The organism is Psychromonas sp., assembly GCF_047632995.1.
GTDB lineage: Bacteria > Pseudomonadota > Gammaproteobacteria > Enterobacterales > Psychromonadaceae > Psychromonas.
Genome location: NZ_JBLIEK010000012.1, coordinates 1 through 50302, shown reverse-complemented (window position 1 = coordinate 50302; position 50302 = coordinate 1). Strand labels below are relative to the sequence as shown.

39 protein-coding genes are annotated in these 50302 nt (G+C 40.5%); 19 read left to right on the top strand and 20 right to left on the bottom strand.

Going from position 1 to position 50302, the window contains the following annotated elements:
- From ACJAT7_RS04060 to nlpI, 9 genes are all read left to right on the top strand, one after another.
- Positions 1 to 1837 (top strand): YcaO-like family protein (locus ACJAT7_RS04060; RefSeq protein ID WP_415225517.1); only part of this gene is annotated, 1837 nt, incomplete at its 5' end.
- 12 nt (positions 1838 to 1849) lie between these two features.
- Positions 1850 to 3676 carry an asparagine synthase (glutamine-hydrolyzing) gene (gene asnB, locus ACJAT7_RS04055; protein ID WP_415225516.1) on the top strand — a complete coding sequence of 609 codons (1827 nt, stop codon included), beginning with the start codon at positions 1850 to 1852 and terminating at the stop codon, positions 3674 to 3676.
- 323 nt (positions 3677 to 3999) lie between these two features.
- Positions 4000 to 4344, top strand: coding sequence for a YggL family protein (locus ACJAT7_RS04050; protein WP_415225515.1), 345 nt, complete (start codon positions 4000 to 4002; stop codon positions 4342 to 4344).
- 210 nt (positions 4345 to 4554) lie between these two features.
- Complete coding sequence (gene queA / locus ACJAT7_RS04045) at positions 4555 to 5598, top strand: tRNA preQ1(34) S-adenosylmethionine ribosyltransferase-isomerase QueA (RefSeq protein ID WP_415225514.1); 1044 nt, start codon at positions 4555 to 4557, stop codon at positions 5596 to 5598.
- Between the two features lie 52 nt (positions 5599 to 5650).
- Entirely contained in the window at positions 5651 to 6775 is a 1125-nt protein-coding gene (tgt, locus tag ACJAT7_RS04040; RefSeq protein WP_415225513.1) for a tRNA guanosine(34) transglycosylase Tgt, read from the top strand.
- 66 nt (positions 6776 to 6841) lie between these two features.
- Entirely contained in the window at positions 6842 to 7177 is a 336-nt protein-coding gene (yajC, locus tag ACJAT7_RS04035) for a preprotein translocase subunit YajC (RefSeq protein WP_415225512.1), read from the top strand.
- 89 nt (positions 7178 to 7266) lie between these two features.
- Entirely contained in the window at positions 7267 to 9129 is a 1863-nt protein-coding gene (secD, locus tag ACJAT7_RS04030; protein ID WP_415225511.1) for a protein translocase subunit SecD, read from the top strand.
- Between the two features lie 14 nt (positions 9130 to 9143).
- Positions 9144 to 10091 carry a protein translocase subunit SecF gene (gene secF / locus ACJAT7_RS04025; protein WP_415225510.1) on the top strand — a complete coding sequence of 316 codons (948 nt, stop codon included), beginning with the start codon at positions 9144 to 9146 and terminating at the stop codon, positions 10089 to 10091.
- A gap of 146 nt (positions 10092 to 10237) precedes the next feature.
- Positions 10238 to 11155, top strand: a complete 918-nt coding sequence (nlpI, locus tag ACJAT7_RS04020) for a lipoprotein NlpI (protein ID WP_415225509.1) — start codon at positions 10238 to 10240, stop codon at positions 11153 to 11155.
- A 111-nt stretch (positions 11156 to 11266) separates the two neighbouring features.
- On the opposite strand, the gene trxB is transcribed toward nlpI, so the two are convergent.
- Together trxB and rne are read right to left on the bottom strand one after the other, a co-directional pair.
- Positions 11267 to 12220 (bottom strand): thioredoxin-disulfide reductase, encoded by a 954-nt coding sequence (gene trxB, locus ACJAT7_RS04015; protein ID WP_415225508.1) that lies wholly within the window; start codon positions 12218 to 12220, stop codon positions 11267 to 11269.
- A gap of 191 nt (positions 12221 to 12411) precedes the next feature.
- Entirely contained in the window at positions 12412 to 15441 is a 3030-nt protein-coding gene (rne, locus tag ACJAT7_RS04010) for a ribonuclease E (RefSeq protein WP_415225507.1), read from the bottom strand.
- Positions 15442 to 15784: 343 nt separating this feature from the next.
- On the opposite strand from rne, the gene rluC reads away from it, so the two are divergent.
- From rluC to ACJAT7_RS03995, 3 genes are all read left to right on the top strand, one after another.
- Positions 15785 to 16723 (top strand): 23S rRNA pseudouridine(955/2504/2580) synthase RluC, encoded by a 939-nt coding sequence (gene rluC / locus ACJAT7_RS04005; RefSeq protein ID WP_415225506.1) that lies wholly within the window; start codon positions 15785 to 15787, stop codon positions 16721 to 16723.
- A gap of 99 nt (positions 16724 to 16822) precedes the next feature.
- Positions 16823 to 17467, top strand: coding sequence for an HAD-IA family hydrolase (locus ACJAT7_RS04000; protein ID WP_415225505.1), 645 nt, complete (start codon positions 16823 to 16825; stop codon positions 17465 to 17467).
- 8 nt (positions 17468 to 17475) lie between these two features.
- Positions 17476 to 18459, top strand: a complete 984-nt coding sequence (locus ACJAT7_RS03995) for a glycosyl transferase family protein (protein ID WP_415225504.1) — start codon at positions 17476 to 17478, stop codon at positions 18457 to 18459.
- A gap of 50 nt (positions 18460 to 18509) precedes the next feature.
- On the opposite strand, the gene ACJAT7_RS03990 is transcribed toward ACJAT7_RS03995, so the two are convergent.
- Genes ACJAT7_RS03990 through ACJAT7_RS03980 form a run of 3 tightly spaced genes read right to left on the bottom strand, consistent with a single transcriptional unit; the run spans position 18510 to position 23479 of the window.
- A complete protein-coding gene (locus ACJAT7_RS03990) occupies positions 18510 to 19409 on the bottom strand; it encodes a peptidoglycan binding protein CsiV (protein ID WP_415225503.1) in 900 nt (299 codons plus the stop codon).
- A 20-nt stretch (positions 19410 to 19429) separates the two neighbouring features.
- A complete protein-coding gene (mfd, locus tag ACJAT7_RS03985; protein ID WP_415225502.1) occupies positions 19430 to 22909 on the bottom strand; it encodes a transcription-repair coupling factor in 3480 nt (1159 codons plus the stop codon).
- Between the two features lie 12 nt (positions 22910 to 22921).
- Complete coding sequence (locus ACJAT7_RS03980) at positions 22922 to 23479, bottom strand: PilZ domain-containing protein (protein WP_415225501.1); 558 nt, start codon at positions 23477 to 23479, stop codon at positions 22922 to 22924.
- A 189-nt stretch (positions 23480 to 23668) separates the two neighbouring features.
- On the opposite strand from ACJAT7_RS03980, the gene ACJAT7_RS03975 reads away from it, so the two are divergent.
- Genes ACJAT7_RS03975 through lolE form a run of 3 tightly spaced genes read left to right on the top strand, consistent with a single transcriptional unit; the run spans position 23669 to position 26830 of the window.
- A complete protein-coding gene (locus ACJAT7_RS03975) occupies positions 23669 to 24895 on the top strand; it encodes a lipoprotein-releasing ABC transporter permease subunit (protein WP_415225500.1) in 1227 nt (408 codons plus the stop codon).
- A complete protein-coding gene (gene lolD, locus ACJAT7_RS03970; RefSeq protein ID WP_415225499.1) occupies positions 24888 to 25586 on the top strand; it encodes a lipoprotein-releasing ABC transporter ATP-binding protein LolD in 699 nt (232 codons plus the stop codon). The genes ACJAT7_RS03975 and lolD overlap by 8 nt, the downstream gene beginning before the upstream one ends.
- The gene (lolE, locus tag ACJAT7_RS03965; protein WP_415225498.1) at positions 25586 to 26830 is read left to right on the top strand and encodes a lipoprotein-releasing ABC transporter permease subunit LolE; all 1245 of its coding nucleotides are present in this window, start codon (positions 25586 to 25588) and stop codon (positions 26828 to 26830) included. The genes lolD and lolE overlap by 1 nt, the downstream gene beginning before the upstream one ends.
- Before the next feature lie 3 nt (positions 26831 to 26833).
- Here lolE and ACJAT7_RS03960 read toward each other — a convergent pair whose 3' ends face one another.
- Positions 26834 to 27451 carry a GDSL-type esterase/lipase family protein gene (locus tag ACJAT7_RS03960; protein WP_415225497.1) on the bottom strand — a complete coding sequence of 206 codons (618 nt, stop codon included), beginning with the start codon at positions 27449 to 27451 and terminating at the stop codon, positions 26834 to 26836.
- Between the two features lie 606 nt (positions 27452 to 28057).
- On the opposite strand from ACJAT7_RS03960, the gene ACJAT7_RS03955 reads away from it, so the two are divergent.
- Positions 28058 to 31807, top strand: coding sequence for an alpha-amylase family glycosyl hydrolase (locus ACJAT7_RS03955; RefSeq protein ID WP_415225496.1), 3750 nt, complete (start codon positions 28058 to 28060; stop codon positions 31805 to 31807).
- A gap of 209 nt (positions 31808 to 32016) precedes the next feature.
- Here ACJAT7_RS03955 and ACJAT7_RS03950 read toward each other — a convergent pair whose 3' ends face one another.
- The 12 genes from ACJAT7_RS03950 to yegQ form a co-directional block, all read right to left on the bottom strand.
- The gene (locus ACJAT7_RS03950) at positions 32017 to 32682 is read right to left on the bottom strand and encodes a Bax inhibitor-1/YccA family protein (RefSeq protein ID WP_415225495.1); all 666 of its coding nucleotides are present in this window, start codon (positions 32680 to 32682) and stop codon (positions 32017 to 32019) included.
- 196 nt (positions 32683 to 32878) lie between these two features.
- Complete coding sequence (tpiA, locus tag ACJAT7_RS03945) at positions 32879 to 33631, bottom strand: triose-phosphate isomerase (RefSeq protein WP_415225494.1); 753 nt, start codon at positions 33629 to 33631, stop codon at positions 32879 to 32881.
- 173 nt (positions 33632 to 33804) lie between these two features.
- Entirely contained in the window at positions 33805 to 34734 is a 930-nt protein-coding gene (ttcA, locus tag ACJAT7_RS03940; RefSeq protein WP_415225493.1) for a tRNA 2-thiocytidine(32) synthetase TtcA, read from the bottom strand.
- 95 nt (positions 34735 to 34829) lie between these two features.
- Positions 34830 to 36671 (bottom strand): EAL domain-containing protein, encoded by a 1842-nt coding sequence (locus tag ACJAT7_RS03935; protein ID WP_415225492.1) that lies wholly within the window; start codon positions 36669 to 36671, stop codon positions 34830 to 34832.
- Positions 36672 to 36797: 126 nt separating this feature from the next.
- A complete protein-coding gene (locus ACJAT7_RS03930) occupies positions 36798 to 37577 on the bottom strand; it encodes an ATP-binding cassette domain-containing protein (RefSeq protein WP_415225491.1) in 780 nt (259 codons plus the stop codon).
- Positions 37552 to 38583 carry an oligopeptide/dipeptide ABC transporter ATP-binding protein gene (locus tag ACJAT7_RS03925; RefSeq protein ID WP_415225490.1) on the bottom strand — a complete coding sequence of 344 codons (1032 nt, stop codon included), beginning with the start codon at positions 38581 to 38583 and terminating at the stop codon, positions 37552 to 37554. Before ACJAT7_RS03925 ends, ACJAT7_RS03930 begins: the two co-directional genes overlap by 26 nt.
- Positions 38583 to 39467, bottom strand: coding sequence for an ABC transporter permease subunit (locus ACJAT7_RS03920; protein ID WP_415225489.1), 885 nt, complete (start codon positions 39465 to 39467; stop codon positions 38583 to 38585). The genes ACJAT7_RS03925 and ACJAT7_RS03920 overlap by 1 nt, the downstream gene beginning before the upstream one ends.
- Positions 39457 to 40419, bottom strand: coding sequence for an ABC transporter permease subunit (locus ACJAT7_RS03915; RefSeq protein ID WP_415225488.1), 963 nt, complete (start codon positions 40417 to 40419; stop codon positions 39457 to 39459). Before ACJAT7_RS03915 ends, ACJAT7_RS03920 begins: the two co-directional genes overlap by 11 nt.
- Position 40420: 1 nt before the next feature.
- Positions 40421 to 42028, bottom strand: coding sequence for an ABC transporter substrate-binding protein (locus ACJAT7_RS03910; protein ID WP_415225487.1), 1608 nt, complete (start codon positions 42026 to 42028; stop codon positions 40421 to 40423).
- A 72-nt stretch (positions 42029 to 42100) separates the two neighbouring features.
- A complete protein-coding gene (locus ACJAT7_RS03905) occupies positions 42101 to 43471 on the bottom strand; it encodes an MATE family efflux transporter (RefSeq protein WP_415225486.1) in 1371 nt (456 codons plus the stop codon).
- Positions 43472 to 43494: 23 nt separating this feature from the next.
- A complete protein-coding gene (locus ACJAT7_RS03900; RefSeq protein ID WP_415225485.1) occupies positions 43495 to 43743 on the bottom strand; it encodes a YfhL family 4Fe-4S dicluster ferredoxin in 249 nt (82 codons plus the stop codon).
- Positions 43744 to 43745: 2 nt separating this feature from the next.
- The gene (gene yegQ / locus ACJAT7_RS03895) at positions 43746 to 45092 is read right to left on the bottom strand and encodes a tRNA 5-hydroxyuridine modification protein YegQ (RefSeq protein WP_415225518.1); all 1347 of its coding nucleotides are present in this window, start codon (positions 45090 to 45092) and stop codon (positions 43746 to 43748) included.
- 324 nt (positions 45093 to 45416) lie between these two features.
- Between yegQ and proQ the strand changes: the two genes are divergently transcribed.
- Both proQ and prc read left to right on the top strand, forming a co-directional pair.
- Positions 45417 to 46043, top strand: a complete 627-nt coding sequence (proQ, locus tag ACJAT7_RS03890; RefSeq protein ID WP_415225484.1) for an RNA chaperone ProQ — start codon at positions 45417 to 45419, stop codon at positions 46041 to 46043.
- Between the two features lie 12 nt (positions 46044 to 46055).
- Positions 46056 to 48044 (top strand): carboxy terminal-processing peptidase, encoded by a 1989-nt coding sequence (gene prc / locus ACJAT7_RS03885; protein WP_415225483.1) that lies wholly within the window; start codon positions 46056 to 46058, stop codon positions 48042 to 48044.
- A 161-nt stretch (positions 48045 to 48205) separates the two neighbouring features.
- Here prc and ACJAT7_RS03880 read toward each other — a convergent pair whose 3' ends face one another.
- Both ACJAT7_RS03880 and ACJAT7_RS03875 read right to left on the bottom strand, forming a co-directional pair.
- Complete coding sequence (locus ACJAT7_RS03880; RefSeq protein ID WP_415225482.1) at positions 48206 to 48946, bottom strand: UDP-2,3-diacylglucosamine diphosphatase; 741 nt, start codon at positions 48944 to 48946, stop codon at positions 48206 to 48208.
- Between the two features lie 5 nt (positions 48947 to 48951).
- A complete protein-coding gene (locus tag ACJAT7_RS03875; RefSeq protein ID WP_415225481.1) occupies positions 48952 to 49446 on the bottom strand; it encodes a peptidylprolyl isomerase in 495 nt (164 codons plus the stop codon).
- A 127-nt stretch (positions 49447 to 49573) separates the two neighbouring features.
- Between ACJAT7_RS03875 and cysS the strand changes: the two genes are divergently transcribed.
- The coding region (gene cysS, locus ACJAT7_RS03870) for a cysteine--tRNA ligase (RefSeq protein WP_415225480.1) at positions 49574 to 50302 on the top strand (729 nt) is incomplete at its 3' end.

Genomic DNA, 50302 nt, shown 5'->3' with positions numbered 1-50302 from the left:
GTTGAGTGAGAATAAGCGTTACTCTGTTGTTAAACTTTGCGTTGTAAAAGAGCCAGTCGCCAGCGAGTGGCTGGGACTGATTGATGAGCTGATGCTTAGAGTGCAATCAGAAACGCCTTTATGTTTTATGCTGGTCGACAGTTTTCTTAATCCGGCTATTAGCCAAGCGATAGCTAAGTTTGCGCGGGTGTGTTTAGTTAAAATGAGTGCTGAGCAGATCTGGTTAGGCCCCGTAATTAACGCATTCAATGCAAAAGAATATTTGCACGCTTTGCAAACGCGCTTAAAACATAATAATCCGACCTTAGCCTTAGCTGAATCTTTGTTCCCTGATCGGGCATTGTGCATTCCCTATCGCACTGTAAATAGCTTATCGGCGCAGCTGCGAAAGTTAATAAAAAGTGAACTGCATGCGCAACTGTCCCAGAGTAAAATGGATCTCACTATTGTTAATATCAATACACTGAAGGTGCAGCACCATCCATTGTGTTTAGCGGTTAATAAAAAACAAACTTTTCATCAGCAAATTCACAGCCAGATAACGCTGGCCAACTGCCCGGTTAATTTCAATATTGATGGCGGTTCGCGTGCGATTGCCCCTGAGCAGACAGTACAAAATATTACCCCTTTTGTCAGCCCAATCACCGGCCTTATCACCCATATTCAAGCGTTAAAAGCGAGTGCCGATAATCCTGTAAAGATATACTCCACGGCTTTTTTTAAAAAACCAGCACCCCAAACAGATATTAAGTTAGCGAATGATAGTTTTGTGCACACTTGTATGGGCAAAGGGGTTTCCCATAGTCAGTCGCAAGCCAGTGCTTTATGTGAAGCGATTGAGCGCTATTGTGCCCATTATCAAGGAGATGAACCTCTGCACTTGGCGACCAAGGCGCAGTTGGATAAACGTTATTATGATTTCCAGCAGTTAGTTCCATACAGTGAAAGTCAATATCAAAACTTCACGGATCAAGCACATCCCGATGCGCAGTTAAAACAGGCGGCATGCCGTTATAATGATCAGGCTGTGCACTGGCTGCCAACTTGGTCATTGAGTGAAAATGATCATGTCTATCTGCCATTAACCAGCTGTTTTGCCAATATCCCCTTTGACGACCAACAGTTTGCGCGTTGGCACTCTAATGGTTGCGCCGCAGGAAATACCCTAGAGGAAGCGATTTTACAGGCATTGTTTGAGCTGATAGAGCGCGATGCCACCGCTATTTGGTGGTATAACCGCATAGAACGTCCTGAATTTGATCTGCGGCTGATTGTTCCTGAACACTTTGCTTTGCTAAACGAAACATTATCACCACAACACGATTTTTGGGTGTTGGATCTAACCCATGATATTGGCGTGCCTGTGATGGTGGCCGTTGGACGTAATAAAAACACGCAGGGATTCAGTTTTGGTTTCGGTTGCCATCTGCAAAAGGAGTTGGCAGCGCAACGTGCCTTAACCGAGTTATGTCAGCTTATCCCCATTCGCGAACAAAATGACGCGCCGTTTGATTTTAATGCGGTTGCAGTGGGCGCGCATCTGTTTCCAGCGACTCATGCACAATCTCAATCTACTGAATATTGTAGCAGTGGAGATATAAAACTTGATATAGAGAATATCGTTAAAAAATTAAAAGCGTTAAACCTTGAGACGCTGGTGCTGAACTACTCGCGTGAGCCCTTACCCATTAAAACGGCTAAGGTTTTTGTGCCCGGGCTTTGTCATATTTGGCCGCAACTCGACAATGTGCGTTTATATCAGGTCGCTGTCTCGCTTGGTTGGTTAGAAAAAGCCAATTGCGAGCAGACTATCAACCCGCAAGCCTTATATATTTAACGAGTCCATTTTATGTGCGCGATTGTTTTTTATCATTCCAACCAGCTCCCTTGTGATACGGGAAAATTTGCTCAGGCGTTAACTTCACTTAGCCATCGTGGGCCAGATCATTCTGGTCTGTGGTATGGCGATGATGGCAAGCTTGCCATCGGTCATAACCGCTTGGAAATCAATGGCGGCAGCTGTGCTACGCAGCCTATGCACAGCAGCGATGGTGAATTGGTGATCGCGGTTAATGGCGAAATCTATAATAAGCGTGCAGAAATTGAAAAGCAGGGCGCTACTTTTACGAGCGAAAGTGACAGTGAGTATCTGCTCCATCAATTTAAACTTAAAGGGCTCACCGGGCTGAGTGAACTTGATGGCGAGTTTGCATTTGTTATCTATGATAAAAGCAGTAAGACGGCTTACTTAGGACGGGATCGTTTTGGCATTAAACCCCTTTTCTACAGTCAGCATAATGGCGCGCTGGTTGCTGCTTCAGAAATTAAAGCGCTGCTTGCCTATGGAATTCCCGCTAAGTGGAATAAAAACTATTTGGCAGGAAGTGAATATTTTGTTCAGCATGCCAATGAGACATTCGTCGAGGGAGTCTATGCCATAGCGCCGGGTAATATTTTAAAAATATCAGAAAAGGGGGTTGAGTCTTTACCCTATATCACTGAATCGCCACTTGATCCCTCACTCTTTGAATCGCGACCCATTGCCTTTAATCAAGCTTGTGATGAGTTTGAAAGCTTATTTGTCGGAGCGATTGAAAAAAGGTTACTGAAAAGCAGTAGCAATCAAACCTATTTGAGCAGTGGTATCGACTCTTCAGCCATTACCGCAATTGCCGCGCGCTTGTCTGGTTCGCTACATGCGTACAGCATAGGCTTTGCAGATACCGCTTTTGATGAAAGCAAACAGGCACAAAAATTTGCTAAAGAGATTGGTGTCAGCCACGATATTGTTGAAGTCACTGATACTATTTTGGCCAATAATTTTGCCCATGCCGTCATTCACAGTGAAATGCCGGTACCCAATATTAATATCGCCGCCAAATATCATCTTAGTAAGCAATTATCTCAGGCGGAGCATAAAACGGTATTAACAGGGGAGGGGGCGGATGAATCGTTACTGGGTTATGGCTTTTTTAGGCAGGACTTAACTAAGCCTTACCGTGATCTACAGCAGTTCCCATCGAGTTGGCAACCCCATCTTTCTGCAGTGCAAAAGCACCTTGGTTTTCTGCCCGCCCAAGCCGTTCATGCCTCTCCCAATGGTCTTTTGTTGAATAGCTTACGAAACAGTGAGCACTTGACTGCCACCTCTTTTAGTTCTTTTGCCCGGTTTGATTCAAGTGTTACAGCAGATCCGATTGCACGTTCACAAAAACTGCATTATCAATCCGTTTTTCAAAGCTATAACTTAGGCGCGTTAGCCGATAGAACAGAAATGGCTCACGGTATAGAAGGGCGACCGCCATTTTTGGATAATGCGCTGGTGGAATTTATCCATAGTTTGCCGCTTAGCTATAAATTTGACGAACAGATTGATAAACGAATTTTACGCGCGGTGGCGGGAAAATATATGCCGCACAGTTACGCGCAGATAGCAAAAAAGCCGTTTATCAGTGCACCAGCCAGTTTGCGATCGCAGGGGCCACTTGCCGCGTTATTTCAACATTATTTTCTGGAGTTAACTTATCTTCCCGATTTTTATAACAAAGAAAAGGTGAGAAAGCTCTATCTTGAAGCGTTAACCCTTGATGCGAACAAGCAAGCCTCGTTAGATCCCGTTTTTATCCATTTAAGCAGTCTGATGATTTTACAAAAGCGTTTTGGTTTGAGTTTTTAAATTGCTTTTTTCTTTATAGGTTGTTTTTAATCAATATTTTCAAATGTACCAATAGCGTGAAATCACCCTTTCAATAGGAATTACGAATATTATCCTTGATCGCCCTGCCGAAGGAAGTTTCTCCCGAAAGCTAGCATCCGGTGAAGCTGTGAATAGTTTGGGATATGATAGCAAGTTAATGCCAGATCCCGTTTTTACGCTTTATCATTTATAGATAGAATGGTATTTTGGCAGATGATTGAAACTGATTACAATAACCCAGTGCTTGATACTTTAAGAGTACTGTTTATTTGTTTGTAAAATACGAGAACTAATGAGGCACTATGAAAACTATTGAACAATTAAAAAGAAGCCGTCGACTTCGTAAAAAGCTCTATGTGGATGAATATGCTGTATTAGGCTTTAAAGTTTCATTTACAATTAAAGCGTTAGACGAAACAACATTTGATTCTTTTTTTGAGGAATTTATTGATTTTGTCGGATCTAGAAATTTAATTATGGGCGGAGCAGGGGGCACTGAAGTGTTCACTGTTTTTATTAGCTCATATCAGCGCTACGGATCTGCTTCAGAAGAAGATCGTCAGGCATTTGTCGATTGGTTAGCTGAACGAGACTTTATCGAAAATGCAAATGTCGGTGAGCTCACCGATGCCTACTATGGTGCATAGTCCAGCCGCTTATCTTCCTGATAATAATCAAGATGCAGTGAATCAGTTACATTTTTAGGTAGCTGTCTCACTACATCTGGTTAATTTTTCCCATTGCCTTGTATGATTTGTAAGCAAACAGATTGTTTATTATTTTCCGATTTTTTGAATTGTGTATTTCCAACTTATTTGGGTATACACTACCCGCTTTATTTTTCAGGTTTTCCCTATATGAAAGTTTCAGACTTCTCTTTTGAGCTCCCTAATGAGTTAATTGCACGCCACCCGATGGCGGATCGCAGCGCAAGCAGATTACTATCATTGGAGGGGCAAACCGGCCTGTTAAAGCACCTCCATTTTGCCGATATAGTCGATCTGATTAATAAAGATGATCTGCTTATTTTTAATGATACCCGGGTTATTCCTGCTCGTTTGTTTGGCGAGAAAGAAACGGGGGGAAAAATCGAAGTGCTGGTGGAGCGCGTTTTAGATGAAAACTCCTTTCTTGCACATGTTCGCAGTTCAAAATCACCTAAACCGGGCTGCAAATTACGCTTAGAAAATAGTGTTGATGCGCTAATGGTTAAACGTCACGGCCCCTTGTTTGAAATCCATATTGAAAATGAAAAAACGGTTTTAGATATTTTAGAAGAGATCGGCCATATGCCTCTGCCTCCCTATATTGACCGGCCGGATGAAGATGCGGATAAAGAGCGTTATCAAACGGTGTATAACAAAAACCCCGGCGCTGTAGCCGCGCCCACGGCAGGATTACACTTTGATCAAAAGATATTAGATAAGCTTCAGGATAAAGGTGTTGATTTTGCTTTTGTTACCTTGCATGTGGGTGCCGGTACATTTCAGCCGGTTAAAGTAGATAATATACTCGATCATCAAATGCACAGCGAATATGCGCAACTTTCTCAGGAAGTGGTTGATAAAATCAATGCAACCAAAAAAAGAGGGGGACGGGTTATTGCGGTCGGTACCACTTCTGTTCGCTCCATTGAAAGCGCAGCTCAGGCATCGCTTGCCCAAGGCAAACCGCTGATGCCCTATTTTGCTGAAACCTCCATCTTTATCTATCCAGGATATGAATTTCAATTAATTGACGCGATGATCACCAATTTTCATCTCTCAGAGTCCACTTTATTAATGCTGGTCAGTGCTTTTTCAGGCAAAGAGCAGATCGATAATGCTTATCAAACTGCAATAAATGAAAAATACCGTTTTTTTAGTTACGGTGATGCGATGTTTTTAACCAAAAAAAAGTAAGTTGAATAAATTTTACAATTATAATCAGACTGTTTATCTGATAAGGAAATAAATGAAATATGAACTACTAGCAACAGATGGACGCGCACGTCGTGGTCGTTTGACCTTTGACCGCGGTTCGGTTGAAACCCCTGCCTTTATGCCTGTCGGTACTTATGGCACGGTAAAAGGGATGACACCTGAAGAGGTTGATGCTACCGGCGCTGAAATTCTGCTGGGTAACACATTCCACCTTTGGCTGCGTCCCGGTCAAAAAGTCATTAAGCAGCATGGCGATCTGCATGATTTTATGAATTGGAAGGGGCCAATACTAACGGACTCGGGCGGTTTTCAAGTCTTTAGTTTAGGTAAAATGCGAAAAATAAAAGAAGAGGGGGTGTATTTCCGTAACCCTGTTAACGGCGATAAAGTATTCTTATCGCCTGAAGTATCAATGGATATCCAATATGATTTGGGTTCTGATATCGTAATGATCTTTGATGAGTGTACTGCCTATCCCGCGACGCTCGAAGAGGCTGATGTTTCAATGAAATTATCGCTTCGTTGGGCACAGCGTAGCCGCAATCGTTTTAATGAGCTGGAAAATCCCAATGCATTGTTTGGGATTATTCAGGGTGGCTGTTTTGAACATCTGCGTGACATATCGCTTGATGGTTTAACTGAAATTGGTTTTGATGGCTATGCGATTGGTGGACTTGCTGTGGGTGAGCCAAAAGAAGAGATGCATAAAATTTTAGAATATATCACGCCTAAAATACCGGCCGATAAACCGCGTTATTTAATGGGTGTAGGCAAACCTGAAGATTTAGTCGAAGGGGTTCGTCGTGGTGTCGATATGTTTGACTGTGTTATGCCAACTCGAAATGCGCGTAATGGTCACCTATTTACGACTGATGGCGTTGTTAAAATTCGTAATGCTAAACACCGCGAAGACACAACTACTTTAGATGCAGAATGTGACTGTTATACCTGTAAAAATTATACACGTGCATACTTATATCACCTTGACAAATGTGGAGAAATCCTCGGTGCACGTCTAAACACGATCCATAACTTACGTTACTATCAACGATTGATGAAAGGTTTGCGTGATGCTATTGCAAAAGGTACATTAGAGGAATTCGTTGACTCGTTTTATAAGCGTATTGGCAAAGAAAAAGCACCGCTTAACGATTGATCGATTTATAACAAGAATGTTAATTTAAAAACAACAATATTAATTTAAAAACAATAAGGGAACACAATGAGTCTATTCATTTCACAAGCACATGCCGCTGCTGAAGGCGCACCTGAACAAGGTGGTTTTCAAATGATTTTTATGGTGGTTGTATTTGCCGCGATTTTCTATTTTATGATCTATCGCCCACAAGCAAAACGTACTAAAGAGCATAAAAATTTAATGGAAAACATCGGTAAAGGCGATGAGATTTTAACGCAGGGCGGTTTGATTGGACGTGTGGTTAAAATTAGTGCTGAAAATGACTATGTTCAAGTTGAATTAAACGAGAATAATACCATCGTTATTAAAAAGAATTTTATTACTGCCGTGTTACCAAAAGGCACGCTTAAATCTATCTAAAAAAGCTTAAGTCACTTTAAGAAAATGGCGAAGTGATCTTATGACTTCGTCTTTCATTTTCCTTTAGCGTCTAATTAAAGGACAGTAACGTGTTAAATAAATACCCTTTGTGGAAGTACATACTGCTCGGCTTTATTGTAGTGATCAGTATACTTTATGCCGCTCCAAATCTTTACGGTGAAGATCCTGCCGTTCAAGTTTCCGCTACCCGTGGAGCCAAAGTAGAGCTTGCTACTTTAGATAAAGTGCAAGATTTTCTAAAACAAGCCAATATCAGCCCTAAAAGTGCAATCCTGGAAGATGGGCAAATACTAATTCGTTTAAAATCCAGTGAGGATCAACTTGTCGCACGCGAAACGCTTAGCTCAGAGTTGGGTGACGGCTTTGTCACTGCTTTAAATTTAGCGCCTTCGACACCCGCATGGCTGGAAGCGATTGGTGGTTCACCTTTAAAACTCGGTCTTGATCTGCGAGGCGGTGTTCACTTCCTGATGGAAGTTGCTATGGATGAAGCTATCAGTAAAGGACAAGAGCAGCTGGTGCAAGATCTTCGTGCAGAATTGCGTGAACAAAAAATTCGTTATAGTGATATTCGCAAAGCGGACAGTGAAACCGGCGTGATTTTACGCTTTTCTGATCAATCAATACTGACAAATGCAATTGATCATCTTCAACCTATCAATCCAGGTTATCAGTTTAGCGATGCAGAAGAGGGCGGCGAGTTTACCCTTCTTATCTCCATGACAGAGCAAAAATTAAAGTCAGCTAAAGAAGATGCATTGCAACAAAATTTAAGTATTTTACGTAATCGTGTTAATGAATTAGGTGTTGCTGAGCCATTGGTGCAGCGTCAGGGTACAGATCGTATCGTTGTTGAACTACCCGGTATTCAAGATACTGCAAGAGCCAAAGAGATTTTAGGTGCAACTGCAACACTTGAATTTCATGCGGGTGATTTTGAGACGGATATTAACGATGCCTTAGCCGGTCGCATACCATCATCTTCCATTATCTATAAAGATCGCGATGGTCGTCCTGTTGTCGTTAAGAAAAGGATAATCCTATCGGGTAACCATATAGTTGATGCGCAATCAAGCGCGGATGAGTATGGACGCCCGCAGGTGAGCATCTCTCTTGATTCTGAAGGCGGCAGTAAAATGTCTCGATTTACCAAAAATAATATTGGTAAACCGATGGCAACCTTGTTTATTGAATATTTACCAACAGGCAAGAAAAAGCCCAATGGTAAAAGCGAAATCGAAAAACGTGAAGAGATTGCGAATGTTGCAACAATTCAAGCTCAACTTGGACGCAGCTTCCGTATTACCGGCTTAGATAATCCGGCTGAAGCCCATAATTTAGCCTTGTTGTTACGTGCCGGTGCCTTGATTGCGCCAATTCAAATTGTTGAAGAACGCACAATTGGGCCAAGTTTAGGCCAGCAAAATATTGATAATGGTATCAAAGCGATGATTTATGGCTTGCTTGCTGTTGTCTTATTTATGTTCGTTTATTACCGTAAATTTGGCGCTGTTGCTAATACCGCTCTGTTATTTAATATTGTGATGATTGTTGGTGTAATGTCGATTGTTCCGGGAGCCACGTTAACACTGCCGGGTATAGCAGGTATTGTTCTGACGGTGGGGATGGCTGTTGATGCAAATGTATTGATATTTGAGCGTATTCGTGAAGAGTTGCGTGCCGGTAAATCGATCCAAAAATCAATTCATGAAGGTTATGCAAATGCATTTTCAACTATAGCCGATGCAAATATCACAACCTTAATCACGGCAATTATTCTGTTCGCTGTTGGTACAGGCCCAATTAAAGGTTTCGCAGTAACACTCGCGATTGGTATTGCAACATCAATGTTCACTTCTATCTTCGGAACGCGTGCTATCGTTAACGCAATCTGGGGTGGTCGTAACGACATTAAAAAACTATCAATTTAGGGCAAGGATAAATTATGTTTGAGTTAATTAGAGCGAAAAAAACAATTCGCTTTATGCAATATTCAAAACCTGCAATGTGGTTTTCAATATTGTTGATTGTAGGCTCGTTAGTTACGCTGAGTATCAACTGGCTGAACTGGGGACTTGATTTTACGGGTGGTACTTTAATTGAAGTTGGTTTTGAACAGCCAGCAAATTTAAGTGATGTTCGTACAACGCTTGCGGCTGCTGATTTTTCTGATGCAGTCGTGCAGCATTTTGGCACCAGTCATGAAGTTATTGTGCGCCTGGCTCCTCGTGATGGGGTAAAAGGTGAAGTTATCGGCAATCAGGTTTTAAATGCACTGCAAGCGGGTTCATTTGGTCAGATTGATATGCGCCGCATTGAGTTCGTTGGCCCCAATGTAGGGGGGGAGCTAGCTGAAAATGGTGGCTTAGCACTGATACTTGCGTTGGTCTGTATTTTATTCTACGTGAGTGCTCGATTCGAGTGGCGATTAGCCATGGGATCGGTTTTAGCGCTGGCACACGATGTTATATTAACCTTAGGTGTGTTTTCGTTATTTCGGATTGAATTTGATTTAACGGTTTTGGCGGCGTTACTTGCTGTGATCGGTTATTCGCTCAATGATACGATCGTTGTGTTTGACCGTATTCGTGAGAACTTCCGCTTATTAACTAGCGCGACGCCAATAGATATAGTTGACCAATCCTTAACACAAACGTTAAGTAGAACATTGATAACATCGGGGACCACTATTTTTGTATTAGCGTCACTGTATGTTGTTGGTGGTGCCTTAATACATGGTTTTGCTACTGCGTTATTAGTGGGTGTTGTTGTGGGTACCTATTCTTCAATTTATGTGGCCAGTGCACTGGCAATTAAATTAGGTGTTACACGCGAGCATATGATTCCTGAAATTGTTGAGAAAGAAGGTGCAGATCAGGATCCTTTACATTAAGGCCGGTAATAATTTTTTGTGTTACCCCCTTTAAAACTAAAAAAACACTGCTTGCAGTGTTTTTTTTTGTTTGTAAAATTATATCTGTCTTTACTTTGCGATTATTATAGTTCACTCTTAAATCTCTTATCTACAAGGGTTTATTCATGAGATCATATTTATTATCTGTGCTTTGTTTACCTATTTTGCTGTTATTAACTGCCTGCCAGACTACGCATCAAAAAAGCGATGTTAATTCTGCAACTAATGATCTTATAAATGCATTTCCAGTGGCGACTGCCGTACAAATTAATTATCAAGATGAGGTTAAGTTACTGCGTATCAATCAGTTGATTGCCGAGCAAAATGATTTACCCGCAAAGCAGCTTGCACAGCTTTTTTACGATCGAGGTGTTATTTACGATCGTATGGGATTGGGTGCACATAGTCGCTATAATTTTACTCAGGCTATCAATATAGACCCTTCCTTTGCGCCGGCTTATAATTCACTGGGGCTTTATCTATTATTAGGTCAATCTTATGATGAGGCTTTTGATGCCTTTGATTCAGCATTAGAATTATCTGATCGGATGCAATTTAGTTATTTGCATCGTGCTATTGGCTTGTATCAGGTAAAACGTTACCCCTTGGCGAGTAACGATATCGAACTGTTTTATGCGCTGGATAAAAAGGATCCTTACCGTATTTTATGGCGTTATATTATCAACAGTAAAATTGATCAGGAAAAAGCATTAACAGGATTGCAAGATGCAGAGCAGCTCAGTAAAGACAAGCGTTATGCATGGTCTTTAATTGATGTGATTGCGGGTAGAAAAACAGAAATGGAATTTTTTGAAACTGTCTCTTATGGGGTTAATACAAATAAAGAATTAGCACAACGTTTATGTGAAGCTTATTTTTATCTTGCTCATTGGCATAAATTATCAGGCAATCTCAACAAAGCTATCTATTACTTCAAATTAAGTACATCAACCAATATTCATGATTTTATTGAATACAAATATTCATTAATTGAGTTGGCCTCTATTCAGCTTATGTTACAAGCTAAGCTAGATACTCCCTAGTATTATACAAATATGATCACCCTTGCTAGCGACTATTACTATTTCAGGGCGATTAAAAAAGGTAACCCTTGGTTACCTTTTATTTTTAAACTATCTTTTATTGTCGTCTAGTTAATCTACAAGATTATCTAAGAAACGCTCCGCATCTAAAGCGGCCATACAGCCTGTTCCTGCCGATGTGATTGCCTGACGATAGATATGGTCGCTTACATCACCTGCAGCAAAAACACCTTCTATGTTTGTTTGAGTCGCATTACCGTCGCTTCCCGTATTTACTTTTAGATAACCATGATTCATTTCAAGCTGCTCAGCAAAGATATCAGTATTAGGTTTGTGGCCGATCGCTATAAAGACCCCCATTACTGCTAGCTCTTCTGTTTTGTCAGATAACGTATCTTTTAAACGTAGCGCAGTGACACCCATCTCATCACCTAATACTTCCTCTAAGATACGGTCTGTGTGTAATATAATATTACCGCTGGCTACTTTAGCGTTTAATCTGTCTAGTAAAATTTTCTCACTGCGAAAACCGGTACGGCGATGCACTAAATGTACCTCGGCTGCAATATTTGATAAATATAAGGCTTCTTCAACCGCCGTATTACCACCACCGACAACAGCAACTTTTTGATTGCGATAGAAAAAACCATCACAGGTTGCACAGGCTGAAACACCACGGCCTTTAAATGCCTCTTCTGAGTCCAGGCCTAGATAGCGTGCGGACGCACCGGTAGCAATAATTAAGGCATCACAGGTGTAGGTGTTTTCACCCTTGAGTGTAAAAGGGCGTTTGCTTAATTCAACTTCATTAATATGGTCAACAATAATCTCAGTATCAAAGCGCTCTATATGTGCCTTCATACTATCCATTAAACCCGGACCTGTCATATCCGCCGCGCCACCTGGCCAGTTTTCAACTTCAGTGGTTGTGGTCAGTTGCCCACCTGGTTGCATACCAGTTATTAATACTGGATTTAGATTTGCACGGGCAGCATAAACCGCTGCTGTATAGCCAGCAGGGCCTGACCCTAAAATTATCAGTTTGTGATGTTTAGTTTCACTCATAAAGTCACCTTGAGATAGATTTAGTTGCTTAGTTGCATAGCTGCAACGAGTAACTATTAATGATAAAAGATATTAGGAAGTTATAGTAAACCGGAAGGTAGAAAATAGCAGTATAAGAAAACGGATATTTCATTGAAATATCCGTTTTTATTGATAGGTAAAATCAATTGATCAATTTTAGCATCTGTTTTTTACTTTTTTACAGTTTCACTGCTTGCCTGATCTGTCGCAAAATTGCTGCCTGCTTGTCGTGATGATTTAACAAAGGGCGTTCTTTGTGTGGCGCCGACAATATTAATTTCAGCATTGAGATCAAGAGGCTCACAAATTATTTTGGTCATAGGCGATGTAGATGAGTTTCCCACTACGCTAACAGTCCCAACTTTTTTGTTTGCTTCTGGTTTATCAATGATCACGCTTTTTTCAGCAGTTACACTTTCTTCAACAGGTGCACTTGCTTCAGCAGTTACACTTTCTTTAACAGGTGCACTCTCTTCAACAGGTGCACTTTCTTCAACAGATGCACTCTCTTCAACAGGTGCACTCTCTTTAACAGGTGCACTTTCTTCAACAGGTGCACTCTCTTCAACAGGTGCACTTTCTTCAACAGGTGCACTTTCTTTAGCAGGTGCACTCTTTTCAGCAGTTACACTTTCTTTAACAGGTGCACTTTCTTCAGCAGGTGCCGCTTGCACAGCCGCCTCTGTTTCAGGCAATATCTGCTTAGCTGGTTCAATAACTTGCGACGATACACTGTCGTGCAGTTGTTGTGCAGCATGCTGCGTAGCCGGAGTGTCACTAAGCGAGCTAATTTCATCTGCAATTGGTGCGGCTGTCGATGAACTTTCTATCTTGTCATTAACGTCAGTAGTGATTTCAGCTGTCTCTTGATCAGCAACAGGTTCAAGGTTACTTTCTGTTTCTGGATAGCGGCTGATAACCGGGTCAAGTTGTTCTTCTACTGCTTCAACACTGTCATCGGCACTAATAGTTCTTTTTTTACGCTGGCTATTATTACGTAAGTAACGTGAACGACGGTTTGGCATTGCTACAGCTTTATGCTCTTCAGTATTAAGCTTTGTATCTTCTGCGACTGTTTGCTCAACAACGGCAGCCTCTTCAACTGCTTTTTTGTTTACCTTTTGAACATCTTGTTCAATCGGTGCTGCTTTTGATTCAACAACTGGATTGGCTGTATTATCAATAACGGCTTCCTTAGTTTGAACACGCACTTTTTTGCGCATGTTTCTGCGCTTACGACGCACAGCTACCGTGTCATCATTCTCTTGTTTCGCTTGTACTGGTGGCGTTCTATCCTGTTTTTTAACCCGCTCGTTATCTTTTACAGGCGCTGGTTTACGCTCATTTACTTTTACTTCTGAGTGATCTTTCACCTTACGATTTTGATTGCGATTACGGCTAGTGTTATTGCGTGTATCCCGCTTCTTATCTGCTTGGCGAGGTTCAACCGTTGGTTTTTTCGGCGCTTCTGGTTCGATCTCTTTCTTATCAGAAACTATCGATGTAAGTGCATTAACAAATCGAGAAAGAAATGAGGGTTTTACTTTAGCCTCAACTTTACTACTCACTTTTTTTGTTACCGTTTTAGCTATTTTAGCCTCTGGCTTTTTAGGGCTAGAAAAACCAGTTAATACAGGTGCTGATTCGTTTTCATGCTCTTTTTGGGTGATGTTTGGAACGTAAACGGTATGTTGTTTTTCCAATGCATCATAATTACTATCTTCTTTGCCATCATTACGAGTACGTTTGATCTCAAAATGTGGGGTTAAAAGATTTGCATTTGGAATAATATAAACTTCACATTTATGACGTTCTTCAATTTTCGCAACAGAGCGACGCTTCTCATTTAATAAGTAAGCGGCAACAGCAACAGGTACAGTTGCTTGAATTTGTATTGTATTTTCTTTTAAACCTTCCTCTTCAATCAAACGAAGAATAGCTAAAGCAAGTGATTCATTATCGCGGATTGTGCCTTGTCCGTGACAACGAGGGCAAACACGAGAAGCTGATTCACCAAGAGAAGGGCGAATGCGTTGACGCGACATCTCCATTAGACCAAATCGAGAAATACGGCCTAGTTGGATACGAGCTCTATCCTGGCGAACAGATTCACGCATACGGTTTTCTACTTCGCGTTGATGGCGAGGTGGTGTCATATCAATGAAATCGATAACCACTAAGCCACCTAAATCACGTAATCGTAATTGACGCGCAATCTCTTCAGCTGCTTCAAGGTTGGTATTAAATGCTGTTTCTTCAATATCACCGCCGCGTGTTGCACGTGCTGAGTTGATATCGATTGATGTTAAGGCTTCCGTTGGATCAATAACGACTGAACCACCAGAGGGTAGACGTACTTCACGTTGGAAAGCAGACTCTATTTGGCTTTCCACCTGGTAGTGTGTGAAAAGTGGAATCTCACCCTGGTATAATTTTAGGCGGTTAACATAATCAGGACGAACCATTTGAATATGGCTTTTCGCAAGTTCAAATGTTTTTGCATGATCGATAACAATCTCGCCGATATCACGACGCAGGTAATCACGAATAGAACGCACAATAACGTTACTTTCGCGGTGAATTAGAAATGGCGCTGCTTTTGATCGTGAAGCTTCATCAATTGCTCGCCAATGGTTAACCAATACATTGAGATCCCATTCTAGCTCTTCAGGCGTTTTGCCCACGCCAGCGGTACGTACAATTAAGCCCATACCATTAGGTAATTTCAGTTGGCTAAGTGCATCTTTTAACTCGGTGCGCTCATCACCTTCAATGCGACGAGAAATGCCACCTGCACGGGGATTATTAGGCATTAATACTAAGTAACTACCCGCAAGACTGATAAAGGTGGTTAAGGCTGCGCCTTTATTACCACGTTCTTCTTTCTCTATTTGGATTATTACTTCTTGTCCCTCTTTAATGACGTCTTTGATATTTGGACGACCTTTGAAAGAGTAACCATCAGGGAAATAAGTACGAGCAATCTCTTTTAGTGGTAAAAACCCATGACGTTCTGCACCATAATCAACAAACGCAGCTTCTAAACTTGCTTCTACTCGGGTTATTTTCCCTTTGTAAATGTTTGCTTTTTTTTGTTCGTGGCCAGGGCTTTCGATATCAAGATCATACAGTTGTTGCCCATCAACAAGGGCGACACGCAACTCTTCTGCTTGAGTTGCATTGATTAACATTCTTTTCATTTTAATAAACTCTTATATTTTATCGTTATTATTTGATGTGTTGGCAATGCATTTGTTCACTTGACCTCGTGTCTGACTGTACAGTCTCTCGACTGGATATATGCAGAGGTGCATTTTAAAGTGGGAACAAATAGCTCATTATTATTGGTTTTAAAAGTCGCCAATAAATAGTTAATGAGTAAAATGGCGCAACATTCTATTTAATTATTTTCGTTATTTTGACTACGAGTTAATTTATATTTTTATTAACGAGTCATAACGGGGTAATTCTCTCATTAATAGTGCTTTTGTCGCAATACAAATTTTTAGATATTATCTGATAAGCACGTGATAAACTTAACGGATGGAACAAATAAATCACTCAGTACGCATACTTGAGGTAACTCAAGAAAATGCACAACAACGAATTGATAATTATCTTCGTTTACATTTAAAAGGTGTCCCTAAAAGCTTGATCTACCGGATCGTGCGTAAAGGGGAGGTGCGTGTCAATAAAAAACGCATTAAGCCAGATTATAAGTTGCAAGCTGGCGATCTAGTTAGGATCCCGCCTGTGCGTGTAGAAAAAGAGAATTCTCTGCCTTCCCCTAAACTAAATATAATTGCGCGGTTAGAGTCTTTGATTGTTTATGAAGACGATGTGTTAATTATCTTGAATAAACCATCAGGTCTTGCTGTACACGGCGGCAGTGGTCTTGATTTTGGCGCAATTGAAGCGCTGCGCTCCTTGCGCCCGGAAGCTCGTTTTTTAGAATTAGTACATCGTCTTGATAAAGCAACGTCGGGTTGTTTGTTAATAGCAAAAAAACGCAGTACTTTACGTGCGCTACATGAACAGCTGCGCAACAAAACGATGAACAAACAATATCTGGCACTCGTTAAAGGGAGCTGGAATAAAAGTTGGCGCAGTGTTCGAGAGCCTTTGCTTAAAGATGCGCAAAATTCAATTGTAAAAGTCAGCAGCGCGGGCAAAGCTTGTGAAACACGCTTTAGAATTATGCAACGCTATCAGGGTGCAACATTAGTCGAGGCAAGCCCTGTTACCGGACGTACTCATCAAATACGCGTACATAGTGCGTGTAAAGGACATAATATTGCGTGTGATGATCGTTATGGTGATGATCTGTTCACTGCAGAGATGAAAAAGTTAGGACTGAATCGTCTTTTCTTGCATGCCGCACATATTACTTTTTATCATCCGGTTTTAGAGAAAGAGATGACCGTCAGCGCGCCCTTATGCGATCAATTATCTTCCCTGCTAGAAAAACTGCAGAGAAGCTAAAAATTAAATATCCGGTTATTATATTTGACAGTTTTATGATGCTGGGGCGCTAATGGATTGCAGCGTTAAAATTGTTACTTGTATGAGAGAAGCTAAAAAATGAAATATCCGGTTATTATATTTGATTGGGATGGGACACTAATGGATTCCATCGATAAAATCGTCGCTTGTGTAAAACAAGCGGCGGTTATCAGCGAATTGGAAGTGCCTTGTGCAGATGCTATTCGTAATATCATTGGTTTAAGCTTGGATAAAGCGATGGCGATACTATTCCCATCGCATTCAGTACAACAACAAGCTGCGCTAGTGATTGCCTACCGTCAGCAATATCTTGAATTAAATCATCAGCCTACCCCTTTTTATCCCGGCATTAAAGAGTGGTTACTCTCTTTAAAAATGCAGGGGTACACACTTGCTGTTGCAACAGGGAAGGGGCGGAACGGTCTTAATCGTATGATGGACAAATACGGTGTTAATGATCTTTTTGCTGTGACCTACTGCGCCGATGAAACTAATTCAAAACCTGATCCTCTGATGCTCAATAAAATTTTGGCAGATCTGAATGTGCCGGCAGAGCAGGCGTTGATGATTGGTGATTCCAGTTATGATTTAGAAATGGCGAATAATGCTAATATTGCTTGTGTGGGTGTGACTTATGGCGTGCACTCACAACAGATCTTGTCAAAATATGGACCGATTGCCATATTAAGTGATTTACCACAGCAACTTGGCAACTATATTTAAGGGATTTTATGTTTAGTGAATATATTAAATTAACGGGCAGAGGCGAAAAAGGGCGTCGTGCTTTAACACAAACGGAAGCTTATGATGCGCTCACCTCTTACCTTAATGGTGAGGCGGATCTATTACAGCTGGCGGTTTTGTTAATGTTACAGCGGGTGCGCTGTGAAACCCCTGCAGAGGCTGCCGGTTATATTCAAGCTTTGCGCAATACTATTTCACCACAGTGGCAAGCGCTCAATGTGGATCTTGATTGGCCCTGCTTTGCCGGAAAAAAACGCCAGCCGCCTTGGTTACTGTTAGCCGCGAAGCTGTTAGCACAACGGGGGAAACGTATTGTCCTTCATGGTTTTAATGCCATTGATGCGATCAAATTTCAGGTTGAAGATGCCTGCCCAGCGCTTAATATCCAAATCGCACATACCCCAAAACAAGCACAACAGATACTGGCGCAAAATAATATCTGTTATCTGCCGTTATCTGCCTATTGTCCGAAACTGATTCCTTTGCTTGCGCTTCGTGAAAAAGTCGGCTTACGTACCCCCCTTAATACTGTCGCGCGAAGTCTTAATCCGAGTAATGCACCTTTTGCTATTCATGGTGTTTTTCATAAAGGTTATGAAAAATTACATGCGCAGGCTGCAATGCTCACAGATGAAGTTAATATGATCGCTTTTAAGGGCGAGGGCGGGGAAAGTGAAGTTAACCCGCGGGTTAGCAGTCTTATTTGCGGTGTGCAAACTGTCGCAGGTAAATCCACTTTTATTGAAGAGGAATGGCCTACATTTTTACCTGAAGTCGGCGGCGCGCACACTGAAGTTTCAGCCGCATATCTACACAAAGTATGGTCGGGGGAAATAGAGGATGTTTATGGCGATGCTGCTGTGATTTGCACCATGGCGGTTCTGTTAAAGCAATTTAACGAGCGGCCAACTCAGCAGGAATGTCTTGAATTGGCTACCCAATATTGGCAAAGCAGAGATAAAAACGTGTAAAACAGAAGGACCATAAGCTGATGTTATGGTTCTGAAATTTATTGCTTTGCTTATTCTATTTTTCTTATCTGTAAAATAATTCCCATCAATGGATGGTCAAAGTAGTGTATCTCTTCACTGCGTAAACGGCGATTTTGATCAAATAGGATCTCTTTAATAACTGTTTCCTGTTTTGTGTCAATCGCTTTTTCCGTGTCAGTTTGTTTTATAACTTGTACATCGTTTTCACTGTTAACAATTTCAAACCCTTGTTCCTGCATCATTTGCAGTGGTGCAACGTCCTGGGTTACCTCTTCACGGATAAGTAATTGACTGTCAATAAAGAGATAATGATCGAGATAGATTTTTACGTTACCGTCAATTTCCCACTTGTCAGTTAAAGGGACAACTTGCTCATTAACAATATTGCTCACTAGATCTTGATCGAGTTGATTACTTTCAATTTCAACCGCTGCGTTATCTACACTTTTTACCTTTTTGTCTGAACGAGCTTGGGGCATATTTAATGCTAAATTTTTCCCTGCAAAAATATGCAGGGGTATTGCCTCCCGTTCACTGGCGACAGGCATGCGCCAGGCTAAATGCAAAACAGGCGTAAACAAGGCGTGTCTTGACAGTTTTTCCCGCTGCGGCGTGAGTTGCAGATGAGAGGCATCGAGCAGTTGAAAGCCGTGAGCGTTAGGATCAAATAATGCACTGTTAATTAACACAGGATTACTTTCATGCAGACAGGGCTCAGCAACACAAAGTTTATCTGTTTGTGTTTTAAATAAGGGGATGCTATTTGCAGTGTCAACTGCACCGTTTTCAGATGCGAGATCTTCTTGAATATCTTCGATATCAACATTTCGTTGAAATAGCAGCAACTCAATTTCAAACCAGCGCTCCTGTGCATGTATCGGGAACGCGCTGCAAAGCAGAATTAATGGCAACAATAGTCTGTAATTCAAGATGATATCCTTAAATATGTTTATTTGGTTAAGTGTTTTTCAAAACTACTCAGTAGTTGTACTGTCCAGTTTATACGTAAGCGGTTATCTTCGAGATTGCGATTGAACTTAAGTTTTGTTGGACCATCTAGTTTAAAGGTATTTGCCTCTTTTTGCAGTAAAGAAACCAGGAATAGCGGATCAACTGTGGTATTTTCTGTAAATAAAACCGTGCCGCCTTTAGCGTGAGCTTCAAGGCGTTTGATTCCGACTACACTACACTGCTGTTTTAGTTTAGTTACTTCAATCAGGTTTTTGGTGGCATCAGGCAATAAACCAAAACGGTCTATCAGTTCAACTTGCAGCTCTTTCAGGCTGTGCTTATCTTTACTATTGGCAATGCGTTTGTACAAAGACAGACGCATGTTTACATCCGGGATATAACTCTCCGGGATTAATGCGGGAATGCGCATCTCCACTTCAGCTTGACTGGCAAGCAGATACTCGAGTGTCGGCTCGTGGCCATTTTTTAATGCGCTGACCGCTTGATTTAACATCTCCATATAGAGGTTATAACCGATACTGCTGATTTGTCCTGACTGCTCATCACCTAACAGTTCACCCGCACCACGGATTTCTAAATCGTGTGTTGCTAAGGTAAAGCCTGCGCCTAATGTGTTCAAAGAGGCGATCGCCTCGAGCCTTTTTTTCGCATCCTTGCTTATCAATTTCGGGGGGGGAGTTAAAAGGTAAGCGTAGGCTTGATGGTGTGATCGGCCAACACGGCCGCGCAGTTGGTGTAATTGCGCAAGACCAAGATGGTCTGCCCGATTGATAATAATCGTATTGGCTGTCGGTACATCAATACCATTTTCGATAATTGTGCTGCAGACCAGGACATTTTGACGCTGATGATAGAAATCGGCCATCACCCGCTCTAACTGGTGTTCATTCATCTGTCCATGGCCCACGACTACTTTTGCTTGTGGTATCAAGTCTTGAATATCTTGAGCCGCTTTCTCAATGGTAGCAACATTATTATGCAGAAAATAAACTTGCCCACCGCGCATAATTTCACGTGTTATGGCATCGCTGACAATTTGATCGGTTTTTTGTTGCACAAATGTTTTAACGGCTAACCGTTTGGCTGGCGGTGTGGCGATTATGGAAAGATCGCGCATCCCATTCATCGACATATTTAAGGTTCGGGGAATAGGGGTTGCTGTTAATGTCAAAATATCAATCTGTGCGCGTAGCGCTTTAATTTTTTCTTTTTGGCGAACACCAAAGCGGTGCTCTTCATCGATAATCAGTAATCCCAAATCGGAGAATTTGAGTTCGGTGCTAAGCAGTTTATGGGTGCCGATTAATATATCAATTTTGCCTTGTGCTGCTTCGACCAATATCTGTTTTTGCTCTTTGGCTGTTTTAACGCGTGATAATACTTCAATGCGTACTGGCCAATCAGCAAAGCGGTCTTTAAAGTTTTCGTAATGTTGTTGTGCCAGCAGGGTTGTGGGCACAAGCAATGCGACCTGCCTGGTATTATCGGTGGCTAAAAAGGCGGCGCGCATCGCCACTTCCGTTTTACCAAAACCGACATCACCACAGACTAATCTGTCCATCGGCTGTGATGAACACATATCGGTTAACACCGCATTAATGGATTGGGCTTGATCGTGGGTTTCTTCAAAAGGAAAATCATTGCTAAACTGTGCATAATTACTTTTATTTAGCTGATAGCGGTAACCTACTTTTGCGGCTCTTTGGGCATAAATATCTAATAATTCAGCAGCAATATCACGCACTCTTTCTGCTGCCCGTTTTTTCGCTTTTTGCCACGTTTCTGTGCCCAGTTTATTAATGGGGGCATTGTCAACATCATGGCCGCTATAACGGCTGATAAGGTGGAGCGAGCTTACCGGCACATAAAGTTTGTCACCACGAAGATATTCTAAGGTGACAAATTCAGTTAAGTTGCCGACTGTTTCTATAGTCTGTAAGCCTAAATAACGGCCGATACCATGATCAATATGAACAACAGGCTGGCCAATTTTGAGCTCTTCTAAATTACGCAGAATATCTTCAGAGCTGTAGTTTTCATCGCTGCCCTCACTGCGACGGCGGCGCTGCGTTACTTTAAAGCCGAGCAGTTCATTTTCAGTGATAAATGCCAAGTGTGCATCATTTAAAATAAAACTGCTTTCCACCTGGCTGACAATAATACCTAACGGCTTATTACTGTTAACAAATGCGCTGAGGCTGTCAAACTCGCTGAGCACAAGTTTAAGCGGCACTAATAACTCTTGTAATGACTCTTTTCTGCCTGCCGACTCCACGCTGAATAATATCCGCCCGGCGAAATTGGCAATAAAATGTTCAATATTAGCCAGCGGTTTATTCTTTTTGTGCTCAACTTGAACATTTCCAATGGCAGAGATATCAAGATTTATTTTGCCCGCTTTCTCTTCGTTTAACGCTTCGCTTTTAAAGTAGTAGCGTGGCCACTGATTTAGTTTCTCGCAGCACTGCTCATGGCGTAAATACAATTCAGCAGGCGGTAATAATGGCCGCAGCAGATCACCGCAACGTTCCTCATAACGCGCCTCTAAACCCTGCCAGAAATCGAGACTCGCTTGATTAATGTCGCCGACAATAGCCAGCTTCGAGTTACTTGGCAGATAATCAAAAAGTGTCGCAGTCTGCTCAAAAAAGAGCGGTAAATAATACTCTATACCGGCAGGCAGGTTAGTTTGTTCGAGTGCACTGAAAATCGATTCTTTGCTGGAGGATAAGGGCGCGGTGAATTTATCGGCAAATTTTATTTTAAAACGTTTAATGGCGTCACTGTCGCTTGCAAACTCATGTGCAGGTAACAGTTTAATTTCATCAATAGGTTTTAATGAGCGCTGGCTTTCACTATCGAAAGGGCGGATTGAGTCTATTTCATCATCAAAAAAATCGATACGGTATGGCGTGTTACTGGCCATTGGAAAAATATCTAACAAGGATCCGCGCGCACAATACTCACCATGCTCCATTACCTGTTCAACCGCATAATAACCGGCGGCTTGCAGATTAGCGCGCAGGTTTTGTAATTCAATCTTCTGTCCATTTTTGATTATTAAGGTGTGCTGCAGCAGATAAGAGGGGGGCGCAAGGCGTAATAATAGCGTGCTGATCGGTACGATTAAGATACCTTGCTGCATATTAGGTAATTTATATAAGGTTTCTATACGTGTTGAAATAATATCCTGGTGCGGAGAAAAATGGTCGTAAGGTAAGGTTTCCCAATCAGGAAAACTGACAATCTCTACTTTATCTTCAACAAAAAATTCCAGCTCTTGGTTTAATTTTAAAGCCGTCGGCGTATCGTTGACAATGAGAACAAGCGGCGTGTTTTGTTGCTTGGCACATTCGCTAATGGTTAATGCCAGGCTACTACCCTGTAAATTTGCAAATAATAAACGATCAGATTTACTTTTCAATGCGGGAATTGATAATAGTGAAGCTTGTTTCATTTTATAATCTTTTTAAAGTGATTGAGTACGTTGTGTCGCCCGAAATTTTAATTGCTTCGATTGTATATGTAATGAAGCACGAATCAACAGCTCTCTATCTTCTTCCCGGATCTGCTGGTAAGTTAATTCAACACTATCGTTATCAACAGAGCTGACGCGCGCATAACAATAGATAGCCGCGGACTCTTCGGGAATGAAAATCTTTAAGCGTACATTCTGATCCATGGCAAAGGTATTATCCGGACAATGAAAAAGACAACAACCTGCGCTAAATGCCGTTGTTTGATAATGAAATTTCTGCTCATCTTGCTGGCTAAGCACATAGGTAAGCAGGGTATTTATTTTTTGGTTCTGCGCTTGCAGATAAAACCATAATGCCTGTGTTGTTTCATTATTTAATTTAAGTGAGTGCAGCGCTTGGGTATCTATATTAGCAAGATCGCTTGCCATACGAAAGGGGGCAGGGATCTCCTGTTCAAATTGCTGATCATCAGGAATATTCTCATCGCTATTGAGTAACTTGACATTAATTGCAAGCTGGTGGTTGACTAGAAAATATTCACTGGTCATGATGGCGCCTTCTTTTTGTTGTCTTTAACAGTTTGATACTGATTTTTCAGTATCTTGATTTATAAAGATACATTAGAATGTTGACTAATCAATCTGTTATTACTATTTTCTTTCGTATTGCATTGAGTGTACAACTATTATTTTAATGATTATAACTCAATCTATTACGCGTAAGAAACAAAGGAATTTATGTTTTACCCCCTCAGTTTATTTATCGGATTACGTTATACGAAATCAAAACGTAACAATAAATTTGTCTCCTTTGTCTCCCTTTTTTCAACAGGCGGAATAACATTGGGCGTGCTTGCTTTGATCACCGTTTTATCTGTAATGAATGGTTTTGAGCATGAACTGAAAACGCGAATTTTAGGCGCAGTGCCGCATGCCATTATCAGCAATGAAAGCCATCAACTGAGTGACTGGGAGATGCAAATCCCCGAATTGTTAAAAATAGAGGCAGTTAAAAGTGTCGAACCTGTTGTCCGTAGTGAAGCTATTCTGCAAACGCAAAGTGGCTTACAAGGTGTTGTTTTTGAAGGTGTAGATCCACAGCTTTATAGCAGTAATATTGTTGCCTCTAATATTTACGCCGGCCAATTGAGCGATTTAAAAGCAGATGCGTTTAATATTGTTATTGGTCAAGGTCTCGCGCGTGAACTCGGTGTTAACTTGGGGAGCAAGGTACGCGTGATATCTGCACGCGGCAGTCTATTTACCCCATTAGGTCGTATGCCGAGTCAACGTAATTTTAAGGTTGTTGGTTTATTTAATGTCGGCTCTGATGTTGATAGCCAACTGGCGCTTATGCATATACAAGATGCAGCGAAGTTGATTCGTATCGATAAAGCGCAAATAACCGATCTGCGACTCTATTTTAATGATCCCTTTGATATTCAATCCTGGACGCCTCCGCGGTTAAAAGAGGGGCAATTTTTAACAGATTGGCGTAAAACCCACGGTGAACTGTTTGCCGCTGTTAAAATGGAAAAGAATATGATTTGGTTGCTGCTGTGTTTAATTATTTGTGTTGCCGCATTTAATATCCTCTCTTCGTCAGTGATGGTGGTAAGTGATAAAAATGGAGAAGTGGCCATTTTAAAAACACTGGGAATATCAGGAAAAACCCTTAATCTAATTTTTATTATTCAAGGTGCATGGAGTGGGATTATCGGGGCGTTAATCGGCACTAGTTTAGGTTTGTTGTTAAGCAGTTATATTAACGAAACCCTCTCTTTTTTAGGTTTGCACCTTCTCTCCGACGCATCGGGTGGGGAAAGAATATTACCCGTAATGCATGAACCGCTACAAATATTGGTGATTATGTTTGGTGCAATGTTATTAAGTTTATTAGCAACCTTATATCCGGCATATCGCGCTGGAAAAGTGAGCCCGGTAGAGGCATTAAGATATGAATAAAGAGAGTCAAAACGCAGAAATTCTGGTCTGTTCTAATTTAAGTAAAACATACCAAGACGGCAAGTTGTTCAACACTGTGCTGCAGGGCGTGGATTTAAAAGTAGCGCAAGGCGAGTTGTTGGCGATTGTCGGCAGTTCGGGATCGGGTAAAAGCACATTATTGCACCTGTTGGGCGGGTTGGATAAACCCAGTGCGGGAGAGGTCTTTTATCAAGGGCAAAACATTCATCAACTTTCTCCCAATAAACAAGCTAAATGGCGCAATCAATGTATGGGATTCGTCTATCAGTTCCATCATCTTTTATCAGAGTTTACTGCCCTGGAAAATGTGGCTATGCCACTTTTAATTGCGGGAGTTGATATCAAGCGCACTACTGAAAAAGCGCAGGCTATGTTGACCCGTGTTGGTTTAGAAGCACGTTTACAGCATCGTCCTTCGGAACTATCTGGGGGCGAGCGACAACGCGTTGCTATCGCGCGCGCGCTAATCAATGATCCGGAATTAGTGCTTGCGGATGAGCCCACCGGTAATCTGGATGCACAAAGTGCAGAGAGTATTTATCAGTTAATAAACACACTTAATCAAGAGTTAGGTACCGCTTTCGTTGTTGTCACCCATGATCAGCAATTAGCCAACAAATTAAACCGCCAAGAGCATATGGTAAGCGGTATTTTACAGAGCAATTTATAATGTATCGCCCATTATCACTATTTATCGGTTTGCGTTATAGCAATGCTAAACATAAAAATAAATTTGTTTCATTTATCTCGATTGCTTCTATCTTAGGTATTGCATTGGGTGTTGCCGTATTGATAGTGGGACTGTCGGCGATGAACGGTTTTGAAAAAGCGCTGCGCGATCAGCTATTATCGGTTGTGCCACATGGTGAACTGGAGATGGTAAATGGTAGCTTTAATGATTTACAAGGCACCTTAAAGCAGGTCAGATCCTATCCGGGGATACTCGGCGTCACACCTTATATAACGCTCAATGGATTATTGCAAAAAGATAATCAAACGAAAGCGCTGCAGATTCGAGCCATAAGCCCTGACACTGAAAGTAATGTGACCCAAATTGAGCAATATATCAAAGCCGGTGATTGGTCCTTACTGGCAGCAGGTGAGCGCTCTATTATTCTGGGGAAAAGAGTTGCGGAGAAATTAAAAGTCTCTGTCGATGACTCACTTTACCTGTTATTACCGCAGAATCAGGCAGGAAATCGATTAAAGGCGCCTCGTTCGATAAGATTTAAATTAGTTGGGCTTTTCGAAATGGGCGGGCAGTTAGATGGCGCCTTAGGTTTTATCCATATTGAAGATGCTAAACAGTTATTAGCAATGAAAAATGCCAATGCAATCGCCTTTAAAGTCGACAATGTTTTGGATGCGCAAAAAATTGCGCGCGGAATTGCTTACCGCCTCTCCTCCTACCTCTATATCAAAAGCTGGATCACCAGCCAAGGTTATCTGTATCAAGATATTCAGATGGTTAAATCGTTAATGTATGTCATCTTATTACTGGTGGTCGCGGTTGCCTGCTTTAATATTGTTTCCACATTAGTGATGGCGGTTAATGAAAAACGTTGCGATATTGCTATTTTGAAAACAATGGGCGCATCAAAGTGGATGTTACGCCTTATATTTATTGTACAGGGGGCGTTTAATGGCTTTGTTGGATGCCTATTGGGGGCTATTTTTGGCACCTATATTGCCGTTAATCTCACGCAGATAATTGAGAAGTTCGAAGCAGTTATCGGGCATAAATTTTTGTCTGGCGATATCTACTTTATCGACTTTTTGCCTTCGCAGGTAGATTATATGCAGGTCCTGCTGATCGCTTTGATTGCCTTTCTGATGAGTGTATTGTCGACCGTTTATCCTGCGTGGCGGGCAAGTAATATTCAACCCGCCCAGGAGTTAGGTTACAGCCATTAATCCCTATTCTATTGCGCCCTGTTTTTTTAATAGCTGCGCAATCGTTTCTGCTATTTTCTGGTAGCCTAAATGGTTAGGATGAATAAGATCGCTGTGTAACTCAGGTTGCGCTAATAGATCTGCTAGCAGATCATTTTCGACAACAATATTCATCTGCGTCGCTACCTGCTGGTATTGCTTAAGCGGTGTTAATAACAGGCTGGTATTGGGTACAGCAATCAATAACACCTGAATATCCCTATCCTGCGCCATTTTAATCATCTTTTTTAAATTATCAGCCATTTTCTCTAAGTCAGCCTTTTGCAAAAGGTCGTTGGCGCCGTGGCATAGCAGTAAAAGTTGCGGTTTATAACGGTCTAATAATTTTTCTAATCTAAGCAGTCCCTCGCCACTTAATTCACCATTAACCCCTGCATTGATCACCCTCCTGTTGATAAGTTTACTTAATTGCGCGGGATAGCTTTGATTTGTATCCGCGCCATAACCGAAGGTCAGGCTATCGCCAAAAGCAAGAATAGGTTGAGAGGGATTAAGTGGTTGTAACATATTGGTTGGCTCACTACAGGAAAATAAAATAAAAAAAAGCGGGGCTATAAAGAAACTTGTTTTAAATAATGCCATTTTCGACTCCTATCTTTATATTCAGGTCATTTGCTTAATTGCGCCTTCAAGCCGCTCTGCTTATGCTTACATAGCTATTTGCGGTGTAATTTGTGCAATGCTGTTGTTTAATATAAATAAGGGCTGATTAACAGCGCTTTGTTGTTTGTCTGTTTTTTCTGTGAAATTAATCACAAGTTAATAACTTTATGGTGTTTTTTTTGAACTAAAAAGGTTTTTTTACAATTATCATAAACAATAATGTTAAACAAATACTACGCTTGCATCGTTTTATGGGCAAATAAGATTTTTTGCATAACTTTTCCAGGATGGGACGGTTATCTTGAATTTGCTTATAAATACTGCTTTGTGAGTTTCAAAGGCTCGCGCTTTGAAGCTGTTTAAAGCCGTATTGGAATGGTTCTAGTACGACTTAGTGAGGAATGGATTCTAAAAACAGCAAGTTAAACTTATCGACTTTTAGTCGACTCTGTTGTTCTAACACTTTTATTTCCAGCCTGTCCTAAGGCTGAGTACATAAGGTTTATCTTATGTCTGCGCTTAAATTGACCACTGCGAGGTGCGGTTGTGCTTAGCCATTAACCGCGATAGCAAGGAAGAGCTTAAATGAAAAAAATACTTTTTATCAGTTTGATAGCGGCCTCTGTGTCTGCTCAAGCTGATTGGTATTTCCGTGGGACGCCTAATACCTGGGTCGCCACTGCAATGGAAAATGTATCGAGTAATACCTATCAAACCTGTCAAAGCTTTGGCTCTGATAACCCGAGATTTAAAATTGACCGTTATGGCGATTGGAGTGAGAATTTTCCGTCAACAGGCGATGTGTTGGTCACAGAAAACAGTAGCCAACAAATCACATGGGACGCTGACACCCTGAGTTTGTCTATGGTTGAAATGGCTAAATGTGGCGAAACTATAGTCGATAATGACGAGATCATAGTCGAAGATAGCTGGTTCTACCGCGGTACATCTAATAACTGGGTTGCCACTGCAATGGAGAGCAGTGACAATATTAATTTCTGTAGTGAGCAGAGTTTTGCCGACGAATCACCCCGTTTTAAGATTGATCATTATGGCGATTGGTCTGAAAATTATCCTACAGCAGATTTTATTGTTGAAGGTAACGCAAGTTATACGGTTTGTTTTAATGCACAAAGCAAGCTAGTAACCGCTGTGCCACTTAATGTTGAGGATACACAAGCGCCTGTCGTTTCTGTAAGCATCGCTGAGGGGACCTATAACGCTAGCCAACAAATCAGCTTAAGCGTGACCGATAATCAAGACACGGCACCGCAGTTATATTGTACAACCGATGGCACAACGCCAACTGAGCTGTCAATGAACTGTAATAGTGAGACGTTCACCGCTGAAAATGTGACTGAAAGTGGCGTTGATCTGGTCTTAACTGTACTGGCTACCGATGCGTCTCAAAACAGCGCGATCACAACCTACAGTTACACCATCAACACAGCTAATCCGGATCAATTTACCGTTGTCTATTATCAAAACAGTGCCAATCATAGTGCGCCTAATATTCATTATTGGGATGTTTTACCTGTATTAACTGCAACGGCATGGCCGGGTGACGCGCTAGTCGAACTGGGTGAGGGCTGGTATAAATATGATTTTTCACAGCAAGTAGACACGGCGCAAGTTATCTTTAATGGCAGTGCAGGTCAAACAGCTGATTTAAGTTTTTCTGCGGCAACGCCCTGTTATCAAAACAGTAACTGGGTCAGCATGGACCAGTGTGATGTGACAGACAAAACTGCACCGGTTATATCTGCATCTCCTGTCGCAGGCCGCTATGAGCAAAGTTACTTGGATATTGCGCTAGCAGCTACAGACAGAGATCCTAACGCAGCGATTTATTACACGCTCGATGGAAGTACACCAACAACGAGTTCCTCCCTCTACATGCAAACAATAAGTATTACCGATATTGGTGATGGTGTTGATGCGCTTATTAAAGTGATTGCGATTGATAATGAATTAAATCAATCAGCGGTTGCTGAATTTAGCTATTCATTAAATGAAGACAGTAGTGCGCCGGTTATTACAGCAACGCCGCCAGCGGGACATTCTGAAACCGCTGTCGCTGTTACATTAACTATTGATGATAACCGTGATCCTTCTCCGACGCTTTATTTTACACTTGATGGCAGCACCGTCACAAGCGCAAGCACAGTTTATAGCGGTCAGACATTTGATATTAGTAGTAATACCACTATCAATCTACTGGCTGTTGATAATGCGGGTAATGCACAAGAATCTTCACTTAGCTACCGTATCGGCAAAGTGAATATTACCCGTTTCGATCCGCGTCAGGAAACTATCTACTTCTTACTGACCACTCGCTGGTTTGATGGTAATGCAGAAAATACTGTCGGTGATAATTGGTGCTCATGGACCCAAGAACGTGCTGATGATGATATTATAGATGATGGTTTTACAGGGCCTGAAGATGTGACATGGCGCGGTGATTTCGAAGGGCTAGTTAAAAAGATGGATTACATTAAAGCCCTAGGTTTTACTGCTCTTTGGATAACACCAGTGGTACAAAATGCGGGTGACTTAGCTTATCACGGCTACCACGCTTACGATTTTACTAAAGAAGATCAGCGTTTATTATCACCTGGCTTTGATTTCCAACGTGTTATTGAAGAAGCACATTCACGTGATATGAAGGTTTACCTTGATATTGTGCTTAACCATACGGGCCGTTTAGGCGTTAAGGGTAAAGCTGAAATAAAATACAACAGTGATCCACAGTTATTCCCAATGCCTGATGAGTGGGCCGGTTGGGTTTGGGATGAAGCTAAGTACTTAGCAGGTGAGTCGCAATTCCCCAATGGTTGGGAATACGATGGTTTAACATCGCCAGGTACTATTAATGGTGAACCTATTCCGCCTTATCAACGCATCCCAAGTCGTCGTCCGTTTAATGCGGCTGATATAACTAACTTTGATTTGGACCAAGTTGATGCACAAGGGATCATGAAGTATCAATGGCCATCAAATGAGTCCTATGTTTATACTATGGATAACTATCAAGGGCGTCCTTTAACTTATGAAGAATACAAAAACTCTAAACAGTGGTTCCATAGCCAAGGTTTTGGTAGTGAGGATTCTTTTGATGTTTACCCTAATGCCAACCTTAATAATATCCATGAGGACCTCCCTGATCTAAATACAGAAAATCCTGAAGTGCGTGATTATCTTGTTGAGGCTTATGGGCGTTATATCCGGATGGGTCTTGATGGTTTCAGGGTTGACACTGTAATGCATATTGATAAGAAAACACTTAACGATATGTATTGGCCTGAATTTAACCGCATTGCCAAAGAGAGTGAATCAGCACGTGGTGGCTCTGACTTCTTTATGTTCGGTGAAGTGGCTAACTTTGTGGGTAATATTACAGATAAAACCTCGCAGCTGCGCGAGCAGAACTATACATGGGACAATAATAATTTTGATGTAAGCAGTGATAATCATAAGCTTAATGGCAATGAATATCGTACAACTGATTACAGTGAAATGGCACCCAACGGTGATGCACCATACCATTTCTCAGTGATCGATATGGTTTCTCATAATGGTTTCACTAATGGCCATGCGGGTGGTTATAACGCCGCATTGGGTAATGACTTTGCATATAATGATGCAACATTCCTCACTTGGTATGCTGATTCACATGATTATGGCCCAAATAAAGGTGAAACACGTTACCAAGGTGATTTTGCACCATTATGGTCAATGTTATTCACCTTCCGTGGGATCCCAATTGTGTATTACGGTTCGGAAATTAACTTCGCCGCGGGTAAGCCAAATGATTGGCCTGGTGGTGGTAGTCAAGGTACTGAAATGTCTTTAGAGAAAACCGGGCGTTCATATTTTGGCGATCATCTGCAAGGGACGGTCACTGCAACTGATTTTGGTGAATACCAAGCAACGGGCGAAGTCAGCAATACCTTGAGTAATGATTTAGCGCAGCACTTAATGGGGTTAAACAAAATCCGCCACGCAATTCCAGCTTTGCAGATGGGACAATACAGTACGGATGATGCCAGTGGTGGTTGGGCGCATTACCGTCGCCGCTTTGTTGGTAATGTCGGAAGCGTAGATATTGATTCATTTGCACTCGTTGGTGTTGGGCAATCAAGTTTTACCTTCACTAATGTTATACCTGGTACCTATATTGATGCTGTAACAGGTAATAGTATTACCACTAATGGCATTAGCATCTCATTTGATGTAGCAACAGGTGGCGATGCGGGATTGGGTGTTTATGTGCTTGACGGCGCTATAACAAAAGCACCAGGAAAAATAGTAAATAACAGTCCGTTCTTGAATTAACGCGGATTAATATTAACAAGCCTCTGGCGTTTTGCTAGGGGCTTTTTTGTATTACAAGCCAATTATTTAGTGTCGAGTATTGAACAAATGATGGCTGAAAACAGAAGGGGAGATGCGTGGAGGAAGTCGTAATTGTCAATATTGCCTTGGCTTTAATAGCACAAGGCAACATTGTTATTGGATTTTATCGCTTAATAAGAGAGCGGTAATTAATCATCTAAAATATTCAGTAAAGCTAACAGGTGGATAAACATATTAAACAGATTTAAATAAAGCGATACAGTCGCGCGAATATAGTTAGTTTCGCCGCCATTAATAATGCGGCTGGTATCAAAGAGGATCAAACCGGACATAATTAGCACTACCACACTGCTGATCACGACCTGCATTAAAGGAATTTGTAAGAAGATATTTGCAACCATTGCAATAATAACAGCAATCATACCTGCCATTAAAAAGCCGCCCATAAATGAAAAGTCTTTACGGGATGTCAGTACATAGGCTGATAATGCAAAGAAGATAAGTGCTGTTGAGCCAAGGGCCTGCATAATAAGCGCTGTGCCATTTTCCATCGCTAAGTAATTATTGAGCATACTGCCCAATGATGCACCCAGCACACCGGTGAACATAAACACCCAGAATAAACCTTTGCTGGTATTGGCCGTTTTAGAAACGACAAATAACAGGCCAAATCCCACTAACATAAGGACTAATGAAGCGGTTGCTCCAATATTCATCATGGTGGATATGGTTGCTGTGAACGCAGAGAATGTCAGCGTCATAGCCAGTAAAATATAAGTGTTTTTAAGCACTTTGTTGATTGAGATAGAATTGCTTTGTGTTTGAGTTTGAGTCTTCAGCATTGGTGAATTCATAAGGCCTCCAGCATAATTATAAAAAAGATAATGACATATTATAGCACGGAGATTCTTTATCAAGACAATTTTTATTTAGCAGATAAATTAAATACCGGTATTTTCAGAGGGGAGTTTTGAGCTAATTGGATCTTTGCGGTAGTTAGAAGAAGAAAAAAAAGGCGCTTTAAAGCGCCTTTATATTTGTATCGAAAGCTTATTTAGCGCCTTCAATGATACCTACAAATTCTTCAATCATTAATGCTGCACCACCCACTAAACCACCGTCGATATCAGCTTGAGAAAACAGCTCTTTAGCGCTTGCCGCTTTAACACTGCCGCCGTAAAGGATTTGCACTTTTTCTGCTACAACTTTACTCTGTTCTGCTAACCAAGTACGGATATGTGCGTGAACGTCTTGAGCTTGCTCAGAAGTCGCAACTTTACCAGTACCGATAGCCCAAACAGGTTCATATGCAATAACACAATTTTCAAGTGCATCAATACCAGCCACATCAATTACAGCTTTAAGTTGAGTTTCAACAACGGTAGTTGTAACGTTAGTTTCACGCTCTTCAAGCGTTTCACCGATACATAATACAGGAATTAAACCGTGAGTTTGAATAGCAACAAATTTTGCAGCAACAACAGCATCTGTTTCGTTATGGTATTGACGACGCTCAGAGTGACCCACTAAGCTGTATTTAGCGCCAAATTCTTTAACCATTACTGGCGATGTTTCGCCAGTGTAAGCACCTTCTACATTTGTACTTACATCTTGAGCACCAAATTCAATGCTGTTATTCGCTACTAAGTTAGCAACTTGCTCGATAAAGATAGTTGGAGGACATACAGCAACTTCAACATTTGTTGCTGCGTCAGCAGCTGCTTCGATCCCTTTGATTAAAGTAGCTACTGATTCTTTAGTACCGTTTAATTTCCAGTTACCCATTACAAGAGGTGTTCTCATGCTTTTCTCCATTATATTAATTAAAATTATTAAAAAGTGCGTTGATTATAAATGACTATCTGTTCAAACCTATCAATTTTTTATAACAAATTGTAATTTTACCATTGTAAAAAACATTAAGCTGATCTAAAACAAGAGTGAGTGATTATTATTTATCTCATTTTATTAATCGTTTAAGTCAATTCTCTAATTTCCACTATTTTATCCTGACTGTAGAATTGTGATTCAATTGATATTGTTTCTTCGACAGCATGCTGCATCTCTTCTTTATCAAAAGCGATATCACCACCATCGATAATTCCTGAATCTTTGTTAATTGATTTAAAATCAAAAAGGTTCGTATCACAAAGATGAGAAGGTACCACATTCTGCATGGCTGTAAACATTGATTCTAATCGACCAGGAAATTTATCATCCCAATCATTAAGCATGTTTTTAGTTATTTGACGTTGCAGGTTTGGCTGGGAGCCACATAAGTTACATGGAATGATAGGGTACTTTTTCAGCTCGGCATATTGTTCAATCTCTTTCTCTTTGCAATAAGCAAGCGGGCGGATAACAACATGTTCGCCGGTATCAGAGACAAGTTTTGCAGGCATAGATTTTAGTTTGCCACCAAAAAACATATTTAGCATCATTGTTGCCAACATATCATCGCGATGATGGCCAAGCGCTATTTTGGTCGCTCCTAACTCCTTCGCAGTGCGGTATAAAATCCCGCGGCGTAAACGAGAGCATAAGCTGCAGGTGGTTTTACCTTCAGGTATCTTATCCTGCACTATGCTGTATGTATCTTCCTCAATAATTTTGTATTCAATGCCTAAGTTTTGTAAATATTCAGGCAAGATATGTTCGGGAAAACCGGGCTGTTTTTGATCTAGATTAATTGCAATTATTTCAAAATCGATTGGAGCAGCCGAACGCAATTCAATAAGGATATCGAGCATAGTAAAGCTATCTTTGCCGCCGGACAAGCAGACCATAACGCGGTCGCCGTCTTCAATCATATTGTAATCAGCTATAGCTTGTCCCGTTAACCTGCGTAACTTCTTATTGAGTTTTTTCAGGGTGAACAGCTCTTTTGTTGTAAGAATATCGGACATTGTTGCGCCTTGAATTTAACGTAGTTATTTTACTTGAGGCGCATTGTACAAAAAGATATTTTGAGATGCAAAGGCTCACAAGGTAAGCCGGCCATTTAAAAAGGGGTTGGACGGGCGATTAAGAAGCCTTGAACACCATCAATATACATATTTTCAAGAATCTGTTTTTGCTCTAAATGCTCTACACCTTCAGCAATAACAAGACAGTCCATGCGATGCGCAACGTCAATTATCATGCGTACAAATTGCTGATTTGCGCTGTCGCGTTCTATATGACTGATTAAGCTTGCATCAATTTTAACGAAATTGGGTCTAAGTTCTCTGAATAAACGAAAAGAGCCAATACCTTTACCAAAGTGGCAAATTGCAGATCGTGTTCCTGTACGTTTAAGCATATCAAAAATACGTTTGCTAGCAACAAGGTTGCTATCAAGTACTTCTTCGCGCATTTCAAAAATCAAACATGCCGCTATCTTGGGCTCCCGTAATAACAGTCGCTCCAACCAAACAATAAAGCCGCTATTTTGCATTGCTGAACTTGTTATATTAATTCCCCAATGACAGTTGTCATCGGTTTTATGACGACATTGGCTTACTAGCGTTTCTAAAATAAGTTGCTCAAGTTTAACGATCATATCAATGCGTTGTGCCATGGCAAAGATAGTACCCGTTGGGAACATCTGGTTATTATCACCGATGAAACGGGTGAAAATCTCATGGTACCCTTGCATATTTCGGTGTATTGCCTGGATCGGTTGGTGTAATAACATTAATGCTCTTTTAGAGATAATCGCTTCGATAATTTGACGCCAGTGTTGCTGCCCAAATAGGTTCGTATCCGCATCCTGTTGTTCAAAAGCCCAACTATTTACTTCGTCTGTTTGTGCTTTGGCTAAGGCCATATCGGTTCTGGCTAAGACTTGCTCTGGTAATTGTCCTGACGAAATTGCTGATATGCCGCTGTAAGCTATGCCGTCTAATTTATTTAGCGTTTGGTATTGATCAAACTCTGTTTTTAAATTTTTAGCTATGCGTTGTGCATCTGCGGGGCTCATTTCACGGGCGATAATCGAAAAATCTGAACCATTAATTCGATAAACAGAGAGAAATTTGCTTCGGCTTGTTACTTTGGTGAGTATATTGGCAATACTGACTATGTAGTCATCACCTTGTTGATAACCCAGCTGTGAGTTAATTGCATTTAATTCAGTAGCGCGGATTATAAATAATATGGCATGTTTTGGTCCGTTCTCTGTGCTGAGTATATCTAACAATTCCTTACGGAATGCATGACGGTTATTAAGCTGGGTAAGATTATCCATATTAACTTGCTGCGCAAGTATTGAGATCTGCTTTTCCTGATCTTGTAAGGTGTGTTGAAATGATTGTTTCTGCTCATGTAACCGCTGTGAAACTTTGCTAAATGGGCTTACTGGCGAGTCTTCATTAGATATTTCATTAAGAAGTGTTGTTTCAATACGTTTAAATAAACGGAAATAAATAAGATGGATAAGTGCTGATGTAATCATTAACAGCATATAAATTGATAAAATAACTTTTTCTAACAGGGTCAATAACTGACTGTTTTTCGCTTTAAATTCAATTGATTGATGGCCATTTCTTGATATGAGGATCGTTGATGAAACAGGTAATAAATAAGCCAATATATTTGCTTGCTCTGCTTGGTAGATTAGCGGGGTTGCTAGTTCAGCGTTGCTTACTTTTATATAACTGAATAAGTCAGACTGTGCAAGTTGACTTAGCTGAGTAACATTAGTTATGACTGGCAAATCGCGCAAATCAGGCTTTTGCAAGATGGACTCTTGATGCTGGAACAAAAGCGTATTAAAAATAAATTTCACCGCACAAGTAAGCAAAATTGCGAATAATAAGATAAGAAAGTTACTTGCCCAAAAACTTTTTTTATAATTGTCCATCGAAATTCACCCTCATAATTTAATTACGTTTGACGGTTATACGCAGTTCCATGCTTTTTGGTCATTTCTAAATATACATGTTAGCAAATTAATCACTTTGTTAACAATGAATTAAATCGTATATTGCTATTTTCTATAATCTGGTTGATGGCTTTGTAAAAGGTTTTTCGTGTAGCTTGCCTGAGGGGCATTGAATATCTCTTCTGTACTATTATTTTCAACAATTAATCCATTATGCATCACAATTACATGATCGCTCATATGACGAACTAAATTCATATTGTGTGCAACAAATATATAACTGGTGCCTTTTTTCTCTTGTATATCTAATAGTAGGTTAACTATTTTAAATCGCAGTGATATATCTAACGTTGCTAAGATTTCATCTGCGATAACGATATCTGGATTCAAAATAAGGGCACGTGCCAATGCGACTTTATGCTGCTGCATACTTGAAAGCATATTTGGATAAAAAGAGAGGTAGTCAGGCAATAAACCAACCAGATCCAGGGTTTCTTGGATCTGTTGTTTAATTTTATCTGCGCTGAAATCGGTATTCAGTTCAAGTGGAGCCGCTAATATTCGACCGATTGTCACTTTGGGGTTAAGTGAGTTACCTGGATCTTGAAATATCATGCGAATAGATTTGCATCTTTGTTGTTGAGAGAGGTTAGATAGTGGTTGGCCTTTTATATATATATCCCCGGAGCTGGGCTCAATCAGCCCTGCAATAATTTGCACTAATGTACTTTTTCCTGAGCCACTTTCCCCGACAATAGATAATGTTTCTCCCTGCGATAGGGCAAAGCTGATCGGGCCAAGTGGCTGTCTGAAACCCGATGATAAAAATCGAGCACTACGTTTGTAGTTTTTACATAAATTACTTACGTTGAGAAGTGTTTGCATTTAATTTCTCATATGCTGTTGGAAAGTGGCAACTGACTATGTGCCCTTTGAATTTTAACGGTTCTGGATTTATTACGCAGGTTTTTTGCGCGCGCGGACATCTTGGTCCTAAACGGCAGCCTATTGGCAACTGGTTTGCTGACGGGATGTTACCTGGCAGCGTATATAATTGACTCTTATGCGGAATACTGTCATCGAAATCCAGTATTGTTTTAATCATAGCTTCTGTGTAAGGGTGCATTGGACGTTTTATTATTTGCTTGTAACTACCTGACTCAACAGTTTGACCGCAATAAATCAGCGTGATGTAGTCGGATAAGTTACTGATACTGCCAAAATTATTACTTAATAATAAAATCGTTGTATTGTGCAGTTGGTTTAATTTGTAAAGTAAGCGGAATATTTGTTCACGGGTGACCGCTTCCATTGCATTGGTTGGTTCATCGGCAATGATTAGCCTTGCATTATTGGCAATGGCCATTGCTATCATCACCTTCTGGCAAACGCCTTCGGAGAGTTCATGGGGGTAACTTGCTAAAACACTCTGGTCATTTTGAATGCCCACTTTATGTAATAGCTCTTTTATTTTTTGTTGTGCCGATGGCTCAGGGGTGCGTTTTATTTTGTTTAAAAAACGTCTTCGGACCGATACGGATGGCAATACTTCTTTAATTTGTGGAAATATTTTCTTACTTGGATCCAGGTATGATCTGGGGTGCTGAAATATCATTGCAATTTCTTTACCCATAATTTTACGACGACGACTTGATGATAGCTTGGTTAAATCTGTTGCCCCTAAAAACATGCGGTCTGCAGTCACCGTCCAACTGGCATTATGTAAACCTAAAATAGCTTTAGCTATCAGACTCTTACCCGATCCTGACTCGCCGACTAAACCATGAATAGAACCATCAATAATGGTTAATGATGCTTTATCAACAACACGGACCTTACCTTGGGCTGTAGTAATGTCGATGCTCAAATTACGTATATCTAGTAACGCCATTATTCTTCCTCTCCTTCAATAACCGCATGGCGTAATCCTTCTGAAAACAGATTAAAAATCAAAATAATGATAAAAATTGTAATACCAGGAAATAAAACAAGCCAGGGTGATGAAAAGATAAGTTCGATGCTGTTTGCAATTAACGCCCCTAATTCAACATCCAAGAATTGAGTACCGAAACCTAAATATCCAAGCGTCGAAATCTCTAATATTGCAATCGTAAAAATACGATTTAATAAGGCGATAATTGGCTCTACAATATTTGGAAATATGCCAAAACGCAACAGACGTATATTGGTTGCACCGTCAAGGCGTAACGCGACGATATACTGTTTGTGTAATTCATTTTCAATCGCAATATAGATTCCGCGTATAAATTGTGGCAATAGCGAGAGAGATACTGCAATTAAACAGTTTTTATAGCTAGGGCCAAACATAACAATCAGAATAAGTGCAGTCAGTAATGTTGGAATAATTAAAAGTGCGTCGAGAAGGTGGTGCAGGATACTCGCTTTTATACCTTTAGTTAATGCCGCTGCGGCCCCTATTATTGTCCCCAAGATGGCAACGGTTATCGATATTAATAGTGCGCCGCCAAGGGTCAATTGAATGCCATGAATTAAACGAATTAACGAATCTCGGCCTAAATCATCAGTGCCTAAAATGTGGGCTGTGCTGCCACCCTCAAACCAATACGGCGGCAGTAATAGCTGTACATCTGTTGCAGCATGAGGCGCAATGAAATCAGCAAACAGAGCAACCAATACAAGTATCAGAGAAGCCCACATAGCTGCAACTGCGATTTTTTTCTTTTTAAATATTGACCAGGTATATTGCAAGGGTGATTGTATTTTCTCCTCATTAAATTCGTTATTAATCAGCATATAAAGATTTCCGTTTGAGTGGTGATAATATCATCAGCAATATATCGATAATAATACTGGACAGCAAAATGGCGCCAGAAATAATCAGAACGGCAGCAGGTAGCGCGAGGTAATTGCCCTCTTTAATGCTGCTCAGCAGCCAGACTCCCGCGCCCTGTAAGGAGAAAACAATTTCTATCACCATCGCAAAGGAGATGATTGTGCTTAATTGTAATCTTAATTGATGAATAATTGGCGGTATTGCATTTTTTAGAACATGGCGCAGAATAATTTGTGGATTACTTAGGCCGTTGGCGTATGCCGCTTTTATATAATTACTTTTCATCACCACAGTGATCGAGTGGCGAGTTAAGCGAATAATCTCTGCGCTCAGGAAGAATGATAAGACAGCTGCAGGCAGAATAAGATGGGCCAGGCGGTTGAAAAAAGCATCTAATTGATAGATATCGCTAGCCAGTAGCGAGTCAATAAGCATAAAACCAGATATTACGGGCACTTCAAAGATGGGACTGATCCCTCCATCAATAGGCAAAGAGAGTCCTACCCACCGGGGTAACATTGTGGTAATAATCGCAAGCCAGAAAACGGGTAATGCAAGACCGACGAGTGCAACGGACATGATCGAATAATCAAGCAGACTATTACGTTTTAGACCTGCGAATATACCAAGCGGTATGCCGATAATAGTGGCTGTGATAAATGCAATAAAGCACAGCTCAAGGGTTGAGGCAAAGGCGGTTAACCCGCTGCTTAGGATGGGTTGCTGGTCAATGGTAGATAATCCCCATTCGCCTTGTAAAATAGAGGACATATATTGACCATACTGAACAATGTAATTTACATCTGTTGCTGCATTGCTGTTTGACCAGTGGGTCACTATAAATGCGATAACGGTCAGGATAAAGGCATTAATAGATAATAAGTTGAGACGACGAAACAGATAATTAAGCATATTAATGGGCTTCTATTTTTCTGACATTTTGAAAATCTATTCCGGTTAACGGATTAACCAATAATCCGGATATATTTTGATTAAATACATCGATTCGAAGTAGATGGGCAATAGGGTAATAGGGGCGTTCTTGTTGAATTATTTCTTGTAGCTTATGGTAATTTATAACACGTTTAGCAAAGTTAGATTCTAATAAACTTGAGTCTAATAAATGCTGTACTTTTTTACTGCACCATTGACTGCTGTTGCCTTGTAATATACTGGAGTCGCAACTTAGTAAGGGCCTGAACAAACTGTCGGGATCATCAACATGCACATTAACACCCGTCAAATAAGTGTCGTAATGAGCAGACGCTAAACGTCTTTTAAGTTTAGAATGGGATAAAGGTATAATTTTACTTTTCACCCCAATCGCGAATAAGTTTGCTTTAATTAACTCAGCCGTTTTCTTGAAATTGGGATTGAAAAAGTCGTTTTCACTCGGGATCAGAATGGAGATGATTCTGCTGAAATTAAAATTATTTTTTTCGAGCATATTTTTAGCCAATTCTGGACTGTACTGCAGTTCATCAGATATTGGATTATATGCCCAAGAGCGTTTTGCTAATAATCCATTTGTTACGATAGCACTTTGGGGGAAAATGGCATTGATAATCCTTTTTTGATCAATTGCATAACTTAATGCACGTCTAATTTCTTTCTGATCAAATGGCTTTTGCAAACTGTTAAATGACCATAATGCAATATTTTTTGTTGTTTTAGTACTCGTAATCAGACGGGGGTTGGCAAGTATAGTATTTAATTGGCTTGGTGCTGGTGAGGTGATTACATCACATTCACCCGATAATAATTTTGAGTGACGTTTGGTATTATTACCTGTTACATCAAAAATAAGATTTTTAATAGTAGGGCTTCCCTGCCAATAAGTCGCATGAGATAGATAGCGAATAATACCCGTTCTCTTGTCCGCATTTTTAAATTTATAGGGGCCTGTGCCAATAGGATAAAAATCAATCTTTTCTGGGGTGCCACTAGCCAAAAGGTTTTGTGCATACTCCTTAGAAAGAATTACCCCATAGTGAGCGGCTAAATGGGCCAGTAGCGTGACATCCGGTTTATTTAAAATAAACTTTACCTTGTAGTCATCGATTTTGACGATATCAGCCACTAAATTTGTAAAGGAATGGTTAAAAAAATAGTTATCAGTTATACGGTTTGTGGCGTGAAAAGGCTGTTCTTTATTTATCATGCGCTGAAAACTAAAAATAAGATCGTCTGCATTGAAATTGCGAGTCGGAGTAAAATAATCTGTCTGTTGGAAAGTAACATCTTTACGCAAGAAAAAAGTAAAGCTTAATTTATCGTCACTTTGTTGCCAGTGTGTTGCCAAATCCGGTATAAAACCGTCGTTGATAGGATCTATTTTCACTAAACGATTATATAGTTGATGTGTGGTTGCATCTAACGTTGAAATATCGTGGCTGATTTGTGGATTAAATGATTGCGGATAATTCGCTGAGCAGTAGATCAAGCTATCGGTAATAGCTGATTCATTTTTGTAACAACCGCTTAATAGCAGCGTAATGGTTAAAGCAAATAAAAGGCGCATGGCGAAATCAATAACTCCATTTGATATGAGTGTAATTCATTTTCTTATGTAGAGTAATAATATACATGATTATTACTCTCTTCGATCAATAAGTTGAAGCTTTATCGCTTTACCAGCTAACTCTTGCTGGCAGATATTTATTATTTTTCGGGTTAATAGTAATGCTATAACGCCAAAAAAAATAGTGCCGGCCGCCTGGCCGTATAAAATACCGGGAGCTTGATAATAGTATGCGCCTAGGGTAACAAATGGAACTGTACCCAGCGTCATTTTACCTATATTTAACAGGGTTGCATATTTTGCATATCCCAAGTTATTTAAAAAGGCCATAGCCACAAATGTTATGCCTGTAAAAATAAAGGTTATCGAGATGTACTGGCAAAAAACTCGTATAATTTCAGCCGTCTTATTTTCTGCACCAAACAGATCTACCACAACATTTTGCCCCATAGAGAGTAGAAGTGATATAACTAATGTGTAGCTAATAATAAATTTAATTGACTGATTTAAAACCTCTTTAACACGAGAAAACTGTAATGCTCCGTAATTTTGTCCAATAATAGGACCCAGCGCACCTGAAAGAGCAAACATCACTGCAAACATAACTGGAATTAAACGGCCAATAATTGCCCATCCTGCAATGTATTCACTGCCAAACTTTGCAACCTCATAAGTCACGTACAAGTTTCCTAATGGGGTAGCGATTTGCGTTGCTATAGCAGGAAAAGCAATAGCAGTGATTGCTTTCGTATCTTGCCAGAAATTGGCTGATTGTAATCGCGCAAACATTTTATATTTAAAGAATACAAAATAGAAACCGATTGCCAGCACAGTGCAACGAGCAGCAACTGAAGCGATTGCGGCACCTTTAAGATCCATTTCAAATACAAATATAAGGAGTGGATCGAGCAGGGCATTGATCAGACTCCCGCCGACTGTTGCATACATAGCATGTTTTGCATCCCCTAAACTACGTAAAGTAGCGCCCATCTGCATCGCTAATGCCAGAATAGGTGAGGAGGGTAAAATTATTCTTAGATAGAGCGTCGCCTCTCGCAGCTCTTCACCCTGAGCGCCGATCTGGCTTAATATTTCGGGGGTAAACCAGTACAATAGCAGTGCAACGAAGGTGCTGAAAATAAAAGCATAAAAAGAGATATGGGATACCTGTTTTCGTGCTTGTTGCTGGTTATGTTCGCCTATCGATTTAGCTACGCTGGCACTATTGACTGTGACTAGGCCAATACAGATGGAAGTCGTGAAAAATAGAACTGCACTGGCATAACCAACCGCAGCGGTTAGTGCGGAATTGCCCAATAAACTTATAAAATAGATATCAGCTAAGTCAACCATAAACAGCGCACTAAGCCCTAAGGCATTAGTCGCTGACATAGTAATAACATGCTTGATTATTGACCCGTGTAAAAATTTAGCTTGTGTCATCTGTTACCTGAATATTAGATTCACTAGCTGCAGTGTATTTCAGCAAACTTATCTAATAACTGCTCTTCACTTTCAATATGGTCGGGATCAATAATAATGCAATTAATCGGACAGACGTTGATACAGGTCGGCTGTTCATAAAAACCAACACATTCAGTACACAAAACAGGATCAATTTCATAAATTTCTGCACCGAAGGTGATTGCTTCATTGGGACATTCCGGATCACACATATCGCAATTGATGCAGTTATCTTTTATTAATAGCGCCATCTTTATTTATTGTGCGGGTTGCGTGTGTTTGCACCCGATTGTAGGTTGCGCATTAACAAACCATGGCTCAGATCAATCTCTTTCGGCACGGGCATATAAAGTATATGGCCTGAGCCGGGCGCTACATCTACAAGCTCGCCTTTGCGTGTTTGCAGTTGTTCTAATGTAAAGTTCACATTACCGCGTGGTGTCATAAGTTCAAGTTTATCGCCCACTAAAAATTTATTTTTAACGGTAACTTCTGCTAAACCATTTTCATTTCGGCCGGTCATTTCACCAACAAATTGCTGTGTTTCACTGATTGAATAGCCGTAATCATAGTTCTGGTATTGATCATGTGTATGACGGCTTAAAAAGCCTTCAGTGTAGCCACGGTGAGCAAGGTTTTCTAACGTCCCCATCAGTGATGGATCAAAAGGGCGGCCTGCAATAGCGTCATCCATTCCTTTCCGGTATACCTGGGCGGTGCGTGCGCAGTAATAGAAACTTTTGGTACGACCTTCAATTTTAAGGGATTGCACCCCAATTTTTAATAAGCGCTCTACATGTTGAATGGCACGTAAATCTTTTGAATTCATTATATAAGTACCGTGCTCATCTTCAAATGCCGGCATATATTCGTCAGGTCGGCCTTGCTCTTGTAATAAGAACAGTTGATCGCTTGGTTTTCCTAGTCCGAGTGTCGGATCCGGACGTTCTATAGCAACGATATCACCGGTTTCATTTTCTTTCGCTTCATGTGCATCATATTTCCAGCGACATGAGTTAGTGCAGGTTCCTTGGTTAGGATCGCGTTTATTAATATAACCGGATAATAAGCAGCGGCCGGAATAAGCCATACAGAGCGCACCGTGAACAAAAACTTCAATTTCTATATCAGGGCAGTGCTGGCGGATATCTTCAATCTCATCGAGCGATAATTCACGTGATAAAATAACCCGTTCGATGCCTTGTTTTTCCCAGAACTTAACACTCGCCCAGTTAACGGCATTGGCCTGCACACTGAGGTGCACTGGCATATCAGGAAACGCATCGCGTACCATCATAATTAAACCGGGATCCGACATGATTACTGCATCCGGTTTTAAATCAATAACAGGTTTCATATCACGCAGGAATGTTTTTAATTTTGAATTATGAGGTTGGATATTGCAGACCACATAAAGTTTTTTACCTTGTGCATGAGCCTCATCAATACCGATTTTCAATTTTTCAATATTAAATTCATTATTGCGTACACGGAGTGAATAACGTGGTTGCCCGGCATAAACCGCATCTGCGCCATAGGCAAATGCATAACGCATATTTTTAAGTGTGCCGGCGGGCGAAAGTAGTTCTGGAGTCATTATTTCTCTCTTCTGATATCAAGTCAGGGCAATACGCTTGCGAATTTTGATTGAATTTATTTTCAATAGATTAATTATCGCTGCATTGCAGGGGCGCAAAGTTTACTTGTTTTTGCATAAAAGGGATAGTATCCACATTAATTGTTAGGGTATATATTGATAAATAAGAAGATAATTGGTCATCCACCTCGCTAAAACAGTGCGCAAAGAGAAATTAAGTTTCACATTTGATTGACGCAGCTCTATAATGTGTCAATATTTTTAAATTGAAATGATTTAACAGATCATCTTACCGTCTGACGACAGGCATTAACAATTAGGTTTTACATGGATATCACTGAAAAATTTACAAGCAACAAACAAATAATCACCTTCCTGACTGAGCAGTTCCCTTTATGTTTCACAGCAGCAAAAACTGAAGCTAAACCATTAAAAATTGGAATATTCCAAGAGCTTGCAGCACGTTTAGAAAATGAAGAGCGGGTCAGTAAAACGCAACTTCGCAGCGCTTTGCGCCAATACACCTTAAGCTGGCGCTACCTTCACTGTATTAAACAGTCGGTAAAACGTGTTGATCTTGATGGTATTGAAGGGGATGAAGTTTCAGCAGAGCATGCAGAGCATGCTTTAAAAACCTTAAAAGAGAGTAAAGATAAGGCGTTTGCAAATAAGAAAAAACCATCCGCAGCAGAAGCGGCGCCTAAACGCGCGGTAAAAAAGGTAACTGTACCTAATCGTACCAGTAAGCCTGTTGCCAAAAAAGAGAAAAGCGAAGACTTAAGTAAGTATAAAGAAGCGATTCACGCGGAACTTAAGCTTAAGCAGCCTGTCAAAGTTGTTTTAGGGCAATCTCCTGTTGCAGGTGTTGTCGTTGGAATTATGAAGGAAGATATCCAGGTACAGCTTGACTCAGGGATGACAGTAAAAATTAAAGCTAAACACCTCATTGTATAAAAAGGTACATTAATGAATAAATTTTTTCGCCATGTTTTAGTTGTCGCCAGTACATTATATATTGGTATCACTTTTGCTGCTGGTTTTGATGTAAAAGATATTCCGCAACTTGCGCAGCAAGCTCAGCATGCCAAAGTGGCGAAAAGAGTGAGCGATCTGTTTAGTCGCTCTCATTATAAGTATGTTTCTCTGAATGATGCGCTCTCACAAAAAGTGTTTGCGCGTTATATCGAACAGCTTGATTATAATAAGCAAATTTTCATGCAGAGTGATATTGACTCTCTAAAAGTCTATCAATCTTCTTTTGATGATAATTTGAAATCAGGTCAGCTTGATCCTGCCTATTTTATTTACCAGCTAAATCTGACCCGTCGTTATGAGCGTTACAGTTATGCATTGTCACTTTTAAATGCTGAAATTAAATTTGATAAAAAAGATCAATATCAGTTTGATCGAAGTGAAGCGGCTTGGGCTGTGGATCGTAAAGCGCTTGATATACTTTGGCAGAAAAAAGTTAAATCGGATGCATTAATACTTAAATTAGATGGGAAAAAATGGCCGGAAATTAAAGAGCAGCTTACAAAAAGATATAATATTGCAATTAAACACTTAGTGCAGACAGAAAGTGAGGATGTATTTCAGAGCTTTATGAATGCGTATTCTCGTTCCATTGAGCCCCATACCAGTTACCTTTCAGCAAGAAATGCTGAACGTTTTAATATGGAAATGAATTTGTCATTAGAAGGTATAGGCGCAGTTCTACAACTTGAAGATGACTATACAGTGGTACGGAGTTTGGTACCGGGCGGCCCTGCGGAGCAGTCTAAGCAAATTTTTAAAAATGATAAAATTATTGGTGTTGGCCAAGAGGGTGGTAAGGTTATAGACGTTATCGGCTGGCGTTTAGATGATATTGTAGACTTAATCAAAGGTCCGAAAGGCACCAAAGTTCAGTTACAAATTCTTTCAGGTAAAGCGGATGCTAAAAACCACGTTATAGAGATTGTAAGAGAGCAGATTCATCTTGAAGATCGTGAGGCAAAATCATCCATTGAGACAATCAAGGGTAAAAAAATTGGTGTGATCACCATACCGAGTTTTTACATGAAATTAAGCGAAGATGTTGATAAAGAACTGGCGCTATTAGCAAAAGATAATATCGAAGGGGTAATTATCGATTTGCGCAATAATGGTGGTGGCGCGCTCAGTGAAGCAACATTATTAACGGGGCTGTTTATTCCATCCGGGCCGGTCGTGCAAGTGCGTGATAGTCGCAATCAGATTCTAGTTCATGAAGATGAAAACAAATCGGTAAGCTATGGCGGGCCGTTAACTGTTTTAATCAATCGCAATAGTGCTTCTGCCTCTGAGATTTTCGCCGCTGCTTTACAAGATTATGGGCGTGCAATCGTTATCGGAGAACAAAGTTACGGTAAAGGTACTGTACAGCAACACCGTCGTATTTCCCGATTTTATGATAACGATGCAGAAAGTATCGGCTCTGTTCAATATACAATAGCTAAATTCTATCGTATCAATGGCGGCAGTACGCAACATAAAGGTGTGGTGCCTGACATTGTCTTTCCCAGTGCAATTGACCACCAAGATACCGGAGAAAGTTTAGAAAAAAATGCATTGCCATGGGACAATATCAAATCCGCTGATTACCAATTTACCCATAATCTGCAGGAATCCATTGCTAAACTGACGTTGAAACATGAGATGCGTATTAAAAATGAAATTGAGTTCACTTATCTGCTTGATGATATTGAACAATATCGCAAAGAAAAAGATGATACCGTTATTTCGCTTAATGAAGCGGAGCGTCTGAAATTACGTGAAAAAAATGAGCAACATGCTCTGCAGCGTAGTAATGAGCGTTTACAGCGCGCAGGTTTAGATAAGATAAAATCAATTGATGATTTTCCGGATGATTTTGAACCGCTTGATGCATTCTTAATTGAAGCGGCATCAATCACACTAGATTACGCTAAATTATAAATTTGCTACTCTAGTGCATACTATTAAGACCGACTGCTTATGAGTCGGTCTTTTTTTGTCTCTATTTTAAGGTTGAAAATTTCAAGGTAAGTGTTGAAACAGCAGCGCAAGCTGATTGAACTGGCTTTAATCAAAACGGGTGTTTTTTAAAGCGGCTTCAATTACGCAGAGTAATAGTCAATGGGACGAATTATCAGCTCGATGTTATTTTTTTGCGCTTCGATAAAACTAAAATTTGCAGACCAATCACCGACATCGAAACGCCGCGCAGGTTTGCCTGATAGTTCAAACTGATGTTCTGCAACTTGATGAGTGTGACCGTGGATTAAAGTGGCTGTTTGATGTTTTTCCATCAAACGTAACACTTCGCTTTGTGTCACCGCCATTATATTTTTGTCTTTATATACTTTTTTTGACTGACTGGCAGAGCGGATTTTCCAACCTATTTTTTTACGGACAGACAGGGGCATTAAATTAAAGATAAATTGTAATAAAGGATTATGGATCACCGAACGCATTTTTTGGTAGTTTTTATCCGCTAAACAGAGCGTGTCACCGTGCATGACCAATACATTTTCACCATAAAGATCAATTTCGCAGTGTTCCCGCAGTAATTGCATGGAAGCCTGTTGTGCATAATTTTTACCAATCATAAAATCACGGTTTCCGTGAAGATAGTAAATCTTGGCTTGGTTGACTTTTGCATAAGCAGTAAGTCGTTTAGCGACTTCATCCATTAATGGCGTATGCTCGTCATCGCCAATCCAGACCTCAAATAGGTCGCCTAAAATATACAAGGCATCGACATCTTTCGCGTCATTTTGCAAAAACGAAAAGAAAGCCTCACTTATTTTAGGGTGCTGTTCACTCAGGTGAAGATCGGCGATGAAGAGAGTACGCATGCGGGTTATTCTACCGTTACGCTGGTGATAACAACATCTTCAAGCGGCACGTCTTGATGTACAAAACCAAAGTTACCCGTTGCAACATTTTTAATTTTATCAACAATTTCTTTGCCTTCAACTACTTCTGCGAAGACACAGTAGCCCCAACCATCAGTAGTTTCTGATTTAAAGTCTAAGAATTTATTGTCACTAATATTAATAAAGAATTGCGCAGATGCTGAATGTGGTTCCATTGTGCGCGCCATTGCGACAGAGTATTTTTTGTTTGACAGACCATTGTTGGCTTCATTTTTAATCGGTTTACGGGTCTCTTTTTCTTCCATGCCAGATGCAAAACCGCCACCTTGAACCATAAAACCGTCGATAATACGGTGAAAAATTGTATTGTCGTAATGGCCTGATTGCGCATATTTAATAAAGTTAGCCACTGTGTTAGGTGCCTTCTCTTCGTTTAAAGCAAGTTTAATATCACCGAAATTTGTATGTAAAGTAACCATTATAAGGTCCTGTATGAGTAAAAAAACAATATCATACATCAACATCTTAATTGGTGAAATACAAAGGGTGAATTTGTCTTATTAGCAGGTTAGAATAAGGCTTTTATAGTTAGGAACTGAAAGCCGCATGTTAAAAATTTACAACACATTGACACGACAAAAAGAACAATTCAAACCGCTTATTCCAGGCAAAATAGGTATGTACGTGTGTGGTGTGACTATCTATGATTATTGTCATATTGGCCATGCAAGAACTTTTGTGGCTTTTGATACGGTTGCCCGTTATTTGCGATTTAGCGGTTATTCGCTTAATTTCATTCGTAATATTACCGATGTCGACGACAAGATAATTAAACGTGCTAATAAAAACAATGAGAGTTGTGAGCAATTAACGGCACGTTTTACTGACGCTATGCATGCTGATTTTGATGCCTTAAATATGCTACGCCCAGATTTAGAGCCTCGGGTGACTGATCATATGGCTGAAGTTATCGCTATGATTGAAACATTAATCAACAAAAAACATGCTTACATTGCTGAAAATGGTGATGTGCTATTTTCGGTTGAAAGCTTTGCTGACTATGGGCAACTTAGCGGACAGAATTTAGAGATGCTGCAAGCAGGCTCCCGCGTTGAAGTTGAAGAGAGCAAACATAACCCACTTGATTTTGTTTTATGGAAAATGTCCAAAGAAAATGAACCTTTTTGGACCTCTCCATGGGGTAATGGACGACCTGGTTGGCATATCGAATGTTCAGCAATGAATAACAAACATCTTGGTGAGGTTTTTGATATTCACGGTGGCGGTTCAGATCTTTCTTTTCCTCATCATGAAAACGAAATAGCGCAATCTTGC

What these genes read in the sequence shown, in the direction of transcription:
- asnB (WP_415225516.1), top strand. Translation starts at nt 1,850, where the DNA reads ATGTGCGCGATTGTTTTTTATCATTCCAACCAGCTCCCTTGTGATACG.
- ACJAT7_RS04050 (WP_415225515.1), top strand. Translation starts at nt 4,000, where the DNA reads ATGAAAACTATTGAACAATTAAAAAGAAGCCGTCGACTTCGTAAAAAG.
- queA (WP_415225514.1), top strand. Translation starts at nt 4,555, where the DNA reads ATGAAAGTTTCAGACTTCTCTTTTGAGCTCCCTAATGAGTTAATTGCA.
- tgt (WP_415225513.1), top strand. Translation starts at nt 5,651, where the DNA reads ATGAAATATGAACTACTAGCAACAGATGGACGCGCACGTCGTGGTCGT.
- yajC (WP_415225512.1), top strand. Translation starts at nt 6,842, where the DNA reads ATGAGTCTATTCATTTCACAAGCACATGCCGCTGCTGAAGGCGCACCT.
- secF (WP_415225510.1), top strand. Translation starts at nt 9,144, where the DNA reads ATGTTTGAGTTAATTAGAGCGAAAAAAACAATTCGCTTTATGCAATAT.
- nlpI (WP_415225509.1), top strand. Translation starts at nt 10,238, where the DNA reads ATGAGATCATATTTATTATCTGTGCTTTGTTTACCTATTTTGCTGTTA.
- trxB (WP_415225508.1), bottom strand. Translation starts at nt 12,220, where the DNA reads ATGAGTGAAACTAAACATCACAAACTGATAATTTTAGGGTCAGGCCCT.
- rne (WP_415225507.1), bottom strand. Translation starts at nt 15,441, where the DNA reads ATGAAAAGAATGTTAATCAATGCAACTCAAGCAGAAGAGTTGCGTGTC.
- rluC (WP_415225506.1), top strand. Translation starts at nt 15,785, where the DNA reads ATGGAACAAATAAATCACTCAGTACGCATACTTGAGGTAACTCAAGAA.
- ACJAT7_RS04000 (WP_415225505.1), top strand. Translation starts at nt 16,823, where the DNA reads ATGAAATATCCGGTTATTATATTTGATTGGGATGGGACACTAATGGAT.
- ACJAT7_RS03995 (WP_415225504.1), top strand. Translation starts at nt 17,476, where the DNA reads ATGTTTAGTGAATATATTAAATTAACGGGCAGAGGCGAAAAAGGGCGT.
- mfd (WP_415225502.1), bottom strand. Translation starts at nt 22,909, where the DNA reads ATGAAACAAGCTTCACTATTATCAATTCCCGCATTGAAAAGTAAATCT.
- ACJAT7_RS03980 (WP_415225501.1), bottom strand. Translation starts at nt 23,479, where the DNA reads ATGACCAGTGAATATTTTCTAGTCAACCACCAGCTTGCAATTAATGTC.
- ACJAT7_RS03975 (WP_415225500.1), top strand. Translation starts at nt 23,669, where the DNA reads ATGTTTTACCCCCTCAGTTTATTTATCGGATTACGTTATACGAAATCA.
- lolD (WP_415225499.1), top strand. Translation starts at nt 24,888, where the DNA reads ATGAATAAAGAGAGTCAAAACGCAGAAATTCTGGTCTGTTCTAATTTA.
- lolE (WP_415225498.1), top strand. Translation starts at nt 25,586, where the DNA reads ATGTATCGCCCATTATCACTATTTATCGGTTTGCGTTATAGCAATGCT.
- ACJAT7_RS03960 (WP_415225497.1), bottom strand. Translation starts at nt 27,451, where the DNA reads ATGGCATTATTTAAAACAAGTTTCTTTATAGCCCCGCTTTTTTTTATT.
- ACJAT7_RS03955 (WP_415225496.1), top strand. Translation starts at nt 28,058, where the DNA reads ATGAAAAAAATACTTTTTATCAGTTTGATAGCGGCCTCTGTGTCTGCT.
- ACJAT7_RS03950 (WP_415225495.1), bottom strand. Translation starts at nt 32,682, where the DNA reads ATGAATTCACCAATGCTGAAGACTCAAACTCAAACACAAAGCAATTCT.
- tpiA (WP_415225494.1), bottom strand. Translation starts at nt 33,631, where the DNA reads ATGAGAACACCTCTTGTAATGGGTAACTGGAAATTAAACGGTACTAAA.
- ttcA (WP_415225493.1), bottom strand. Translation starts at nt 34,734, where the DNA reads ATGTCCGATATTCTTACAACAAAAGAGCTGTTCACCCTGAAAAAACTC.
- ACJAT7_RS03935 (WP_415225492.1), bottom strand. Translation starts at nt 36,671, where the DNA reads ATGGACAATTATAAAAAAAGTTTTTGGGCAAGTAACTTTCTTATCTTA.
- ACJAT7_RS03930 (WP_415225491.1), bottom strand. Translation starts at nt 37,577, where the DNA reads ATGCAAACACTTCTCAACGTAAGTAATTTATGTAAAAACTACAAACGT.
- ACJAT7_RS03925 (WP_415225490.1), bottom strand. Translation starts at nt 38,583, where the DNA reads ATGGCGTTACTAGATATACGTAATTTGAGCATCGACATTACTACAGCC.
- ACJAT7_RS03920 (WP_415225489.1), bottom strand. Translation starts at nt 39,467, where the DNA reads ATGCTGATTAATAACGAATTTAATGAGGAGAAAATACAATCACCCTTG.
- ACJAT7_RS03915 (WP_415225488.1), bottom strand. Translation starts at nt 40,419, where the DNA reads ATGCTTAATTATCTGTTTCGTCGTCTCAACTTATTATCTATTAATGCC.
- ACJAT7_RS03910 (WP_415225487.1), bottom strand. Translation starts at nt 42,028, where the DNA reads ATGCGCCTTTTATTTGCTTTAACCATTACGCTGCTATTAAGCGGTTGT.
- ACJAT7_RS03905 (WP_415225486.1), bottom strand. Translation starts at nt 43,471, where the DNA reads ATGACACAAGCTAAATTTTTACACGGGTCAATAATCAAGCATGTTATT.
- ACJAT7_RS03900 (WP_415225485.1), bottom strand. Translation starts at nt 43,743, where the DNA reads ATGGCGCTATTAATAAAAGATAACTGCATCAATTGCGATATGTGTGAT.
- proQ (WP_415225484.1), top strand. Translation starts at nt 45,417, where the DNA reads ATGGATATCACTGAAAAATTTACAAGCAACAAACAAATAATCACCTTC.
- prc (WP_415225483.1), top strand. Translation starts at nt 46,056, where the DNA reads ATGAATAAATTTTTTCGCCATGTTTTAGTTGTCGCCAGTACATTATAT.
- ACJAT7_RS03880 (WP_415225482.1), bottom strand. Translation starts at nt 48,946, where the DNA reads ATGCGTACTCTCTTCATCGCCGATCTTCACCTGAGTGAACAGCACCCT.
- ACJAT7_RS03875 (WP_415225481.1), bottom strand. Translation starts at nt 49,446, where the DNA reads ATGGTTACTTTACATACAAATTTCGGTGATATTAAACTTGCTTTAAAC.